49 protein-coding genes and 1 pseudogene (1 of these 50 cut by a window edge) are annotated in these 56,439 nt (G+C 74.7%); 23 read left to right on the top strand and 27 right to left on the bottom strand.

All coding sequences use genetic code 11. The annotated features are described in order from the left end of the window. Together AMK27_RS01225 and AMK27_RS01220 are read left to right on the top strand one after the other, a co-directional pair. Positions 1-414: the 3' end of an N-acetylglucosamine kinase gene (locus AMK27_RS01225; protein ID WP_241847263.1), read on the top strand. 651 nt of this gene lie to the left of the window's left edge; 414 of the gene's 1,065 nt are visible here — the last part of the coding sequence; its start codon lies beyond the left edge, outside the window; the stop codon is at positions 412-414. Between the two features lie 79 nt (positions 415-493). Next, positions 494-1,417 (top strand): sirohydrochlorin chelatase, encoded by a 924-nt coding sequence (locus AMK27_RS01220; protein ID WP_073902161.1) that lies wholly within the window; start codon positions 494-496, stop codon positions 1,415-1,417. A 133-nt stretch (positions 1,418-1,550) separates the two neighbouring features. Here the strand turns inward: AMK27_RS01220 and AMK27_RS01215 are convergent, their stop codons facing one another. From AMK27_RS01215 to AMK27_RS01200, 4 genes are all read right to left on the bottom strand, one after another. Then, entirely contained in the window at positions 1,551-2,606 is a 1,056-nt protein-coding gene (locus tag AMK27_RS01215) for a lactonase family protein (protein ID WP_073902160.1), read from the bottom strand. Between the two features lie 131 nt (positions 2,607-2,737). After that, positions 2,738-4,240, bottom strand: a complete 1,503-nt coding sequence (locus AMK27_RS01210) for an FUSC family protein (RefSeq protein ID WP_073902159.1) — start codon at positions 4,238-4,240, stop codon at positions 2,738-2,740. 452 nt (positions 4,241-4,692) lie between these two features. Further along, on the bottom strand, positions 4,693-5,742 hold the full coding sequence (locus AMK27_RS01205; RefSeq protein ID WP_143204801.1) for a hypothetical protein: 1,050 nt from the start codon (positions 5,740-5,742) through the stop codon (positions 4,693-4,695). Between the two features lie 154 nt (positions 5,743-5,896). Next, positions 5,897-7,309, bottom strand: a complete 1,413-nt coding sequence (locus AMK27_RS01200; protein WP_073902157.1) for an FAD-dependent oxidoreductase — start codon at positions 7,307-7,309, stop codon at positions 5,897-5,899. 273 nt (positions 7,310-7,582) lie between these two features. Between AMK27_RS01200 and AMK27_RS01195 the strand changes: the two genes are divergently transcribed. The 3 genes from AMK27_RS01195 (at position 7,583) to AMK27_RS01185 (ending at position 9,277) form a co-directional block, all read left to right on the top strand. Next, a complete protein-coding gene (locus AMK27_RS01195; protein WP_073902156.1) occupies positions 7,583-8,062 on the top strand; it encodes an Lrp/AsnC family transcriptional regulator in 480 nt (159 codons plus the stop codon). A 79-nt stretch (positions 8,063-8,141) separates the two neighbouring features. Beyond that, positions 8,142-8,537, top strand: a complete 396-nt coding sequence (locus AMK27_RS01190; protein WP_073902155.1) for a TOBE domain-containing protein — start codon at positions 8,142-8,144, stop codon at positions 8,535-8,537. A 107-nt stretch (positions 8,538-8,644) separates the two neighbouring features. Beyond that, positions 8,645-9,277 carry a DinB family protein gene (locus tag AMK27_RS01185; RefSeq protein ID WP_073902154.1) on the top strand — a complete coding sequence of 211 codons (633 nt, stop codon included), beginning with the start codon at positions 8,645-8,647 and terminating at the stop codon, positions 9,275-9,277. 59 nt (positions 9,278-9,336) lie between these two features. On the opposite strand, the gene AMK27_RS01180 is transcribed toward AMK27_RS01185, so the two are convergent. Beyond that, positions 9,337-11,397, bottom strand: a complete 2,061-nt coding sequence (locus AMK27_RS01180; RefSeq protein ID WP_073902153.1) for a SpoIIE family protein phosphatase — start codon at positions 11,395-11,397, stop codon at positions 9,337-9,339. Between the two features lie 327 nt (positions 11,398-11,724). Here AMK27_RS01180 and AMK27_RS43280 point away from each other — a divergent pair, with 327 nt between their 5' ends. Both AMK27_RS43280 and AMK27_RS01170 read left to right on the top strand, forming a co-directional pair. Continuing rightward, complete coding sequence (locus tag AMK27_RS43280; RefSeq protein WP_073902152.1) at positions 11,725-13,464, top strand: hypothetical protein; 1,740 nt, start codon at positions 11,725-11,727, stop codon at positions 13,462-13,464. Further along, positions 13,461-15,389, top strand: coding sequence for a serine/threonine-protein kinase (locus tag AMK27_RS01170; RefSeq protein ID WP_073902151.1), 1,929 nt, complete (start codon positions 13,461-13,463; stop codon positions 15,387-15,389). Before AMK27_RS43280 ends, AMK27_RS01170 begins: the two co-directional genes overlap by 4 nt. On the opposite strand, the gene AMK27_RS01165 is transcribed toward AMK27_RS01170, so the two are convergent. The 3 genes from AMK27_RS01165 to AMK27_RS01155 all read right to left on the bottom strand — a co-directional run bounded on the left by AMK27_RS01165 (position 15,371) and on the right by AMK27_RS01155 (position 20,850). Beyond that, positions 15,371-18,622 carry a helix-turn-helix transcriptional regulator gene (locus tag AMK27_RS01165; RefSeq protein WP_073902150.1) on the bottom strand — a complete coding sequence of 1,084 codons (3,252 nt, stop codon included), beginning with the start codon at positions 18,620-18,622 and terminating at the stop codon, positions 15,371-15,373. The genes AMK27_RS01170 and AMK27_RS01165 overlap by 19 nt on opposite strands. A gap of 83 nt (positions 18,623-18,705) precedes the next feature. After that, entirely contained in the window at positions 18,706-19,539 is an 834-nt protein-coding gene (locus AMK27_RS01160; RefSeq protein WP_241847262.1) for a phosphoenolpyruvate hydrolase family protein, read from the bottom strand. Between the two features lie 60 nt (positions 19,540-19,599). Beyond that, positions 19,600-20,850 (bottom strand): Tm-1-like ATP-binding domain-containing protein, encoded by a 1,251-nt coding sequence (locus AMK27_RS01155; protein WP_073902149.1) that lies wholly within the window; start codon positions 20,848-20,850, stop codon positions 19,600-19,602. Positions 20,851-21,019: 169 nt separating this feature from the next. Between AMK27_RS01155 and AMK27_RS01150 the strand changes: the two genes are divergently transcribed. Together AMK27_RS01150 and AMK27_RS01145 are read left to right on the top strand one after the other, a co-directional pair. Then, positions 21,020-21,922: an aminotransferase-like domain-containing protein gene (locus AMK27_RS01150; protein ID WP_158076886.1), complete on the top strand. Its 903-nt coding sequence runs from the start codon at positions 21,020-21,022 to the stop codon at positions 21,920-21,922. After that, positions 21,895-22,566, top strand: a complete 672-nt coding sequence (locus AMK27_RS01145) for an aminotransferase class I/II-fold pyridoxal phosphate-dependent enzyme (protein WP_158076885.1) — start codon at positions 21,895-21,897, stop codon at positions 22,564-22,566. The genes AMK27_RS01150 and AMK27_RS01145 overlap by 28 nt, the downstream gene beginning before the upstream one ends. A 92-nt stretch (positions 22,567-22,658) precedes the next feature. Here AMK27_RS01145 and AMK27_RS01140 read toward each other — a convergent pair whose 3' ends face one another. Then, complete coding sequence (locus AMK27_RS01140) at positions 22,659-23,093, bottom strand: DUF2000 domain-containing protein (RefSeq protein ID WP_107425450.1); 435 nt, start codon at positions 23,091-23,093, stop codon at positions 22,659-22,661. Positions 23,094-23,142: 49 nt separating this feature from the next. On the opposite strand from AMK27_RS01140, the gene AMK27_RS01135 reads away from it, so the two are divergent. Next, complete coding sequence (locus tag AMK27_RS01135; RefSeq protein WP_079188130.1) at positions 23,143-24,051, top strand: AraC family transcriptional regulator; 909 nt, start codon at positions 23,143-23,145, stop codon at positions 24,049-24,051. Then, positions 23,993-24,523, top strand: a complete 531-nt coding sequence (locus AMK27_RS01130) for a carboxymuconolactone decarboxylase family protein (RefSeq protein WP_073902145.1) — start codon at positions 23,993-23,995, stop codon at positions 24,521-24,523. Before AMK27_RS01135 ends, AMK27_RS01130 begins: the two co-directional genes overlap by 59 nt. 99 nt (positions 24,524-24,622) lie before the next feature. Here AMK27_RS01130 and AMK27_RS01125 read toward each other — a convergent pair whose 3' ends face one another. The 4 genes and pseudogenes from AMK27_RS01125 to AMK27_RS01110 form a co-directional block, all read right to left on the bottom strand. Next, entirely contained in the window at positions 24,623-25,006 is a 384-nt protein-coding gene (locus tag AMK27_RS01125) for a VOC family protein (RefSeq protein ID WP_073903785.1), read from the bottom strand. 37 nt (positions 25,007-25,043) lie between these two features. Continuing rightward, positions 25,044-25,391, bottom strand: coding sequence for an ArsR/SmtB family transcription factor (locus AMK27_RS01120; protein WP_073902144.1), 348 nt, complete (start codon positions 25,389-25,391; stop codon positions 25,044-25,046). A 236-nt stretch (positions 25,392-25,627) separates the two neighbouring features. Next, entirely contained in the window at positions 25,628-26,014 is a 387-nt protein-coding gene (locus AMK27_RS43275) for a hypothetical protein (RefSeq protein ID WP_073903783.1), read from the bottom strand. Between the two features lie 126 nt (positions 26,015-26,140). Further along, a pseudogene (locus AMK27_RS01110) lies at positions 26,141-26,431 on the bottom strand (ArsR/SmtB family transcription factor); the annotation flags it as partial. Between the two features lie 89 nt (positions 26,432-26,520). Here AMK27_RS01110 and AMK27_RS01105 point away from each other — a divergent pair. Both AMK27_RS01105 and AMK27_RS01100 read left to right on the top strand, forming a co-directional pair. Further along, the gene (locus tag AMK27_RS01105) at positions 26,521-27,339 is read left to right on the top strand and encodes an NADPH-dependent F420 reductase (RefSeq protein ID WP_274535728.1); all 819 of its coding nucleotides are present in this window, start codon (positions 26,521-26,523) and stop codon (positions 27,337-27,339) included. A gap of 126 nt (positions 27,340-27,465) precedes the next feature. Then, positions 27,466-28,062, top strand: a complete 597-nt coding sequence (locus AMK27_RS01100; RefSeq protein ID WP_073902142.1) for a TetR/AcrR family transcriptional regulator — start codon at positions 27,466-27,468, stop codon at positions 28,060-28,062. Positions 28,063-28,080: 18 nt separating this feature from the next. On the opposite strand, the gene AMK27_RS01095 is transcribed toward AMK27_RS01100, so the two are convergent. Beyond that, entirely contained in the window at positions 28,081-28,695 is a 615-nt protein-coding gene (locus AMK27_RS01095) for an isochorismatase family protein (RefSeq protein WP_073902141.1), read from the bottom strand. Positions 28,696-28,893: 198 nt separating this feature from the next. On the opposite strand from AMK27_RS01095, the gene AMK27_RS01090 reads away from it, so the two are divergent. The 3 genes from AMK27_RS01090 to AMK27_RS01080 all read left to right on the top strand — a co-directional run bounded on the left by AMK27_RS01090 (position 28,894) and on the right by AMK27_RS01080 (position 31,491). Beyond that, on the top strand, positions 28,894-29,598 hold the full coding sequence (locus AMK27_RS01090) for a VanZ family protein (protein ID WP_073902140.1): 705 nt from the start codon (positions 28,894-28,896) through the stop codon (positions 29,596-29,598). A gap of 68 nt (positions 29,599-29,666) precedes the next feature. Continuing rightward, the gene (locus AMK27_RS01085) at positions 29,667-30,377 is read left to right on the top strand and encodes a response regulator transcription factor (protein ID WP_073902139.1); all 711 of its coding nucleotides are present in this window, start codon (positions 29,667-29,669) and stop codon (positions 30,375-30,377) included. Further along, a complete protein-coding gene (locus AMK27_RS01080) occupies positions 30,370-31,491 on the top strand; it encodes a sensor histidine kinase (protein WP_073902138.1) in 1,122 nt (373 codons plus the stop codon). The genes AMK27_RS01085 and AMK27_RS01080 overlap by 8 nt, the downstream gene beginning before the upstream one ends. 974 nt (positions 31,492-32,465) lie before the next feature. Here AMK27_RS01080 and AMK27_RS01070 read toward each other — a convergent pair. The 4 genes from AMK27_RS01070 to AMK27_RS01055 form a co-directional block, all read right to left on the bottom strand. After that, positions 32,466-33,638, bottom strand: a complete 1,173-nt coding sequence (locus AMK27_RS01070) for a DUF2306 domain-containing protein (protein WP_241847261.1) — start codon at positions 33,636-33,638, stop codon at positions 32,466-32,468. 249 nt (positions 33,639-33,887) lie between these two features. Continuing rightward, positions 33,888-34,403 carry a PadR family transcriptional regulator gene (locus tag AMK27_RS01065; RefSeq protein ID WP_073902136.1) on the bottom strand — a complete coding sequence of 172 codons (516 nt, stop codon included), beginning with the start codon at positions 34,401-34,403 and terminating at the stop codon, positions 33,888-33,890. A gap of 58 nt (positions 34,404-34,461) precedes the next feature. Then, positions 34,462-34,953, bottom strand: a complete 492-nt coding sequence (locus AMK27_RS01060; RefSeq protein ID WP_073903779.1) for an STAS domain-containing protein — start codon at positions 34,951-34,953, stop codon at positions 34,462-34,464. Between the two features lie 190 nt (positions 34,954-35,143). Then, positions 35,144-35,569 (bottom strand): nuclear transport factor 2 family protein, encoded by a 426-nt coding sequence (locus AMK27_RS01055; RefSeq protein ID WP_073902135.1) that lies wholly within the window; start codon positions 35,567-35,569, stop codon positions 35,144-35,146. Positions 35,570-35,784: 215 nt separating this feature from the next. Here AMK27_RS01055 and AMK27_RS43270 point away from each other — a divergent pair, with 215 nt between their 5' ends. Then, on the top strand, positions 35,785-37,386 hold the full coding sequence (locus tag AMK27_RS43270; RefSeq protein WP_241847260.1) for a serine/threonine-protein kinase: 1,602 nt from the start codon (positions 35,785-35,787) through the stop codon (positions 37,384-37,386). Here AMK27_RS43270 and AMK27_RS01045 read toward each other — a convergent pair. The 3 genes from AMK27_RS01045 to AMK27_RS01035 form a co-directional block, all read right to left on the bottom strand. Next, positions 37,383-38,660, bottom strand: coding sequence for a sialidase family protein (locus AMK27_RS01045; RefSeq protein ID WP_445194822.1), 1,278 nt, complete (start codon positions 38,658-38,660; stop codon positions 37,383-37,385). The two genes, AMK27_RS43270 and AMK27_RS01045, sit on opposite strands and share 4 nt — an antisense overlap. 167 nt (positions 38,661-38,827) lie before the next feature. Further along, the gene (locus AMK27_RS01040) at positions 38,828-40,240 is read right to left on the bottom strand and encodes an aminopeptidase P family protein (RefSeq protein WP_073903777.1); all 1,413 of its coding nucleotides are present in this window, start codon (positions 40,238-40,240) and stop codon (positions 38,828-38,830) included. A gap of 264 nt (positions 40,241-40,504) precedes the next feature. Then, a complete protein-coding gene (locus AMK27_RS01035; protein ID WP_073903775.1) occupies positions 40,505-41,677 on the bottom strand; it encodes an ATP-binding protein in 1,173 nt (390 codons plus the stop codon). 239 nt (positions 41,678-41,916) lie between these two features. Between AMK27_RS01035 and AMK27_RS01030 the strand changes: the two genes are divergently transcribed. Beyond that, positions 41,917-42,900: a helix-turn-helix domain-containing protein gene (locus tag AMK27_RS01030; RefSeq protein WP_073902133.1), complete on the top strand. Its 984-nt coding sequence runs from the start codon at positions 41,917-41,919 to the stop codon at positions 42,898-42,900. Here the strand turns inward: AMK27_RS01030 and AMK27_RS01025 are convergent. From AMK27_RS01025 to AMK27_RS01005, 5 genes are all read right to left on the bottom strand, one after another. Then, a complete protein-coding gene (locus AMK27_RS01025) occupies positions 42,848-45,034 on the bottom strand; it encodes a prolyl oligopeptidase family serine peptidase (protein ID WP_073902132.1) in 2,187 nt (728 codons plus the stop codon). The genes AMK27_RS01030 and AMK27_RS01025 overlap by 53 nt on opposite strands. A gap of 4 nt (positions 45,035-45,038) precedes the next feature. After that, entirely contained in the window at positions 45,039-45,587 is a 549-nt protein-coding gene (locus tag AMK27_RS01020) for an FABP family protein (protein ID WP_073902131.1), read from the bottom strand. A 167-nt stretch (positions 45,588-45,754) separates the two neighbouring features. Continuing rightward, the gene (locus AMK27_RS01015) at positions 45,755-47,824 is read right to left on the bottom strand and encodes an iron ABC transporter permease (RefSeq protein ID WP_073902130.1); all 2,070 of its coding nucleotides are present in this window, start codon (positions 47,822-47,824) and stop codon (positions 45,755-45,757) included. A 4-nt stretch (positions 47,825-47,828) separates the two neighbouring features. Further along, on the bottom strand, positions 47,829-48,806 hold the full coding sequence (locus tag AMK27_RS01010) for an ABC transporter substrate-binding protein (RefSeq protein ID WP_073902129.1): 978 nt from the start codon (positions 48,804-48,806) through the stop codon (positions 47,829-47,831). After that, positions 48,803-49,663, bottom strand: a complete 861-nt coding sequence (locus AMK27_RS01005) for an ABC transporter ATP-binding protein (protein ID WP_073902128.1) — start codon at positions 49,661-49,663, stop codon at positions 48,803-48,805. Before AMK27_RS01005 ends, AMK27_RS01010 begins: the two co-directional genes overlap by 4 nt. Before the next feature lie 451 nt (positions 49,664-50,114). Between AMK27_RS01005 and AMK27_RS01000 the strand changes: the two genes are divergently transcribed. The 5 genes from AMK27_RS01000 to AMK27_RS00980 all read left to right on the top strand — a co-directional run bounded on the left by AMK27_RS01000 (position 50,115) and on the right by AMK27_RS00980 (position 55,384). Next, the gene (locus tag AMK27_RS01000) at positions 50,115-50,975 is read left to right on the top strand and encodes an ABC transporter permease (RefSeq protein WP_198955780.1); all 861 of its coding nucleotides are present in this window, start codon (positions 50,115-50,117) and stop codon (positions 50,973-50,975) included. After that, positions 50,948-51,679, top strand: a complete 732-nt coding sequence (locus tag AMK27_RS00995) for an ABC transporter ATP-binding protein (RefSeq protein ID WP_073902127.1) — start codon at positions 50,948-50,950, stop codon at positions 51,677-51,679. Before AMK27_RS01000 ends, AMK27_RS00995 begins: the two co-directional genes overlap by 28 nt. Before the next feature lie 126 nt (positions 51,680-51,805). Further along, complete coding sequence (locus AMK27_RS00990; RefSeq protein WP_073902126.1) at positions 51,806-52,840, top strand: ABC transporter substrate-binding protein; 1,035 nt, start codon at positions 51,806-51,808, stop codon at positions 52,838-52,840. Beyond that, entirely contained in the window at positions 52,837-54,048 is a 1,212-nt protein-coding gene (locus AMK27_RS00985) for an LLM class flavin-dependent oxidoreductase (RefSeq protein ID WP_073902125.1), read from the top strand. The genes AMK27_RS00990 and AMK27_RS00985 overlap by 4 nt, the downstream gene beginning before the upstream one ends. A gap of 157 nt (positions 54,049-54,205) precedes the next feature. Then, positions 54,206-55,384, top strand: a complete 1,179-nt coding sequence (locus tag AMK27_RS00980; RefSeq protein ID WP_073902124.1) for an NAD(P)-binding domain-containing protein — start codon at positions 54,206-54,208, stop codon at positions 55,382-55,384. A gap of 6 nt (positions 55,385-55,390) precedes the next feature. Here AMK27_RS00980 and mltG read toward each other — a convergent pair whose 3' ends face one another. Beyond that, the gene (gene mltG, locus AMK27_RS00975) at positions 55,391-56,290 is read right to left on the bottom strand and encodes an endolytic transglycosylase MltG (RefSeq protein ID WP_073902123.1); all 900 of its coding nucleotides are present in this window, start codon (positions 56,288-56,290) and stop codon (positions 55,391-55,393) included. Positions 56,291-56,439 lie beyond the last annotated feature (149 nt).

Below are 56,439 nucleotides of genomic sequence, written 5' to 3'. Positions count from 1 at the left end.
GCCCCCGAGGTGGGGCTGTGCGCCGCCGAGGACCCGGTGTCCGCGGACATCCTGGCGCGGGCCGCCCGGCACATCGCCGAGGCAGCGGAGGCGGCCTGCCCGGCCGGTCCGGGAGCGCGGGTGGCACTGACGGGCGGCCTGTTCAAGATGGGCGACCCCCTGCTCGTACCGCTGCGCGCGGCGCTCGGGGAGCTCGTACCGCAGGCCGGGACGGTCGACCCCGCGGGGGGTCCGCTGGCCGGGGCCGTCGCGCTCGCGGCGGCGCTCGCCACCGGCACGCTGCGGCTGCCGGAGGACCCCGCGCTGCTGCGCCTGTTCGGTGGGGGCGCTCCGGGGACCGCCCCATCCGCCCAGGTGGGAGGCGGTGCGTCGCTCCAGCGAGAGGGCGGGGACCGCATTCCGGACGCGCCCTAGGGGGACATAGGGGGGCAGAAGGCGCATGATCGTACCTCAGCCGACGCCGCCCCGGACGAAACCAGTAGCATGCGGCGCCATGAGCTCCCCCACTGGGCCTGCTTCCGGCCTGCCTGTACGAATGCCTCGACCCCGTCAGTCCGGGCGGCACCGTCGCCCCGAACCCGCGGCGGCGCCCGAGGGCGCTCCCGCACTGGTTCTCGCTGTGCCCGGCGTGCCGTCGGCCGCCATACGCTCGCTGGCCGAAGAGGTCGTGAGCATCGCCCGTTCCGAGCTGCCCGGCCTCGACGCGCTGATCGGCTTCGTCGAGGGCGACGACAGCGAGTACCCCTCGCTCGCGACCGTGCTGACGGTCGCCGCCACGCTGCGCACCGAGCGGTACGAGCTGGCTGTGGCCGCCGGCCGCGAGGTCAGCGCCCCCACGGGCCCCGCCTCGGTCGTCGTGCCGCTGCTCGCGGGTCCCGACAGCGCCCAGACGCGCCAGATCCGCCAGGCCGTCATGGACGCCGGCAACACCGCCGAGCTCACCGACGTCCTCGGCCCGCACCCGCTGCTCGCCGAGGCGCTGCACGTGCGGCTCTCCGAGGCCGGTCTGGCCCGCGCCGACCGCGCCCGGCTGTTCACGGTCGCGACGGCCGCCGACGGCATCATCCTCGCCACGGTCGGCGGCGAGGAGGCCGTGCAGGCCGCGGGGATCACCGGCATGCTGCTGGCCGCGCGCCTCGCCGTGCCCGTCATCGCCGCCGCGCTCGACCAGGAGGGTTCGATCGCCTCCGTCGCCGAGCAGCTGCGCGGTTCCGGTTCGGAGCAGCTGGCGCTCGCCCCGTACCTGATCGGCCCGGAGCTGGCCGACGGCCTGCTCGACGAGGCCTCGAAGGAGGCCGGCTGCGCCGCCGCCGAGCCGCTGGGCGCCTACCCGGCGATCGGCAAGCTCGTGCTCTCGCAGTACACGGCCGCGCTCGGCATCCCGCCGCAGCAGCCGCAGGGCGCGCCCTCGCTCTGAGGCGCGCCACCCCGCCCGTACGTCGAAGGGCCCGCACCGGATGTCCGGTGCGGGCCCTTCGACGTGTCGACGTGTCGACGTGTCGAGCGCGTTCTCGTCGGTCCCGGGGGCGCGGGGGCCCCGGGGGCCGGCCTCAGCCGAAGACGACGCAGGAGGCGGCCGGGGCCTCGACGGAGCCCGCGCGCGCGGGGATCCCGGTCTCGGGGTCGAGGGCGAACCAGGTGACGTCGCCGGAACGCTCGTTGGCGGCGTACAGGTGCCGGCCGGACGGGGCGAGGGTCAGGTCGCGGGGCCAGGTGCCGCCGCAGGGCACGGTGGCGACGAGGGCGGCCTTGGCCCCGTCGGGGTCGAGGGCCAGCACGGCGAGGGTGTCGTCCCCGCGCACGGCGGCCCAGAGGAAGCGCCCGTCGCGGGCGACGACGACCTCGGACGGGTAGCTGGGGCCCGGGGTGCCCTCGGCGACGACGGGGGTCTCGCCGAGGGGTTCGAGGACACCGGCGTCGGCGTCCCAGCGGCAGACGGTGAGGGTGGGTTCGAGCTCGTTCAGGACGTACGCGTGCGTGCCGGCCGGGTGGAAGGCGAGATGGCGGGGTCCGGTGCCGGGGCGCAGCGCGGTCTCGCCGTGGAGGGTGAGGGCCCCGGTGCCGGGGTCCAGGGAGCAGATCCGTACGGAGTCGGTGCCGAGGTCCACGCTGACGATCCACCGCCCGCTGGGGTCGGGAAGCACCTGGTGGGCGTGCGGGCCGGCCTGACGGGAGGTGACGGGGCCGCTGCCCTCGTGCCGGAGGACGGCCGGGGCACGACGGGCGGTGCCGTCCTCGGCCAGCGGGAGTGCCGTGACGCTGCCGGAGGTGTAGTTGGCGGTGAGGAGGTGCCCGGCGGCCAGCGCGAGGTGGGTGGGTGCGGCGCCGTCGACGGGGACGGGAGCGCCGAGGAGGCGGGGTTCCGGCCCGCTGACGTCGAAGGCGGCGACGGCCCCCGCCGCGGTCTCGGACACGGCGTGCAGCACGGGACCCGCGAGGGCGAGGAACGAGGGGTCGACGAGGGCGTCGCTGCCGCCGGTGACGGTCAGCGCCCCCGTCTCCGCGTCCACGTCGGCGGCGAGGACTCCCCGCCCGCCCGCCGAGGTGAAGGAGCCGATGTACGCCCGTACGGCGCTCCGGTCCCGAACCGTCTCTGTGCCGCCCACGGTGCCTCCCCTGTCCCCGCGGCCGGTCGCGGTCGACCGGCCTGCGTCCGGCCGACGGTAGCAGGCGGTCTAGACCAAAGAGAGGGGGCGTGGCGGCGGGCCTCGGACGAGCCGCAGACGTGCCGGAACGGTCAGGAGCGGACGAGCAGCGAGCCCGGCGGTGTCCGCAGCGGCTCGTCGAGCGCGGCGAGGAGCTTCTCCAGACCGCTGACGTGCCCGAGCGCCGCCTGACCCGCCGCCGGGGCGGCCGTGCCGTCCGCGGCCGCCCGCTCCCCGGCCTCGCGACCGCCCCCGGGTGAGGTCAGCCGCTCCACCGCGGCCTCGACGCGCCAGCAGGCCGCGGCGAGGCGGGCGTCGTGGCTCGCGGCCGGGTCGGCCGCCACGGCGGCGAGCCCCCGCACCTCTTCGGCGCACTCGTCGAGCAGCGCCAGGACCCTCCGCGCCCGGGCCTTCCGGCCACGGAACGGGCTCAGCGGGTGGACCAGCGGAGCGACGGAGAGCCGCACGCGTCCGAGGAGCAGCTCCAGCTCGGCGGCGTGCGGGGTCGGGTCGGCGTCCTCGTCACCGGACAGGCGGCGCAGGGAGGCGGAGGTCGCCGACCGCACGCCCCGCAGCGCCCGCTGGATCCAGGCGTCGTTGATGGCGTGCGTGGTGACCGGGAGGATGAGCAGCACGGCGAGCGCCGCGCTCACCGCGCCCACGGCCGTCTCCTCCAGGCGGAGCACCAGGAGCGCCGGGTCGAGCACACCGAGGAGCCCGTAGAGCAGACCCGCCATCACCGTCACGGCCAGCATCATCCAGCTGTACGAGACGGGCGCGGTATAGAAGATCCCGAAGACGCAGACGGCCACCAGGGCGGCGGTGGGGACCACGGCCCCGTCGAGCGGGATGGCGACGACCATGCCGACGGCGATGCCGATCACCGTCCCGAGGACCCGGCGGAAACCGCGTACCAGCGTCTCGCCCCGCGACACCGTGTTGACGAAGATCCACCACGTCGTGCCGACGGCCCAGTACCAGCGGTCCTCGGAGAGCACCTGGCCGATCGCGAGCGCCACGGCGCACGCGGCCGCGGCCTGGATCGCCTGCCGGGTGGTCACGCGCGAGAGCCCGGAGCCGGGCAGCGGGGCCGGCGCGGCGGGCGGCGGCGTACGGCGCTCCAGCGGCCACAGGAGGAAGCGCACCGCGCCCGCGGCGGCCAGGGCGATGCCGACGGCCGCGTACAGCTCGGGGAGCTGACCGGGGACGGCGTGCAGGAACTGGGTGGTGAAGAAGTTCATGAACGCGAAGATCCCCAGCGCGTGGCCGCGCGGGCCCCAGCGCCGGGCGTAGACCCCGCAGAAGACCACGGCGAGGAAGGCGGCGTCCCGCAGCAGGGTGATGTCGTGCAGCGCGGTGGCGAGGGCGAGGACGGGGAAGCCCGCAGCCGGGAGGAGGAGGGTGGTGACGGCCTGCGCGCGGACGGTGGAGTCCATCACGGTGAAGAGCGCGAGCAGCGCGGCCAGACCGCCGGTGATCGACGCGGTGAGCGAGAGGCCGGCGAGCTCGGCCAGCGCGACGGCGAGCGCGATGCCCATGACGGCGCGCAGCGAGTTCTTCAACCTGACGTGCCCCGGATCCGGTGCCACGAACATCCTCTTCACGGCTGTGAACCGCCCCCTCGTCTTGCCTTCCGCCCTGCCTCGCGGCGGTCCCGGGGTGGTGGGAGCTCGCGGACATGACGAAGGCGCCGCGGTCCGGACCGGCCTCGTCGCCGCCCCGGCGCTGCGCGGCGCCGAAAGTACCTGGATACGCCAAGGAAACCATCCAGGGCGCCCCTGGCTCAACTCATCGCCCGTCGGGTGGGCCATTGGCCCAGTGAAGGGCGCCCTCTGTCGGCCGCCCGGCGGCCAACGGACCACCCCGGGCCGGGCCGGTGCCGCGGTCCCCGGGCCGGTCCCGTGTCGCCGTCCCCGGGCCGGTCCTGCCTGATCGGCGAGCGAGCCGTGCCACTGGCGCTTCTGATCGGCGAGCCGTGCCACTGAGCGGTCGCTCCCGGCACTCCCGGTCGGCTCCGCCCGGCGTGCCCAGGTCCTCGCGGCGCGGTTCACTCCCGGCTCCGGCCCTCCAGGTCCTGAACGGTGCCGGCGGCCTGCGCGGCGGCGCGGCGGGCGTCCCGCAGGGCGTGCTCAGCGGTCGTCACCGCCTTCCCGGCCGTCGTGGACGCCGTCCTCGCCTCCTGCCGGGCCTTCCGGCCGTCGTGCAGCTCGTGCTCCAGGCGGCTGACCCGTTCGGCCGCCTCCTCGGCCGCCTCCGCCGCGGCCTGCCGCGCGTCGCGGGCCTCGGCGAGCTCCCGCTCGCGCAGGACGACCTCGCCGTCGGCCTCCTCCGCCGCCGTACGGGCCCGTTCCAGCTCGCGCACTCGGGCTCGTTCGAGTTCGCGCCGGCGCCGCGCGTCCGCACTGCGGGCCGGCTTCCTCTTCGGCTCCGGCTGCTCGGCGGCTCCGGCCGCCTCCTCGCTGTCGGTGGCCGTGGTCGTCCCGGCGGTCGCAGTCGTCCCCGTCGTCCCGGCGGTCCTGGTCGTCCCGGCGGTTCCGGGCGTCCCCGTCGACCCGGCGGTCCCGGTGGCTTCCGATGTCGCCGCGGCCGGGGCTCGGGCGGCCGGCACCGCCTCCGGGGCGACCGGGGGGAATCCGACCACCGCTTCGGGCGTCTTGACGAGGCGGCCCCTCGACCACTGCTCGGCCAGGTGCCGGTCGGCGAGGACGCCGTGCAGGGTCTGCTCGATCTCGTGCAGCACGGTGTCACTCACGGAGAGCCCCGCTTCGCCCGCGAGCGCTCCGGCCGTCCGGGCCAGGGCGGTGATCAGCTGCTGCCGCTGCCCGCTCGCCGCCCGCAGCTGCTCGGCGTCGAGCGTCCGGTGGGCCTCCCGCAGGGTCTCCCCCAGGGCCAGGAACTGCTGCGCCTCCGGCTGCCGCTGCCGGGCCAGCCGGTTCGCCGCCCAGGCGGCGAGCGACGGGCGCCGCAGGGCGGCGATGGCCTTCGCCGCCCGTGCGTCCTTCGCCGCGCGTGCCCGGGCGACGTACGTGTCCCGCGCGGCCACGAACTCCGCCGGCCTCAGGCCGTACAACTCCTCGGCGACTTCCTCGACGTCCACGCCGACCACTCTGCGCCGATCACGCGCGGGGGCCGGGATCCCGCTCGCCGCCTCCGCCGGATGCCCGGTCCGATCACCCACTCGGGCGGTTCCCGAAGGCCGCCCGACGGTGTCAGGGACGTCCTTTCGTGCACCGCGCGCGCCGGCGGGCGGCTCAGTCGTCCGTCAGCGGGCGGATGGCAGGACCTTGGACGACGCTGCCGTCCGCCGCGAAGCGGGAGCCGTGGCAGGGGCACTCCCAGGTCTGTTCCGACTCGTTGAAGCCGAGCTCGCAGCCCATGTGGGTGCAGCGCCGGGCCGTCCGTCGGGCCGCCGCGTAGTGGCGCGCCACCGTGGACTGCTGCCGTACGACCCCGGGCACCTCGCGGAGCGGCAGGTGGCGGCGCGGGTCGACGAGCTCCGTCCAGGCCGGGCGCGGCGCGCCGGTCACGTGCGCGGCCAGCAGGCGGCCGGCGGCGACGCCGTTGCTGAGGCCCCATCCGCCGAAGCCGGTGGCGAGGTAGACGTGCTGGGTGTCCGGGTGCTCGTGGCCCACGCAGGGCATCCCGTCGGGTGTGTGGACGTCCTGGGCGGCCCACCGGTGGACCTCCGGCGCCTCGGCGAAGCCCGGCAGGTGCCCGCGCGCCCAGGCCTCCAGGCCGTCGTACCGTGCGGACACGCCGCCGCTGCCCGGCTCGAAGCCCTCGCCCGCCACGATCAGCAGCCTCCGCCCCCCGCCGAGCGGAGCCGTGCGCACCGACCGGGCGCCGCCGTCGAAGGTCACGTACATGCCGTACGGGGCATGGTGTTCGTCCACGGACGCGGCGACGACGAGCTCCCGGCGCACGGAGAGGCGCACCAGGAGGCTGCTGTGGCAGCGCAGCGGGAAGTGGGTGGCGATGACGACGTCCCGGGCGTGGACCACGGCTCCGCCCTCCACGGTGAGGCGGCACTCGGCGCCGTCGTGGAGGTCGGTGACGCGCGTGCCCTCGTGGAGGCGGCCGCCCCGCGCGACGAAGTCGTCCGCCAGGCCGAGCAGGAACCGGCGCGGGTGGAACTGCAGCTGGTCCTCCACGCGGACGGCGGCCACGACCGGGTACGGAAGCCCCGTGTCCGTCACCGTCGTCGCCTTGAGGCCCGCCTCCCCCGCGGCATCCGCCTCCTCGCGGATCTCCGCCGCGCTCGCCTCGTCGACGGTGTACGAGAACGCCGGCCGGTGCTCGATCTCCGCGTCGATTCCCAGTTCCGCGCAGTCTCCCGTCACCCGGCGCAGGGCGTCCGCCTGGGCGTCGGCGTACAGGGCAGCCGCCTCCGGCCCCCGGCGGCGGCGCAGCCGTCCGTAGCAGAGGCCGTGCAGGGAGGTCAGTCCGCCGGCGGCGTGGCCGGTCACACCGCTCGCGATCCGGTCCGCCTCCAGGAGGACCACGTCGGCCCCCGCGCGGACCAGCTCCCGGGCGGCGCAGACGCCGGCGACACCGGCTCCGACGACGGCCACGTCGGCCCGGAGGTCGCCGTCCGGGGGCGGGTGCGCGGCGCCGCCCGGCGGTGCCGACTCCATCCAGTACGAGGTCCCGGATCCGCGTCGCATGACCGCTCCTCTCCGCGGGTGCCGGGTGGACGGCACGCGGTACCCCCTTCTCAGGAGATACCCGGAGCCCTCGGGAGGCACCCGGGGGACACAGGGAGGACCCCGCACGGAGGCCCCGGACGCACCTCGAAGGACATCCGGAGGCCCCCGGAGGCCCCCGGAGGAGCGGATTCCGTGCCGGAATGAAACGATTCCGACCCCCGGTACCGCTGTACTGAACCGGACCGGACCGGACCGAACCGAACCGCAGGAACCCGAGGAGGACCACCGCGTATGGCCGTGGACGAGCTCGACACCCGGATCCTGCGGCTGCTCATCGAGCAGCCGCGGACGAGCGTGCGCGAGTACGCGCGGATCCTGGGCGTGGCGCGGGGCACCGTACAGGCCAGGATCGAACGGCTGGAGCGCGACGGGGTGATCACCGCGACCGGTCCGGTGCTCTCCCCGGCCGCGCTGGGGCACCCGGTGCTCGCCTTCGTCCATGTCGAGGTCACCCAGGGGCATCTGGACGAGGTCGGCGACGCGCTCGCGGCCGTTCCGGAGATCGTGGAGGCCTTCTCCATCACCGGCGGCGGGGACCTGCTCACCCGGGTGGTCGCCCGGGACGCCGGACATCTGGAGGACGTCATCCAGCGGCTCATCCAGCTTCCCGGGGTGGTCCGTACCCGTACCGAGATCGCGTTGCGGGAGCGGGTGGCGCACCGGCTGCTGCCGCTGGTCGAGGCGGTCGGACGGCGGTCGGGTTCCGCGTGAAGCGCGGAGCTTGCCCCGTAGGGCGAGATATGCGAACTTTGCTTGCATATGCGAGCTTCATGAGCGTAATCTCTCGCATATGCAGTCCTACACCATCGGGCAGGCGGCGCGCCTGCTGGGCGTGAGCCCCGACACCGCACGCCGCTGGGCCGACAACGGCAGGTTCGTCACCCATCGCGACGAGAACGGCCGGCGCCTCATCGACGGCCGCGACCTGGCCGCCTTCTCCGTCGAGGTCGCTCAGAGCGGCCAGGGCGAGGACGACACGGCGTACACGTCGGTGCGCAACGCGTTCCCCGGCATCGTGACGGCCGTCAAGCTCGGTGACATCGCCGCGCAGGTGGAGATCCAGGCGGGTCCGCACCGGCTCGTCTCGCTCCTCACCCGTGAGGCCGTGGAGGAGCTGGGACTCGAGGTCGGCATGCAGGCCACCGCCCGCGTGAAGTCGACGAGCGTGCACATCGACCGGGCCTGATCCCGGCCGCCCCTCCACCCGCCGACCGCCCCGCCCTCCACACCGCCCCGACCCGCCCCGCCTACCCGCCTGCCTGCCTGCCTGCCTGCCGCGATCCGGAGCCCCCGATGGCGATACCCGCCCGACTCGTCCCCCTCCTCGACCAGTTCGACTTCGCCCGCCGGCGGCTGACCGACCGCATGGCGGGGCCGGTGATGGACAGCGGGAACGGTACGGACGTCGAGGTCGGCCCGATGACCGACGCGGAGTACCTCTGGGAGCCGGGTCCCGGCTGCTGGTCCGTCCGGCGCCGCACCGACGGCCCCGGTCCGCGCGCCACCGTGCTGACCGGCGCCGCCTCCGGCGCCTGGGGCCGGGACGCGACTCCGCCGCCGCACCCGGCACCGCCGCCGTTCACGACGATCGCCTGGCGGCTGAGTCACCTGAGCGAACTGCTCGCGCTCCGCGCCGACCACACGAACGGCAGCCACACCCTCAGCCGCGACGACTACACGGTCAGCGGCGACGTCACGACGGCCGTCGCCGCCTTCGACACCGCCGCCGGCGCCTGGCGGGACGCGCTGCTGTCCGCCGACGACGCGGCGCTCGACACCGTCGGGTACAGCACCTACCCGCACGGCAGCGATCCGGAGGATCCCTTCCTGGAGACCGTCTGGTGGGTGAACCAGGAACTCCTGCACCACGGGGCGGAGATCGCCCTCCTCCGCGACCTGTACCGGCTCCGGCCCACGGGAGCCTGAACCCGGCGGCCACGACCGGCGCCTCGCACGATCCCCTCTCCCTCCACGGAGTACGGACCTCAGCCGGTCGTACGCGCCAGCAGGATCGCCACGTCGTCCTGCGCGGGCGCCGCGAGCAGCCGGCTCAGGACGTCGTCGCACAACTCGTCCAGGGGGCGGCCGAGGTCCCGGAGCGCCCCGGCGAGCTGCCGCATCCCCTCGTCGAGGTCGCGGTCGCGGGCCTCGATGAGGCCGTCCGTGTAGAGGACGAGCAGCCCGCCCTCGGGCAGGGTGACCTCCTCGGCGCCGAAGTCGTGGGCACCGGTGCCCAGCGGGGTTCCCGGCGGCCCGTCGAGGAAGGTGATCGTCCCGTCCGGAGTGGCCACGGCCGGCGGCGGGTGACCGGCGCGCGCGATGACCCAGCCTCCGGTGGCCGGGTCGTGGACGGCGTAGACGCAGGTCGCCATGGTGTCCTCGCCGAGGTCGGCGACGACGGCGTCGAGCGCGCTGAGCATCTCGGCCGGCGGGACGTCGTGGCGGGCCAGAGTCCTCACCGCCGTGCGGAGTTGCCCCATGACCGCGGCCGCGTGGATGCCGTGCCCCATGACGTCACCGATCACGAGACCCGTCCTGCCGCCCGGCACGGCGATGACGTCGAACCAGTCGCCGCCGACGTCATGGGCGCTCGCGGGCAGGTAGCGGCCGGTGAGTTCGAGCCCGGTGACGTCGGGCAGCGCGCTGTTGGTGAGGCTGCGCTGAAGCGTGAGGGCGGCCTCCCGCTGGGTCGTGTAGAGGCGGGCGTTGTCGATGTTCAGGGCGGCCCTGGCCACGACCTCGTCGATGAGGACGCAGTCCTGCTCGTCGAACGGCTCGCGGGTCCGCAGCCGGGTCACCGTGACCGAGCCGAGCACCTGGCCGCGGGCCACCATCGGGATGAGCCGCGCCGAGCCGATACGGGTGGCGAAGTAGGTGCGGAGCGCCTCGGTGCGCGGGTCGGTGAAGAGATGCGGGATGTCGGACGTGAACAGGTTCGTGGGGCGGCCGCGGGCGACGACCCCCTCGTACACGGAGTCCAGCGGGATCTGGAAGGTCTGCCCCGGGACGAGCAGGGACGTGGGGGCCGTGGGGTCGGGGAAGCGGGCCGCGAGCCGGCGGAGCACCCCGCGCGTGGAGGCGACCGGGTCGTCCGGCTCCAGGACCGACTCCAGCATCTGGACGTCCGCCGAGTCGGCCAGCTGCGGCACCAGGAAGCGGACCGTCTCCTCCGCCGTCCGCTGCAGGTCGAGCGTCGTGCCGATCCGCGCCCCCGCCTCGGCCAGCAGGGCGAAGCGGTGACGGGCCCGCTCGACCTCGGTGTGCGCCTCCTGGCTCTCGGTGATGTCCACGAGGGACGCGATGAGCCCCAGGGACCGCCGCTCGGTGCGGTCGACGAGCGGGGCGTACGAACAGGACCAGATGTGGTCGCGATCGGGGTCGGCGGGAGTACGGCCCACCCGGCGGGCGTCGACGACGGCGCTGCCGCTCTCCAGGACCTGGCGCATCAGGGATTCGAGCGAGGCTGCGTTGACACCGGGCACCACCTCGGTGAGACGGCGGCCCACGTGCTCGGCGGCGGCCACCCCGTTCATCCGGGCCAGGGCGTCGTTCACCCGGAGGAACCGCAGGTCGGGGCCGAGCAGGGCGAGACCGATCGGCGACTGGGTGAAAAGGCTCTCCATCGCCGCGAGGTTCTCCCGCATCCGCAGGACCTCGGAGGTCTCCACCGCGATGAGCATCGCGCCCGGCCGGCCGTCCGGGTCGATGGCCGGCACGATCCACATCTCCATGGCGACGGTGTGCCCGTCGCGGTGCCGGACGGGGAGCGTCCCGACCATGGTCTCGCCGGCCTGCACGCGATGGGTCAGCCGCTCGGCGAGTTCGCGGTTGGCGTCGGGGACGAGGAGGGGCGCGGCGAGCCGTCCGAGCACATGCTCCGGACGGTGCCCGAGGAGGTCCTGCGCGGCGAGCGACCACTCGACGATGCGGCCCTCGGCGTCCTCGCGCCACAGGGCGATCGGGAGCAGCTCGCGGAGCACACCCGCGTCCCCGACGGCCGCCCGGGGCGGCTGTGGAACCCTGCTCGACGACTCGTGGTTCTCCAACGCATCGACCTACGCATCGGCCCGGCCCCGGGGGGCGCATTCCCTGTCGAATCACCCTAGCCGAGTACCTGGGGGTGGGCTCTGCCCAGTGCGGCCGATCGATGCGGTGACGGCGGGGCGGACGGGATGGACGGGGCGGACGGGAGCTCTGGGAAGTTCGTGGTTCTTTTGAATCGGCGGCTCTGCGGAAAGGCCGGCTCTGCGGATTCCGTAGTTCTACGGATGTGCGGGCGTCCCCGGACTGCGAAAGTCGTTCCGACCTCTGTGGTCACGGGTTCTGCCGGGTGTGCAGTTCCCTCCGTCCCCTCTCCCCGGAGCACCCCCCGCATGAGCAGCCGCTCGCCCGACGAGTTCCGCATCGGTGTGCGTCCGTACGACCGGGGGGCCGGTACCGGCGACGAGCCGGAGGATCCGCACGAGCTGCTCCACCGGGCCCGGCGGCTCACCGTCCACGGGCACCCCGGGGCCGGGAGCGCCTGGGAGCGGGCCGCGACGGCCCTTCGGCGCGCGGGCGGGGCCCTCACGCCCGGGGACCACGCCGACGCCCTGGACGCGACCGCGCTCGACTGCCGGGGCGCCGCGCGCCCGGCCGCGGGGCCGCTCTTCTTCCGGGCCGCCGACCTGCACGAGCGGGCCGGGCAGCGCGGCAAGGCCCTGGTCTCGCGGGCGCGCGCGCTGGTCGCGGGCCCCGGCCCCGGAGCGACGGCCTGCGCGCGGCTCGCGGAGCTGTGCGAGCGCGCCTCGGCACTCCACCGGGTCGGGCAGGCCGGGGCCGCCGAGACCGCGACGGTGCGTCTGCTGCACGGCCGGATCCGCGCCGATCTGCTCGGCACCGCGCCCGACCCGGCGGCCGAGGCCGCCGCCCTGCGCGAGGACCTCGCCCGGCTGATCGCCTTCGCCGCGCCCCACCGGGCGGATCCCGCCGTCGCCCGTGTGCTCGCCGACACGCGCGCGCTGCTCGGCCGGATCACCGCGCCCGACGACCCGGCGGCCGCAGAGGCCCAGTTGAGGGCGGCGCTCGACGACCACCGGGCCGGTGGCCGGACATGGCCTGCCACCGAGCACCACCTCCTGCTCTCCGCCGTGCTGCGTGCCACCGGCGCGCACGAGGAGGCGGCCGCGGTCCTCCGGGCCGCGCTCGTCCCCCAGGTGACGGACACACCGCTGCGGGCCGCCGACAGGGCCCGGCTCTGTCTGGCGCTTGCCCGGACGGTCGCCGGGTCCGGCGAGCAGGGGCGTACGGCCCGGAGCGCGGAAGAGGCGGCAGAGGCGGCAGGGGCAGCGGAGGCGGCTGCGGAGACCGCGGAGGCCGTGGAGGCGGCTGCGGAGACCGCGGAGGCCGTGGAGGCGGCTGCGGAGACCGCGGAGGCCGTGGAGGCGGCTGCGGAGACCGCGGAGGCGGTGGAGGAAGAGCCGGCTGAGGAACTGGAGGAACCGGAGGAGACGGCGCAGGAGGACGGCGAGCGGCTTGCGCTGCTCGCCGAAGCCGTCCGCCACACCGAAGGGCCCGCCCGCGACGTCCGCGTGGGCGCCCTCGCACGCCTCCTGCTCGGTGTCGCGCACGCGGAGCGCGGAGGATGGGACAGGGCCCTCGCCCTCCTCGAACAGGCGCTGCCGGGATTCCAGGACGACGGCGACACGGCGGGGCGCGTACGGACCAGGGCCTGGCTCGCCGAGTGTCTGCTCCACCTGGGCGAACCCGGCCGGGCGGCGCGGGAGTACGCGCTCGCCGCGGCAGCGGCCCGGCCCTGGGGCGACCCACGCCCCGGGGCGGCCCTGACCCGCCGGGCGGAGCACGTGCTCGGCCTGGCGGGGACCCGCGGCCCGGTGCCGGAGATCCCCGGCACGGGCGGTACGGTCTACGCCGACGCGAAGGCCGGGACCGGGCCCTCGGCGGAAGGCGGTGCCCCGGGCGGGGGCGCGCGGGGGGCGTGGCCGGGCCTGCGCGCACTCCCGGAGCCCTTCGGACCGCCGGAGCGCTACCAGGTCGACGTGTACGGCGAAGTGGGCGGGGCAGGGCCGCAGGCCGCGACCGCCCCGGGGACCCGAGTACAGGGGTGCGAGTGAACAGAGTGATCGACGGCCGCTTCGAGCTGGTGGAGCGGCTGGGCGGCGGTGGGATGGGGACGGTCTGGCGCGCCCGCGACCTGGTCCTCCACCGCGACGTGGCGGTCAAGGAGGTGCGTCCGCCGGACCCCGCGCTCGCCGAGCACGACGTCGAGGGCGCCCGGACCCTGCGCGAGCGGGTGCTGCGCGAGGCACGCGCCCTGGCCCGGATCGACCACCCCAACGTGGTGACCATCCATCACATCGTCGACGCCGGCGAGGGCACCTACCCCTGGCTCGTGATGGAGCTGGTCACCGGAGGCTCCCTCCAGGACCGGCTCGACCGGGGCTCGATGACCCCGGTCGAGGCCGCCGCGCTCGGCCGCGAGCTGCTCTCGGCCCTGCGGGCCGCCCACGAGCGGGACATCGAGCACCGCGACGTGAAGCCCGCCAACGTCCTGCTGCGCCCCGACGGCCGGCCGGTGCTCACCGACTTCGGCATCGCCGCGGTCCGCGAGTCGACCGTCCTGACGGCCTCGGGGTCGATCATCGGCTCGCCCGACTACATGGCGCCCGAGCGGATCCGCGGCGGTGGCGGCAGCGGTCCGGCCGCCGACCTGTGGTCCCTCGGCATGGTGCTGTACGTGGCGGTCGAGGGCCACCACCCGTTGCGCCGGGAGAACACGCTCGCGACGCTGGCGGCCGTCCTCTCCGACGACGTGCCGCCCCCGCGGCGGGCCGGCGAGCTCACCGGCCTCCTGAGCCGGCTGCTGGTCCGGGAGCCGTCCGCCCGCCCGGACGCTGCGGAACTCGACCGCGCGCTCGCCGCAGTCACGTCACCGGGGGCGGCCGACCGGCCGGCCGGCCCGCAGGACGCCGACGCGGTACGGGGCCCGGCGGGGGCACCCGCGCACGGGACGGGCCCGCAGGCCTTCGGGCCGCCGGGTTACCAGGGCTTCGGCGAGCCGCCGGCGGCCGTCGGGGGGACGACCTCGTTCCACCTGGCACCTCCGACCGGCCCTCCGGCATCTCCTCCGACGGCCTCGGGCACGGCTCCGGTGGGCGGGGCCCGGGTGGGCGGGGCTCCGATGGGCGGGGCTCCGGTGGGCGCCGCGACGACTGCGCGCGGCGGCTCGCCCGCCGACGCCTCCCCATGGGCCACTCCCCCTGCGGCCTCCGGCGTGTTCGCGCCGTCCGGGGGCTCCCCCGCGACCGCTCCGTCCTCCGCCTCCGCGACCGGTGGCGCCGGGCGGCGGCGGAGTCGTACCGCCCGGTTCCTGGGTTCCGCCGCCGTCGTGGTGCTCGCCGTGGGGATTCCCGTCGCCGCGCTGAACTGGGACTGGCGGCCCGGCGACCCGGGCAGCGGGCCGAGCAGCGCGCCCCCGTCGCAGCAGGGCCCGGTCGCCCAGGGACCCGGCGCGTCCGGCACCCCGACGTCGACGGTGAAGACGCCGACCTCGGCACCGTCGACGGCGAAGGGCGTCGCCCCCGTGAAGGGCAGCCTGCTGACCCCCGCCGGGATCCGGTCCGCCATCGCCGCGATCAAGGAGGCCTCGGGCGGGACGACGGTGACCAGCTTCGTCGTGTACCCGGACTACGCGATCGCCGAGTCGGTCGTGAAGGGCAGCACGAAGCGGTACGACCGGTACATGTACCGGGGCGAGGACGCCGCCGTCCGCCAGGGCTCCGGCACGGCCTTCCCCGGCTCTGTCCCGACCGACCTCGACGACTTCGACTGGGACGCCCTGCCGGCGCTGATGAAGCGCGCGGACAAGGAGCTGGGCGTGGACAAGCCGACCAGCCGCTATCTCGTCGTCAACCCGCCGTCGTCGATCTTCGGGACCAAGGCGGGCATGAGCGTCTACCTGTCCGACGATTACGGCTCGGCCTATCTGCAGGCGGACGCGAAGGGCCGGGTGACGGCGACCTATCCCCGCGAGAACTGACCGCCGCCCGCGCCGTCCCTGACCACGAGGGAGGCGAGCGCCGCCCGGCTCTCCACTCCCGTCTTGCGGTAGGCCCGGGCGACATGGCTCTCGACCGTGCGCGGACTGAGGCAGAGCCGGTCGGCCACGGCCTGGTTGGTGAGTCCTTCGGCGACCAGGACCGCGATCTCCCGCTCCCTCGGGGTGAGAACGGCGAGCCGGCCCCCGGCCGCCCCCTCCGGAGGCGCGGGACGGGTGCGGTCGGCCAGGTCGACCAGCATGCGGGCGCCGCCCTCGACGGCCAGCCGTCTGCCTCTGCGCCACTGGGCGGCGGCCCTCGTGCCGTCGCCCGCCGCATGGGTCTGCGGTGCGGCGAGGAGCAGGCTGTGGGCCTCCCGGAGAACGGCCCCCGAGCGTGCGCTCTCCCGGGCCGCGTCGGTGAACGCCCGTGCCGCGGAAGCCGATTCGCCGCGCCGGGCCAGGACCTGCCCCCAGGCACGCAGTGCGGCGCCCCGCTGCACGGGCAGCCCGAGCGGCTCCGCCTCCGCGAGGGCCAGGCGGGCGACCCGCTCGGCCTCCGCCGGGTCCCCGGTGACGAGGGCCGCGCCCGCGAGCAGTTCCAGGTATCCGGGGCGCAGGGAGGGCTGGAGCCGGGACAGGCTCCGGTCGCCGCCCGCGCGCACGAGCACCTCGCGCACCCGGTGCGGGTCCTTGTGGAGCGGCACGGCGTAGCCGAGCAGCGAGCGGGTCTGGGTGGCCCACCAGCCTTCGGCGGTCCCCACCGTGGCAGCGGCCTCCTCAGCGGCGGCCGACGGCTCGGGGTCGCCCAGCGGCCGGGCGTGGAGGAGGACGACGGCCCGGAGCGCCCCGCTGAAGCCGACGAGTTCGGCGCCTCCCAGGGCGCGGGCGACGGCGAGCGACTCCTCAGCCAGGTCGAGCGCGGCGGCCACCCTGCCGGTCAGGAAGTGGACGTACGCCGAGCAGAGCAGCAACTGCGAGAGCGCGAAGGGGCGTCCGGCACGCCGGGCCATCGCGATGCCGCGGGTGGCATGGCGCTCGGCACTGCCGTACTCCTCCAGGAAGACCTCGGTCCAGCCGAGCCGTACCAACGACTCGGGGTGGACGGCCAGTACGCCGTCGGTGAAGGTGTCGGTGAGGGCCGCGGCCTCCGCCGCGTGCACGCGGGCGGCGGCGGTCCGGCCCTCGTACACCTCGCCGAGCGCGGCGAGGGTCAGCACCTCCGCCGTGCCCGCTTCGTCGCGCCGCCGCCGGGCCTCCTCGAGGGTGCGGTCGACGACGGACCGGACCTCGGGGTACCGGGCCGCGAAGAGGGCCCGGCAGCCCCATTCGACGACGAGCCAGGTCCGCAGGTCGGCACGGGGTCCCGGGGTGCGCTCCAGCTCGCGGCGGAGCAGTCCGTCCGCCTCCGGGTAGCGGCCGAGGTGGCGCTCCATGAAGGCGCAGAGCAGGACGGCGGAGGTCCGGAGTTCGGCCGTGTCCGGCGCACGGCAGGTGTCGATGAGCCGGTGAAGGAGGTCCCGGCTCTCCGCCACCCGGCCGGCGGATCCGAGGGCCCGGGCCCGGCGGAGCGTCAGGTCGCGCCAGGTGGCGCGGTGCCCGGGGGTGTCGGGGAGCAGGGCGAGGACGGCTCCCAGCCAGTGGGCGGCGCGCGCGGGGTCCGCCGCGCCGATCCGCTCGGCGGCCTCGACCAGGTCGGCGGCGGCGTCGGGGTCCCAGACCGTCACGGCGCGGACCAGGTGCGGAGCACGCTCGGTCACGGGCGCCCCGGCGGCGGCGAGCGCGTCGGCCGCCCGCCGGTGCAGTTCACGGCGCCGCCAGGGGTCGAGCGTGCCCCGGAGGAGCTCGGGCAGGGCGGGGTGGCGCAGGACGAGGATCCGCCCGTCGTCGCAGGGGCGGACGAGATCGCGGTGGGCCAGCTCCCTGAGGACGGCGTCCGAGACCACGTCCACGGTCACTGGGTCCGGCAGGCCGGACCGCCTCGACCGATGCGACGGATGCGAGGCGAGTGAAGGGTGCGGCAGATCCGCCGGGTGCGGGGCTGACGCATGTTCGACGGCGTGCTGCGGGGCGATCGGGGGGCGGGCAGGGCGAGGCCCGGACACGGCGGCGAGCAGTTCGGGCGTGGCGCGCCCGTCGAGTACGGCGAGTGCCTCGACGACCGCCCGCTGCGCCCCGTCGAGCGGGGCGAGCTCGTCGAGGACCAACGCGACGGGCCCGTTCCCGGGCATCGCTCCCCCGTGGGTGCGCGCGTGGGCGAGGGCCCGGTGGTAGAGCGGATTGCCGAGGCTGACGGCGTGGATCTCCCGGTCGAGGCCGGCCGGCAGCCCGGGCACGAGCCCCTTTGCGCAGTCGCCCGCCGTCAGAGGCCCGAGGGTGAGCCGGGCGAGCTCCCCCGAGTCGGCGGCACGGGCGAGGAGGGAGGCGAGCGCGGGCGTGGTCTGGCGCTCGCGGCGGGCGAGAACGAGCAGGACGGGCGCGCGGAGCGGATGCCGGAGGAGATGGTCGACGAGCGCGACGGAGGCGGGGTCGGCGGCGTGGAAGTCGTCGAGTGCGAGGACGAGGACGGGCCCGTCCGCCGGAAGCCGCCCGAGCGCCGCCGCGATGCGCCGGACGCGGTCCGCCTCGCCGCCACCGGGCCGCCCGCCCTCCGCACCGCGCGCTCCGCCGGAGGCGCGGAGGCCGTCCGGGGCTCCGGGGCCCGAGACGGGACCGACAGCGGCCGCCGGTCCCGTCGCGGCCGGGGTGCCCGCCGCGTGGTCGCCACGGGGCGCCGCCGGGGGTGGCTCGACGAGTTCCGCGAGGGCCGACAGGGCCGGGGAGAGGGCGCGTTCGTGGTGGTCCAGGTCCGCGAAGGCGTCCGCGAAGGCCTGGAAGGGCGGGCCCGCGTCCCGGCCCGCAGGACCGGCCTGGACGGCTGAGCCGCCGAGAACCACTGAGTCGTCACGGACCGCTGGGCCCGCGACGCCCGCCGGGCCCGCGACGCCCGCCGGGCCCGCGGGGAGCGCGGGTCCCGCACGGCCGCGCAGGACCGTGGCCCCCTGTCGCCTCGCGCGTGCCGCGAACTCGGCGAGGAGCCGGGACTTGCCGATGCCCGGCTCGCCCACGACCTCCACGGCCACCGGCCCCGTGCCCCCGGCGCGCCGGCGCAGCGGCACGTCGAGCCGGTCGAGTTCGCGGGCCCTGCCGACGAGGGGCGCACGGCCGGCACTCCCCGGATCCGCGAAAGCGTCCATGTGCAGTCCCCCTCGTGCGGTCGTCCTGGTGCGGTCGTCCTCTTCCCCGCTCCCAGTTGTACGGCACGCGACCGACAACGGCGTCAGCCGGTGGTCAGGGCCTTGAAGGCGCGGGTCTGCTCCGTGATGGCCCGCTCCGTCGGGAGGCGCTCGATCGACGAGGCACCGAAGAAGCCGACGACGCCCGTGGTGCGCTCCAGAACGTGGCGCGCGTCCTCGGGCTCGGCGATGGGACCGCCGTGGCAGAGCACCAGGATGCCGGGGTTCACGCGCTTCGCCGCGTCGTGCATCTCCTGGACCGCCGCCGCGGCCTGGTCCAGCGTCATCGCCGTCCCCGCCCCGATGGACCCCTTGGTGGTGAGGCCGACGTGGGGCACCAGGACGTCGGCGCCGGCCCGTGCCATGTCGGCCGCCTGCTCGGGGTCGAAGACGTAGGGGGCGGTGAGCAGGTCCCGTTCGCGGGCGGCGCGGACCATGTCGACCTCCAGGCCGTAGCCCATGCCGGTCTCCTCCAGGTTGACGCGGAAGGTGCCGTCGTAGAGGCCGACCGTGGGGAAGTTCTGGACGCCCGTGAAGCCCATGGCCTTGAGCTGGTCCAGGAAGAGGTCCATGCGGCGGAACGGGTCCGTGCCGCAGACACCGGCGAGGACGGGGGTGTCGCGGACCACGGGCAGGACCTCGCGCGCCATGTCCTGGACGATGGCGTTGGCGTCGCCGTACGGCAGGAGTCCGGCGAGGGAGCCGCGCCCGGCCATCCGGTAGCGGCCCGAGTTGTAGATGATCAGCAGGTCGACCCCGCCGTCCTCGGCGCACTTGGCGGAGAGTCCCGTGCCGGCTCCGGCGCCGACGATGGGGCGGCCTGCGGCGACCTGGGCGCGCAGTCGGTCGAGGACGTCCTGTCGGCTGATGGTGTTCACGGTGGTGTTCGCTCCTCGGTGTCCGTGTCGGGTGCCTCGGTGAGGACCTCAGTGGGGGCCTCAGTGGGTGGCGCGGCGGGCGTGCTCGGTGATCAGCCGGTGGAGGCGGTCCGCCATGGCGACCGCGAACGACGGGTCGTTGATGTGGGCGTCGAGTTCGTGGACGCGGACCTCGCCGCCGCGCACGGCGGCGCGCAGCGCGTCGAGGCCCGACCTGTCCGCCTCCGGGTCCGCGAAGGGACCGTCGGCGACGTCCACGGCGGAGATGCCGCGCAGCGGCCAGAAGACCTCGGCCGGTCCGCGCGCGCCGCGGAGCTTGCGGCCCATGACGGCGCCGAGGTCGGCCATCTCGCGCGCGGTGGTCCTCATCAGGGTGACCGTGGCGTTGTGGACGAGCAGCCGCCGTTCGGCGAAGCGCTCGGGAACGGTGGCGGCGGGACCGAAGTTGACCATGTCGAGCGCGCCGGGGGCGACGACCTGCGGAATGCCCAGGGCTCCGGCGGCGGTGAGCCGGGACGGGCCCGCGCTGAGCACCCCGCCGACGAGTTCGTCGGCGAGTTCGGTGGTGGTGAGGTCGAGGACGCCGTCGAGCATGCCGTCCCTCGCGAGTTTCTCGACGGCCCGGCCGCCCGCGCCGGTGGCGTGGAAGACGAGGACCTCGTAGCCGAGTTCGGCGAGGCGGGCGCGGGCCGTGTCGACGGCCGGGGTGGTCACGCCGAACATCGTGGCCGCGACGACCGGCCGTCCCCGGCCCGCCTGCTCGTCGTGGTTGCGCTCGTGGCGGCGGGCCATGCCCGCGGCGGCGGCCGCGGCGTTGCCGAGGACCTCGCAGGAGACGGAGTTGAGCCCGGAGATGTCGACGACGCTGTACATCAGGGTGAGGTCGCTGCTGTCGACGTACGGGGAGACGTCACCGCCCGCCATGGTGCTGACGAGCACCTTCGGTACGCCGATGGGCAGGGCCCGCATGGCCTGGGCGGCGACGGCGGAGCCGCCGCTCCCCGCGGCGGCGAGCACGGCATGCAGCCTCCCCTTGCGGTAGAGGTCGACGACGACCCGGGTCAGCCCCTGGGCCATCGCGGCGACTGCCGCGCCGCGGTCCCCGTCGGCCCGCAGCCTCGCCAGGTCGTGGCCCGCGGCCCGCGCGACGACGTCGGCGGTGACGTCGGCCACGGGCGCGTGCGCGGGCGCGGGCGTGGTCCCGGTGTCGACGAGGAGGACGTCCGCGCCGTACTCCCTGAGCCGCTCGCGCAGCCAGGCGTACTCCTCCCCCTTGGTGTCCAGTGTGCCGACCAGCACGACGGTCGCCATGCGCTCACCCTTCTCCTGATCCGGCCCGATCCCGGCCGGTCCCCCGCCCGTTCCCGCCTCCGGGTCCCGTCGCCCGGGGCCCGCCGTCGTCGATCCTCCGTCGTGCGATCTGCGGCGACAACGACCACTCTGGCCGGATTGGCCTGCGTGGTGGCGCAAGATGGTTGCCATGGCCCGGATTGCTTCGACCCGTTTGTCCCGACTCCTCACCGGCTGGTCGTCGGAGGGGCCGGGGCCGCTTCCCCGGCGGCTCGCGGACGCGCTGCGGGAGCTGGCCGCGCGGGGCGACGTCGCGGGCGGCACGGTCCTGCCCTCGCAGCGCGAACTGGCCCTGGTGCTGGGCGTCAGCCGGTCCACGGTGACGGCCGCGTACGGCCTCCTGGAGAGCGGGGGCTGGCTGGAGAGCGTACGGGGCAGCGGCTCGCGGCTGCGGGGGTCGGGGACGGCCGACGGGTACGTCACCGAGGGGCGGCTCGTGAGCTTCGACGCCCGGTCGCGCACGGCCGTCTCCGCCGGCGGCGCGGACCTGTCGAGCGGGGCGCTGCCGGGGCTCGGCGCGGTGGGCGAGGCGGTGGCCGCGCTGACCGGCGGGGACGTCGGCGCGCTGCTCGGGGACGACGGGTACCACCCGTACGGGATTCCCGCGTTGCGGGAGGGCATCGCCGCGTACTACCGGGCGGCGGGGGTGCCGACGGAGGCGGACCAGATCCTGGTGACGTCGGGTTCCCAGCAGGCGGTGTGGCTGGTGGCGCAGGCCCTGGTCGAGCCGGGCGACACGGTGGTCGTGGAGAACCCCACCTACCGGGGTGCCCTGGAGGCGCTGCGCGCGCGTGGTGCCCGGCTGGTGCCGGTGGGCGGTGACGGTCCCGCCGACGGCGGACAGTCCGCGGACGCGGCCGCGCTGCGGCGGTTGTGCGCCCATGTGCGGCCCCGGCTCGTGTACCTCCAGCCGACGGCGCACAACCCGACGGGGCGCAGCATGGACGGCGCGGCGCGGCGCGCCAGGAGTGGCAGCGGGTGCTCGGGGAGCGGGAGTTGTTCGTCGTGGAGGACACGGCGTGCGCGGAACTGAGCCTGGGAGACGCCGCGGACGGCAGGGACGGGGCGGACGGGAGGGGCGGCAGAGGCGGGGCGGACGGCAGGGACGTCACGGACGCCAGGGACGGCACCGGCGGGGTCGACGAGGCCGCCCCGGTGCCGCTCGTCGCCGAGCTGCCCATGGGCGCGTCGGTGACGGTCGGCACGCTCTCGAAGCTGTTCTGGGGTGGTCTGCGCGTGGGGTGGGTCCGGTCCTCGCCGCAGGTGGTGGCCCGGCTCGCGAAGATCAAGACCTCGGTGGACCTGTCCTGCTCCGTCGTGGACCAGCTCGTCGCTGTCCGGCTCCTCGACCGGCTGCCGGAGGCACGCGCGCGTCGCAGGGCCGAGTTGCACGGCCGCCGGGACGCGGCGGAGGCGCTGCTGCGGGCGGGGGCGCCGCACTGGGAGTGGACCCGGCCCGCGGGCGGCCCCGCACTCTGGGTGCGGGTCCCGGGCGCGGACACGGAGGCCCTCGCCCAGCTGGCACGCCGTCACGGCGTGTCCGTCGTCCCGGGGTCGGCCTTCTCCCCGGTGGACGGCTTCCGGGACCGGCTCCGGCTGCCGTACGGGCACGGGACGGACGCCCTGGCGGCCGCGCTGCCGACGCTGCTGGAGTGTGCGGAGCGCGCGGTCGGCTGACCGTCCCCGGCGCGGAGCGCGCGGTCGGCTGCCGGTCCCCGCCCCGGCGAGGGCGGTCGGCTGACCATCCCCGCCCCGGCGCCCCGGGTCCCTCAGGGATGCATCCGTGCGCCCTTGAGCACCTTGTCGACCACGTTGCGCGGCCCGTACACGGCGAGGCCCGCCAGATCCAGCCCGTCAGTCCCCACCGCGCGGACGGCGGCGCGGTTGTCGCGGTCGTTGCCCGTGGTGAACAGCTCGGTCGTGAACACCGCCCGCGGGAGCGCGCGGGAGAGGGCACGGGCGTGCGCCGCCGTCAGCGTCTCCTTCGCCCCCTCGAAGACCAGCACGGGCTGGCGGAACATCGGCAGGTACCGGGTGCCGTCGGCGTCCGCGTACGGTTCGCCGATCACCTCGGGCAGCTCCGTGCCGAGGCCGCTGACCAGGAAGGCGGTGACGTTCAGCCGCTGCCAGGTCTCCAGGTCCTCCCGCAGGAGTACGGCGATCTTGGTGTCGAAGCGGACGGGTGCGGTGTCGGTGGTCGTCATGGTCCGAGACTGCCGACCCGCCCGCCGTACCGTCTTGTACATTCCTTGCATGGTGGCCGGTCAGCAGGTCTCGGCGTGGCGCCCGCACGTGCCGGGAGTCGTCGAGGTCTTCCACGCCCGCTTCACCGCGCACGCGTACCCGATGCACGTCCACGACGTGTGGACCCTGCTCATCGTCGACGACGGGGCCGTCCGCTACGACCTCGACCGGCGCGAGCACGGCACCCCCGGCGACACGGTGTCACTGCTTCCGCCGCAGGTTCCGCACAACGGCTCGCCGGCGACCCCGCACGGATTCCGCAAGCGGGTGCTCTACCTGGATCTGACCCAGCTGGACGAGAGCTTCATCGGCGCGGCGGTGGACGGGCCCGATCTCGTCGATCCGCTGCTGCGCCGGCGCGTCGGCCAGCTGCACGCGGCGCTCGCGGACCGGGGCGGCGAGCTGGAGGCGCAGAGCCGGCTCGCCCTCATCCGGGAACGGCTCCGCACCCGTCTGCGGCCCCGGGCGGTCGCCCGCGCGCGCCCGGCCGATCCCGGGGTGGCCCACCGGCTCCGCGAGCTCCTCGACGCCCGGCTGCTCGAAGGGGTGACCCTGGACGAGGCCGCGCGGATCCTGCACGCCCATCCGACGCATCTGGTACGGGCGTTCAGCGGCGCCTTCGGCATCGCCCCGCACCAGTACCTGACCGCCCGCCGGCTCGACCGGGCCCGCCGGCTGCTCCTGGACGGGCGGCCGCCGGGCGAGGTGGCGACGGCGACCGGGTTCTACGACCAGTCGCATCTGAACCGCTCGTTCAAGCGGCTCGTCGGCACGACGCCGGGGCGCTTCGCCCGGAGCGGCGGGAACCCCTCGACCCCACTCCCCGTTATACCCCCTACGGGTATGACGAGGAGGCTACATGACCACCAGAAGAATGACCGCGCTCTCCCCCGAGCAGGCGCCGGGCCGGGCGGGTGAGCTGCTGACCGACATCGCCCGACGGCACGGGTCCGTCGGCGAGATGGTGTCGACGATGGCGCACTCACCGGCCCTGCTCGACGGCTACCTGAACCTCTCCCGGGCGATGAAGCGGGTGAAGATCCCCCGCGCCCTCAGCGAGAAGCTGTCCCTCGCCGTGCAGGAGTGGATCGGCTGCGGCACCTGCGCCGAGGCGCACCGTGCGGCCGGCCGTGCGGCGGGCCTGAGCGAGACGGACCTCGAACTGGCCCGCCAGGGCACGTCCACCGACCCGCGCGAGGCCGCGCTGATCGGCCTCGCGCTGCGGGTCCTGGCCGAACCGGGGTCCCTGTCCGACGAGGACGTCGCGGAGGTGCGGTCACACGGCTGGAGCGACCGGGTCATCGCGGAGGTGGTCGGAGTGGTCACTCTCAACCTGCTGACGGGCGCGTTCAACCTTCTGGCGGGCATCCAGCCGGAGCGCGAAGCCTGAGGGTGCCGCCGAACGGCGCGACGCTGTCGCGGAGCCCGGCGAGTCCAACGATTTCGGCGCGCCTCCGCGCACCGCCGCGCGCCTTCGCTCGTCCCGCGCTCAGGAAGGCGGGTTCGCGCGGTCGGAGTCGCCGCGGAGGACGCAGAACTCGTTGCCCTCGGGGTCGGTGAGGACCGCCCACCCCGTGCCGTCGGGGTTCCGGTGGTCGCCGGCCAGGGACGCTCCGAGGGCCAGGAGGCGCTCGATCTCCGCCTCGCGCGAGGTCGTCGGGCGCAGGCACAGATGGAGGCGGTTCTTGAGGGTCTTGGGCTCGGGAACCTGGTTGAAGTAGAGCACCGGGCCGCCCTTGAGCATCACCTGGGTCTCCGGGTCGCCCGGTCCGCTCGAAGGGTCCAACGGGGAGCCGGTCACCTCGCTCCAGAACCGCGCCAGCCCATAGGCATCCGCACAGTCGACCGCCACGTTCTGCACCACCGAATACATGCGGTCCACCATGCCGTATGAGCGGCATCGGACTCCATCAGGGGGTCTTCTCCCGGGGCGCCGGGGCCCGGAGGCCGCCCGGCGGTTCCGCCCGGCCGGCGAGGACGCCCGAGAGGATCGCGCGGGCGGTCGTCAGCAGCTCGGCCACCTGAGGGCTCGTCAGCGCGTAGTACACGGCCGTGCCTTCGCGGCGGGCGACGACCATGTTCGCCCGCCGCAGGACCGCCAACTGCTGGGAGAGGTAGGCCGGTTCGACACCCGTGTCGCGGAGCATCTCGGCGACCCCGTGCTCGCGCTCGCTCAGCAGCTCCAGGACGCGGATGCGGACGGGGTGTCCCAGTGTCTTGAAGAACTCGGCCTTCAGTTGGTAGAGCGGCGTACTCATCGCACCCACCCCGCGCGTCTCATCGACCCGGCACTCTGCAGCATGCCCCCATCCTCGCTCCTGTCGGAGCGGAAACGCACCGAGGACGGCTCCGCGGCCGATCATGGCCGGAACCTGCCAGGACGGGCCGGTACTTGGGCGGTACACGGACCGTACGTGAGCGGTACGTGAGCAGTACGTGTGCCGTACGTGTGCCGTACGTGGGCCGTACGTGAGCGGTGGCGCCGCCGGGGCGGTCAGGCGGTCGGCCAGGCGTCGCTGCGCCAGGCCCGCTGCTCCACGCCCGCGTCGCGGTGCGCGGCCAGCGCCGCGGCCAGGTCGCGGTGGACCAGGACCGGGGGGCCCTCGCCCGCCGGGACGAGGGAGCCGTCGGCAGGAATCGCGGCCAGTTCGAGGGCACGGCCCTCGGCCCGCAGCCGGAGCGCGGCCTCCGCGACGGCGAGCTGCCCGCCGGCCGACCAGCCCCGCAGCCGGGTCAGGTCGAGGACGACCGGACCCGTGCCCCGCGCCACCGCCCACCCCACGGCCCCGGTGAACCGTCCCACGGCGTCGGCTCCGAGGAACCCGGCCAGGGACAGTACGCCCAGGTCCTGCTGGACGGTGTAACGCCATTCGATGGTCATCTGCGTCGTCATCCTTCTCGTACGGCGGTCACTGCGGGAGCACGGACTGGGGGCACTGACGGGGGGCACGGGCCGCGGAGGCGCGTGCTGCCGAAGCGGGGGCGGGGGCGGGAGACAGGGCCGCGGGCCGGAGGCGATCTCGGCGAGGATGCGCCGGGCGGCGCGCATCAGCTGGGCCACGTCCCCGCCGGCGAGCGTGTACACGACGGTGGACCCCTCGCGGGCCGCGGTCACGATCCCGGAGCGGCGGAGCACGGCGAGCTGCTGCGAGAGTGCCGCCGGTTCGATCTCGATCCGCGCGAGCAGTTCCCGTACCGGCATCGGCCCGTCCTGGAGCAGCTCCAGGACCCGGACGCGGACGGGATGGCCCAGCATGCGGAAGAACTCGGCCTTGGCCTGGTGCGGCGGGACCGGCACGGTCTGTCCTCCGGGGGCACGGGGGCGCGGGGCGGGTCGCCGCGACCCGGCGGCTCCCGACGGGCACGGCCTGACCAGGATGTATCGAATTGCAGAAATCTGCAATTTGCCTTTCACGTACTGAGACGGGTTCCGGAGACCGGTCTCCGGCGCGACCGGTCTCCGGAACCGGGAACAGACTCCGCGTTCCCGGGGCTGCACCAGACAGCTCGAAGCGACAGCCGGAACGGACAGAAGGAAGCACCATGAAGATCGGCATCATCGGCGCCGGCAACATCGGCGGCAACCTGACCCGCCGCCTCACCGCCCTCGGTCACGACGTGTCCGTGGCCAACTCCCGCGGCCCGGAGACCCTCGCCGCGCTCGTCGAGGAGACCGGCGCCACCGCCGTCACCGCCTCGGAGGCCGCCCGGGGCGCCGAGATCGTCGTCGTGACGGTCCCGCTGAAGAACGTCCCCGACCTGCCGGCCGGGTTCCTCGACGGCGCGGCGGAGGGGTTCGCCGTCATCGACACCGGCAACTACTACCCCCGTGAGCGCGACGGCCGGATCGCCGCGATCGAGGACGAGGGCCTGACGGAGAGCCGCTGGACCGAGCTCCGCATCGGCCACCCGGTGATCAAGGCCTTCAACGGGACCTACGCGCAGGACATCCTGGACCGGCCGCGCCCGGCGGGCGACCCGGAGCGCCTGGCCCTCCCGGTGGCGGGTGACGACGCGGCGGCGAAGGAGAAGGTCCGGCTCCTCATCGACGAGCTGGGCTTCGACTCCGTGGACGCGGGCGGGATCGACGACTCCTGGCGCCAGCAGCCGGACACCCCGGTCTACGGCCTCCGGGAGGGCGTGGACGCCGTGACGAAGGCGTTGGGCGCCGCCTCTCCCGAGCGCCCCGAGGGCTTCCGGGGCTGACCACGCCCCCTCCGGGGCCGGCCTCGCCGCGCGCTCCGACCGGTTCGCGCCGCCGCCGGCCCCGGGCACTTCCCCGCCACAAAACCCGAACAAAGCTCTAGTTACGGCTGCACTAGGGTGTGCGCCATGTCTCCTAAGCAGCAGCGTGGCGAGGCCACCGTCGAACGTCTGCTGACGACGGCACTGAAGGTGTACGCGGACTCCGGCCAGGAGGGATTCACCGTGAACGCGGTGACGGCGGCCGGTGGTGTCAGCCTCGGCAGCCTGTACCACCACTTCGGCAGTTTCGACGGCCTCGCCGCCGCTCTGTACATCCGGTGCACGGAACGGTTGTGCGGCGAGGTCGTCGCCGCCCTCGGCCGCACCAGGACGGCCCGGACGGGAGTGCGGGCGGTGGTCACGGCGTACCTCCGGTTCACGGAGGAGAACCCGGACGCCGCCCTGTTCATCCACGCCTCGGCGTACTCGGGCCGTCTCGTCGCCCACGCCGAGCGGATCCGGGCTGCCGAGGAGCCGCTGCTCTCCGCGATCGGGGCGTGGCTGCGGCCCTTCGCGGAGGCGGGTGAGATCGCGCCGACTCCCGAGCCGCTGATCGAGGCCCTGGTCATCGGGCCGACGGCCGAGACCGCGCGCCGCTGGCTCTCCGGCGCGCACGACGTGGACCTCGCGCAGGCGGGCAGGATCCTGCCGGACCGGATCTGGCGTTCCCTCCGGCCGGAGTGACGGCGCGACCCGGGAACCTCAGCCTGCGGCCGGGCCCGCGAAGGTGACCTCGGCGGCCCGTACGGTGACCTCCGCGTCGCTCCCCAGGGCGTAGGCGGCGACCCGGGAGACCGTGGCGGCCGGGACGACCTCGCTGATCCCGGGCGCGGCCGGCACGTCCTGGGTGGCGTGGGCGTCGTGCGGGACGACGACGCGGTAGCCGCGCGCCAGCGCCGTACGTGCCGTCGCCTGCACACACATCTCGGACATCACACCGCAGACGGCGATCGCGCGCACGCCCGCGTCGGAGAGCACGACGCCGAGCCGGGTCTCCTCGAAGCCGTCGTCGTACGGCTTGCGGATGACGAACTCGCGCGGCCCGGGCGCGACGGGGTGGTGGAGCTCCCAGCCCGGCGTGTGGGGTTCGTCCTCCGCTCCGGGCGGTCCGTCGTTCTGGAGGTGCACGACGAGCGCGCCGTCCCGTCGCGCCCGCGCGAGGAGGTCCGTCGTACGGTCGACGAGCCGCGCGGCCGCGGGCACGGCCCCGTCACCGGTGACGAAGGCGGTCTGCACGTCCACGACGATCAGCGCGTCGACGGGCGGGGTGGCGGGGGTGTGTGTGGCGGGCGGGGCCGTGTCGGCGTGCTGGCTCATCCGACCATGATCCCGCCCACCCGCCGCCGGTGCCAGGGGATTTCGGACCGTCCCGCCCGCGGTTCCGGCCGTCCCGTCCACGCCCACGCACGTGTCCGCGCCGACCGCTTCGTACCGGCACGGGCACGGGTTCGCGTATCGCGGGTGTATCGAAAACCGCATACGCCCCCGCAACCGCCCTTCCACTTCCATGAGGGCATGACATCCAGCGCCCCGCCGCCCGCCCCGCCCCGCCGCACGCGCCGGACCGTGCTCACCGGCCTGGCTCTTCTCGGCCTGGCGGGCGCGCTGTACGTGGTGCGGGGGCCGCTCATGATGTCCGCTCCGCGGTGCATGGCCGGGCGGTGGCACGGCTGCTTCGACACCTTCAACGGTGTGGTGCTCATGACGCTGGTCGCGGTGCCGCTGTCCCTGCTCGTGGCGGGGGCCCTGGCCCTCCGGCGGCGGGCGGCCGGCCGCGCACCGGCCTGGCGGCTGTCGCTGGCCGAGGTGGGCATGGTCCACGGGACGGTGCCGTTCCTGTGGCTGACGCTGATGCCGGGCGCCGCGCCCAGCATCGCCCCCGCCCGGGTGAGCCTGGTACCGCTGCGGGACCTGGTCACGATGGGGACGCTCGGCATCGTCGGCAACCTCCTGGTCTTCGCCTCGCTCGGCTTCTTCGCCCCGGTGCGGTTCGCGGCACTGGCCTCCGTTCCCCGGATCCTCGCGCTCGGCGCGGGCTGTTCGGTCCTGGTCGAGGGCGCCCAGTACGTCTTCCGACTCGACCGGGTGTCCTCCGTGGACGACGTGCTGGTCAACGCCACCGGCGCCGCGTTGGCCGCGCTGGCCTCGCGGCACTGGTGGCGCACCGCGGCGGAGGCGCCCACGGACGGGCCCCGCCCCGCCCTGGCATCGGCGGCCTGAGCCGTGAGTCCGCCGCGTCCCCGGCCTCGGGCACCTCGGTGCCGGGTCCCGGTGCTTAGGCTTCAGCCATGCGCGTACTGATCGTGGAGGACGAGCCGTACCTGGCCGAGGCCGTCCGTGACGGGCTGCGGCTCGAGGCGATCGCCGCCGACATCGCCGGAGACGGCGACTCCGCCCTGGAACTGCTCGGCGTCCACTCCTATGACATCGCCGTCCTCGACCGGGACATCCCCGGCCCCTCCGGCGACGAGGTCGCCCGGCGCATCGTCGCCTCCGGGAGCGGCATCCCGATCCTCATGCTCACGGCAGCCGACCGGATCGACGACAAGGCCTCGGGTTTCGAGCTGGGCGCCGACGACTACCTCACCAAGCCGTTCGACCTGCGGGAGCTGGTCCTGCGGCTGAGGGCGCTCGACCGCAGACGCGCGCACGCCCGGCCCCCGGTCCGCGAGCTCGCCGGCCTGCGGGTCGACCCCTTCCGCCGGGAGGTCTTCCGCGACGGGCGGTACGTGGCGCTCACCCGCAAGCAGTTCGCCGTCCTCGACGTCCTCGTGGCCGCCGAGGGCGGGGTCGTCAGCGCGGAGGAGCTGCTCGAACGGGCCTGGGACGAGAACGCCGACCCCCTCACCAACGCCGTACGCATCACCGTCTCCGCACTGCGCAAACGGCTCGGCGAACCGTGGCTCATCGCGACCGTGCCGGGGGTCGGCTACCGCATCGAGGCCGCCCCCGGCACCCCCGACACCCGCAGCCCCGGCACCGGCCCCGCGCATGACTAGACGGCGAGGGCTCAGCGCCCGGCTGAAACTCACCCTCAGCTACGCCGGGTTCCTCGCCGTCGCCGGCGCCCTGCTGCTGGCAGTGGTGTGGGGGTACCTGCTGCGCTACGTGCCCGACAACCCCCAGGGCCTGCTGGGGGTCTCGCCCAACCGCTGGCTCCTGGTGCGCACCTTCTTCCCCGCCGCCGCCGTGGCGATGGCCTGCCTCCTCGTGTTCGGCCTGGTCGGGGGATGGCTCCTCGCCGGCCGGATGCTCGCACCGCTCCACCGGATCAGGGACGCGGCACGCAGGGCCGGGGAGGGGTCGCTGTCCCACCGGATCCGGATGAAGGGCCGCCAGGACGAGTTCCGTGAACTCTCCGACGCCTTCGACTCGATGCTCGGGAGGCTGGAGTCGCACGTCGACGAGCAGCGCAGGTTCGCCGCGAACGCCTCCCACGAACTGCGGACCCCGCTGGCGGTCTCGCGGGCGCTCCTCGACGTCGCCCGCGAGGACCCCACCCACGACCGCGAGGAGCTCGTCGAACGCCTGCGGACCGTCAACACCCGGGCGATCGCGCTCACCGAGGCCCTGCTGGTGCTCAGCCGCGGGGACACCGGCACCTTCACCCGCGAGAACGTCGACCTCTCCCTGCTCGCCGAGGAGGCGGCCGAAACGCTGCTCCCCCTCGCCGAGCGGCGCCGCATCACGCTCGACGTCACCGGCACCGCGGCCCCGACCAGCGGCTCCGCGGAGCTCCTGCTGCGGATGGTCACGAACCTCGTCCAGAACGCCGTCGTCCACAACGTCCCCGCCGGAGGCACCGTCACGGTCCACACCGGGACGGAGGGCGCCGGGACCGGCAGGATCGGGACGGGCGGGGGCGGTACCGGCGCCACGAGTGTGCTGCGGGTCGAGAACACCGGTCCTCCGCTCGCACCGGAGGTCGTGCCGACGCTCACCGAGCCGTTCCAGCGGGGCGCGACACGCGTGCGCACCGACGAGCACGCCGGCGTCGGCCTCGGCCTGGCCATCGTGCGGAGCGTCGTCCGCGCCCACGACGGCTCCCTCGACCTCGTCGCCCGCCCCGCCGGCGGCCTGCTCGTCACCGTCCGGCTTCCCGGCGCGCCCTAGCCGTCGTCGTCCGCGGGCGGGGGCCCGGCAGGGGGCACGGCGGCGAGCGGGACCTCGGGCGCGGCCTCGGACTCGACAGGCGTGGGAGGCGCGGACCCGGCAGGCGCGCCGGGCACGGACCCGGTAGGCGTGGCCGCCGCGGCCTCGGCCGCGGCGGCGCTTCGGCGGTCCGCTCGGGAGAGCAGCCAGTGGCCCGAGGCTCCCGTCGTGAAGAGGCCGGTGACGAGCGCGGCAAGCGAGGCGCCGGGACCCGAGGTCCAGTCGACCGACCGGTGGTGGACCGCGAGGACGAGCACCATGGCGAGCGCGATCAGCGGGACGGCCCGCAGCGCGGGGCGGATGCGGGTCAGATCGTCCTCGGCCAGCGCGCCGAGGACGCCGACGCCCAGCGCGAGCGCCCAGACTCCGAGGCCCTGCGCGTCCGCGCGGTTCACCGTCCACGGCAGGAGCGCGCCCCAGAAGCCGGGGAACGCGAGCAGCCCGGCGCCGATGCCGAGCCATCCCGAGCCGACGACGGCGAGCGGCGGCTTCGACCAGCCGGGCAGCGGTGCGACCGGGTGCCGAGGGGCCGCGCCCGTGCCGCCGGCCGGTCTCCGGTACTGCGCGACCAGGCATCCCAGCGCGCCGAGGGCGAGCAGCCCGAGCACGGCGACCCAGCCGAGGCTGAAGAGGGCGAGGAACAGTGGGCCGCCCTCGGCCGCCTGGAGGGAGCCGCCGTTCAGCAGGCTCACCGCGAACAGTCCTGCCAGCACGATCACCAGCGGCAGCACCAGGCTCCGTACGTCCTCCCAGCGGCGCGCCCGCCCNCGCGGCTCCGACGAGCCCGGGGCTCAGCGCCTCCGGGGACACCCAGGGGCCCGCCGCGTACCCGAACAGGCTCGTCACGGTGAGCAGGGCGCCGGTGGCGAGGCTGATGCCGCCCACGACGGCGCTCAGGACGACGATGCCGGGTGACAGTTCCTTCCGGACGGCCATCAGTTGCTCCCGTCCGCTCCGACCGGCCGCGTGGCCGCACGAGCGGGTGGGGCAGGGGGATCCTCCGCCGACTCCCCCTGCCTCCTGAGGACTTCCCGTCCGTGCAGGACGCGCAGACTCACCACCGCGACCGCCGCGTACGCCAGCATGCCCGCGCCGATGCCGACTCCCGCGATCAGGGACGTGAGCCGGTCGAGGCCCATCGTCCGCTCCAGTACGGGCACCGTGACCGCCGAGAAGGCGGGGGCCAGGCACTGGGCCGCCAGGTGCAGCCGCCACTCCTCGCGCGCCCAGACCGCTCGCCGCACCCGGGCGCGCATCGCGCGGACCGCGACGACGGCGTACGTCAGCACGTACGGGACGAGGTACGCGACGAGCAGCCTCCGCCCCTGCGTCCCCTGGCCGAGGAGGGCGTACACGATCCAGCCCAGGCCCGCGGCGCCCAGGACGTGGGCGGCGACGAGGACCGGGCCCGGGGCCCAGGTGCCGGTCGCTCCGGGAACCCCGGTCCGCCGGTCGAGGGCCCGGGAGGCCAGGAGCGCGCCGAAGGCGACGAGCGCGCCGAGGTGCATGATCGCGACGCGGTTGATGTCCTGGAGGGAGAGGCCGGGGTACAGCGCGGGCAGGACGCCCCATTCGATCCGCAGCAGCGGAGCCGTCATCAGGAAGCCGTAGCAGAGCAGCAACCAGCGCTGGTGCAGGTCGGGGAAGCCCCGCACGGCGGCGAGGACTCCGAAGGTCACGCTGCCGACCGTGCCCACCAGGATCGTCGCGAGCACGATCCAGAACGCGGCGCCGCTGAAGGCCTCCGCGGGCGGGGTGCGCAGGAGGTAGAGCGCCGCGCCGGCCATCGACACGTACACCGTGGCGGCGAAGACGGTTCCGAGGGCGCGGTGCAGCCGGATGCGTCGGCGTACCGCCGAGAGCAGCTGCACGGGACCGAGCAGCATCAGGAGGCCGCCCAGGACCGAGTGGACGATCAGCGGGACGAGACTGCGGGTGTACGGTCCCATCCGGTCGCGGACGGCGTCGGCCACGAACTCCGCGGAGACGGACCGGCCGAGGAGCCACTCGCCGAGGGCGGGAGCTCCGGGGGTGGCGTACGGCCAGAGTTCGGTCATGGCGATCGGCGCGTACACGAGGCAGACCACCGTCACGGCGACGGCGGACACCCGCCCCCACCTGATGCCCGCACCGGAGCCGGCACGCGCGCCCGGACCCCTATCGGTACGCGCGCTCGTCCTCGCATCCGTGCCTGTATCCGTGCCCGTGCTCGTCGAACGTCCCACGGCGCGTCCCCCTCCACCGTCCGCGGCACCGATCCCACCGCGATAGTCCTTTCTGGACTATGGAGGAAGGTAGGGCGGAGCACCGCCGGGGTCAACCGGTCAGTAACAACAATCGGGTCCCGGGGAGGGGAATCAGGGTTCGCGGCTCTCGACCCAGTGCCAGAAATCGACCATCATCCGCTCGTACCGGATGCCGAACTCCAAGGCCTCGCGCTGCCCGCGCGTCAGCAACTCACCTACCCCTCCGGCGAGTTCCTCGTACTCGTCCAGGGTCCGCCGGTGCTCCTCGATCTGCACCGGGGCGTGGACCCGCGGGCTCGCCCCGAACCACAGCTTGAGGATGCCGCGCTCGCGAGCCTCGACCGGGACGAAGGCGGGGTCGGCCAGCCAGCCGCGCAGCGCCTCCGCGCCCTCCTCGGTGAGCCTCATCAGGCGCCGGTTCCGGCCGCCGGGCTGCCTGACCTCCGAGAGCAGCCCCGCCTCCAGGAGCCGGTCGCACTGGGCGTAGACCTGCGCGTGCGGCATGGACCAGAAGGGCGCCACGGTCCGCGCGGCCTCGACCTTCACGTCGTAGGGGCTGGCCTCACCCAGCTTGTCGATGATGCCCAGCACGAGGAAGGAGGGCGTGGTCAACCGGACGTCAGACATGCGTCCGACGGTATCGCGAGGGCGCGGCCGCACCCCTCCCTCCGACGCTGGGAGCCGCCTACGGGGCGGGCCTCATCACGCCGGGGCCGTACAGCAGGGGGTCCGCCGGGTCCCAGTGAGGGGCGACAAGGTCCGGCAGCCCGGCGGACGGCGCCGGGTTCCACCCTTCCGGCAACTCCCCCGGCCACCCGTCGACCGGCCCCTCCACCGGCTCCCCCTCCGGCGCCGCTTCCGGGTTCAGGACGTCGTCGAGTTCCGTCAGGCGGATGAGGCGGAGGATCCACGGCTGGTCGCAGACGAGCCGCCAGTGCGACCCCCGCTGCCGGGTGCGCACGGCGCAGTGGGCGAGGAGGCCGAGCCCGGTGGCATCGCAGAAGGTGAGGCGCCGGATGTCGACGGTCAGGGCGTCGGACTCCCGCACGAGGGCGTCGAGCTCGGGCCGCAGGTGCCGTACGAGGACGAGGTCGAGCTCGCCCCGGAGGGCGGCGACGGTGACGTCGCCGGTCGACCGGACGGCCAGGTGGGGGTCATGGCGGGGAATCAGCTGCATCGGGCGCTCCACAGGGTGGCTCCATGTGTCGCTTCGAGCGTGGACGCCTCCCTTCCGGGAGGGACGTTTCGCCTCGGCCGCTGTCACCTGAATCGGTGAATGTTCGAGCCACTTCCCCTCGTACGGACGAGCGATGTGCGTACGCACGGCCACATGCTCGGGTCTGCACCCCCGCCTGCGTCCGCGCCGTTCAGCGCTCACCCTCGGAGCCCGGGCCCGCGGCGGACGCGGCGAAGGCCTCCTCCTTGATCCGGTCGAACTGGGCAGCCATGGCGGCGGAGAGCGCCTGCGCGGCGGACAGCGGCCGGACCATGACCATAAAGTCGTCGATCCTGCCCTCCTCGTCGAAGTGGAGGAAGTCGCAGCCGTTGATCTCCATGTCGCCGACCTTCGCGGTGAAGACGAGGGCGTGGTCCCGGCCGTCGTCGCTCCCGATCTCGCGGACATACGTGAAGTCGGTGAAGACGCGCATCACCCCGCGCAGGATCGCGGCGGTGATGGCCTTGCCGGGGTACGGGCGGAAGGCCACCGGGCTGGTGAAGACCACGTCCTCGGCGAGCAGCGCCTCGATGGCGGCGTGGTCCCGGTTCTCGACGGCGGCACGGAAGGGGTGCATGATGACTCCTATGCAACTTTTTGATTAGGTGTAGATGCAGCTAACCTCATCGCCCGGGAGACGTCCAGGGGCCCGGCACCGGACGCGGGCCGGCCGATCCCCCGCCCTCACGGCCTACGCCTGAACCGTGATCGCCCGCGCATGACGACGGGCGGCGGGTCGGCCATACTGGCCCGCGGCATTCCAACGGGGGCGTGCCGCACAGGGGGTGGCGAGTGGACGGCGTTGACCTGCCGGAGCGCATCGGCGACTACGCCGTGGAGCGCGAGCTGGGTTCGGGCGGCATGGGGACGGTGTACCTGGCGCGGTCGCGGGGCGGACGCACCGTGGCGGTCAAGGTGGCACGCCCCGAGCTGGCCGCCGATCCGCACTTCCGTGCCCGGTTCCGCGCGGAGGTCGACGCCGCCCGCAGGGTCGGCGGGTTCCACACCGCCCAGGTGGTCGACGCCGACCCGGACGCGGCCGCTCCCTGGCTCGCGACCGCCTACATCGCGGGGCCGACGCTCTCCGGGCTGCTCGCCGAGCGGGGTCCGATGGACGAGGCCCGACTGCGCCTGCTCGGCGCGGCGTTGGCGGAGGCGCTGCAGGCCATCCACGGCTGCGGCCTGATCCACCGCGACCTGAAGCCCGGCAACATCATCATGGCCGACGACGGTCCGCGGGTGCTCGACTTCGGCATCGCCCGGGCTCTGGAGGCGACCCGGCTGACCTCCACCGGCGCGGCCTTCGGCACCCCCGGCTTCCTGGCCCCCGAGCAGGCCCAGGGGCTCGAAGTGGGCGGCTCCGCCGATGTGTTCGCGCTGGGCGCGGTGCTCGTGGCGGCGGCCGGAGGGCAGCCGTTCGGGGAGGGCACCCCGATGATGCTGATGTACCGGGCCGTGCACGAGCCGGCGGACCTGTCCGCGCTGCCGGAGGGCATCCGCCCGGTGGTCACCGCCTGCCTGGCCAAGGACCCGGCGCACAGGCCCACTACCCGGGCGCTGTTGGACCTCCTGGCGCCGATGAGCACCGCGAAGCCTGCGCCGGACGCGGCTGCCCACCCGGCGACCGAGGTCTCCCCGGTGACACCCCCGCCGACACTCTCGCCGACACCTCCGTCGACGCCGACCCCGACCGCCGTGTCGGCCGCGGCGCCGGCCGCCGCCGGGGGTATCGCCGACGCGGCGACCGTCTCGGCCCACCCGGAAGCAGCGGCGGGGGGTGCCGGTTCGCCGCCGGGAAAGCGGTCCGCCGGTCGGGTCGTCGCCGCTGCCGCCGGAGCCCTGCTGGTGCTCGGCGGCGCGGGCTACGCCGTCTACTCGTACGACGACACCTCCTTCCCCCCGGCCACGCACGAGCTCGTGCTGCCCGAATCGATGGTGGACGGCGCGTACGGGCGCGACGTCGAGCACCGGCTTCCCCCGGACCCGCTGCCGGACGACGCGGGCCGGAAGGGGGCGACGCACTACTCCGCCGACTACACCGTCACGAGTGCCGGCACCGAGAAGGGGGTCGCGTTCCGCACGGTGGAGGTGTACGGCTCGTCCGGACGGTACAAGGACCCGGAGGAGCACAGGGACGGCCTGATGGACGCGATGACCCTGACGGGCAGCGAGACCGTCAGCGATCCGCCCAGGACGATCAGGCCGCCCGGCTCGGACGTCGACATCCGCTGCGAGACGGTGGACGCGAAGACCGTGTGCGGCTGGGGCGACGCCAACTCGACCGTCGCGATCGGGTTCACCCCGAGCGCCCCCCTCGACGTGGCGGCGGAGGAGACCCGGAGGATACGCGCCGAGATCCGCAGGCCGATCGCGACCTCGACGGACACCCCCTAGGGCCGGCGGCCCGCCGGGCCCGTCACCGCCGACAGCGGGATCCGGCGGAACTCCACCCTCTCGTACGCGCTCCCGGTCCCGGTCTCGTGGAGGAGTCCGATCGTCGCCTCGTCCAGCCGGACGAGGTCGGAGTAGGCGGCCTTGTCGCGGGACACGGTCAGCCTCCGGGTGAAGGTCAGGCCGCCGTCCTCGCTGCTCCACAGGGCCGGTTCGGCGCGGGCCGTCGGCACCGACGGGGCCGAGAACAGCAGGCTGCCGCCCGGCCCGCCCACGTACAGCAGACTGCCCTGGACCACGGGGACGCCGTCCAGGCCCGGCGGGGGCGCGAAGGGGCGCAGCAGACGGGTCCCGCCCATGGACGCAGGGGCGCCGACGCGGTTGCCCGGTCCGGTGCCGAACTGGTCGCGCGCACTGAAGTACAGCCTTCCGTCGGGCAGTTCAGCCGCGGTCGACTCGTTGGTGTTGACCGTGCCGTCGTACGTGTCGTCCACGAAGCCCAGCTGCCAGGAGCGGCCGCCGTCGTCGCTGTACAGCGCGTGGGCCCCGTAGTAGCGGGGCTCGCGGCCGGTGTCGTCCGAGCCGTCCGGGGGCGCCGCCGAGTGGTTGGCGGGCACGACGAGGCGCCCGGTGTACGGGGGACGGGTCAGCGCGACGGCGTGGCCGGGGCCCGTGGCGTACCAGCGCCAGTCGGGGCGCTTGACGGAGGCGGTGATCTCCCGGGGCTCCGAGAACGTCCGCCCGTCGTCGGTGCTCCGCTGGACGAACACCCGCCGGCTGCGGGCGGCGGGGACCTCGCCGGCCAGGATCTGCGCCTCGGTCGCCCCGCCGCCGTTGTACGAGCTCAGCAGGACCACGTCGCCGGAGCGCGGGTCGACGACGGGCGCCGGGTTGCCGCGGGTGTCGCCGCCTCCGGCGGCGGCGACGCGCGCCGGCCCCCAGGTGCATCCGCCGTCCTCGGACCGCCGCACCACGAGGTCGATGTCCCCGCTGTCCCCGGCGCCGCCGACCCGCCCCTCGGCGAAGGCGAGCAGGGTGCCGGCCGGGGTCCGTACGACGGCCGGGATGCGGTAGGACACGTACCCGCCGACGCCCGCGGTGTACGGGACGGAGGCCCCGCACAGGCCCTCGTCCCCCGGAACTCCCGCCGCCCGGACGGCGGGTTGCGCGGCCCGCTCCCGCGGGGCGGCCGACGCGCCGGGCGCCCACCCGGCGGCGGCCGGCCCTCCGAGGGCCACCAGGAGCCCCGCCACGGTCCCAGCGGTCACACGCCTCACGGGGGATACCTCCGGTGCCGCTCACCAGCTGACGCCACCGCCCACCGGGACATCGCCGGGGGCGGCTCCGGTCGCCGACTGTAGCCCGGCGGACGCCCCGTACCCCGGAGCGCACCGCCGAGGCCGTGGCCCCGGCCGGCCCGGCGGCCGCCGCTCCCCGGGCCGGGTCAGCCCGCGAAGCGCGCCATCCAGGACTCGACCTCGGCCGAGGAGCGCGGCAGGCCCGCCGACAGGTTCTCGTGGCCGGCCTCGGTGACGACCAGGTCGTCCTCGATCCGGACGCCGATGCCCCGCCACTCCTCCGGCACGGTCAGGTCGTCGGGCTGGAAGTACAGCCCGGGTTCGACCGTGAGCACCATGCCCGGTGCGAGGAGGCTGTCGACGTACTCCTCCGTGCGGGCCTGCGCGCAGTCGTGGACGTCGAGGCCGAGCATGTGCCCGGTGCCCGCCATCGTGAAGCGACGCTGGAGCCCCAGGGCGTACGCGCGGTCGACAGGGCCCTCGATGAAGCCCCACTCGACGAGCCGCGCCGCCAGGTGCCGCTGGGACGCCTCGTGGAAGTCGCGGTACGGGGCACCCGGCTTGACCGCGGCCATGCCGGCCTCCTGCGCCTCGTACACCGCGTCGTACACCTGGCGCTGGACCGGGGTGAACGTGCCGCTGATCGGCAGCGTGCGGGTGACGTCGGCCGTGTAGAGGGAGCGGGTCTCCACGCCGGCGTCGAGCAGCAGCAGTTCGCCGGGCCGGACCGGGCCGTCGTTCTCCGTCCAGTGCATGATCGTGGCGTGCTCGCCGGCGGCACAGATCGAGCCGTATCCCACGGCGTTGCCCTCGAGCCGCGCACGCCGGAAGAAGGTGCCCTCGATCCACCGCTCGGAGGAGGCGACGGCCTTCGACAGCTCGGCGACGCAGTCGGTGAACCCGCGGACGGTCGAGTCGACCGCCTTGCGCATCTCGCCGATCTCCCACGCGTCCTTGACGAGCCGGAGTCCGGAGAGCGCCTCCTCCAGCTCGTCGTCGCGCTCCTCGTCCGTGCCGACCGCGGCTTCGAGCACCGGGTCGACCCCGCGGACGATCCGGGTCGGCACACCGGAACCGGCGGCGAGGTCCTCGGCGATGGTCCGGACGTCGCGGCAGGGCAGACCGAGGACGACCTCGGCCTCGGCGAGCGAGCGGCGCCGGCCCATCCAGAGCTCGGCCGTGTAGCCGATCCAGAACTCGTCGTCGTCGCGGCTGTCGCGCGGCAGCTGGTAGCAGAAGGCGTCGTGGCCGCCGTCCGCGCGGGGTTCGAGCACGAGGGCGCCGTCGCGCGCCTGGTCGCCGGTCATGTGCACGTATCCCGTGTACGGGCGGAAGGGGTACGTGTCGTCGTTGGAGCGGGTCTTGAGGTTGCCGGAGGGGATCACGAGGCGCTCGCCGGGGAAGCGCGCGGAGAGCGCGGCGCGGCGGCGGGCCGCGTACGGGGCCTGCTCGTCGGGCTCGAGCCCGTGCCGCTCGGTGTCCGCCCACCCCGACCTCATCAGGGTGGAGAGCTCCTCGGAGACGCCTTCGTAGAGGCCGTTCTTGCGACCCTTCGCCACGTCCTGCACCTTCTTCCGGATCGGTTCCTCGGCCGCCGTGGGCCGGCGACGTCCGGAAGGTACTCCGCGACGCGGGCGCCGGTTGCCGAAGACGGCCAGTGGCACTGATCGGCCAGGCTCCCGCCGTCCGGCGGGGCGCCGCCGCCGTCCGGCGGGGCCCCCGACTGTCCGGTGGACGTCCGCGCGCCCCGCGTGGGCGCTGCCCCTCCCCCGCGCGCGCCGCCCCTCACCCGTCGGCGAGGAGCAGCGCCGCGGCTCGGCGGCTCAGGCCCGGCCCGCTGCCCCGACGATCCGGCGGACCACGGACGAGGCCTGCTCCGGGTGCCGCTCCAGCCATGTGCCGACGTGCGCGCGGACCGCCTCCTCGACGCAGGAGCGCACCTCGGCGCCGCCCAGGAGCGTGCGGGTGGCTCCGCTGTACTCCGCCCGGTCCAGCTTCACCGACACGACCGCGGTGAGGCCCGCGCAGACCCGGTCGGCGTCCGGATCGGGGTCCGCCGCCGTCAGGAGGCGCCGCTCCCTCGCGTACGCCGTGAGCGCGGCCGCCAGTCCGGCGCGGAAGCCCTCCACGTGCGCGCCGCCCTCGTGGGTGGGACCGCTGTCGGCGAAGCTCCGGACGACCGTGCCTCCCGAGTCCCCCGCGTCGCGCCAGCGGAGGGCCACTTCCACCGTCCCCGCCATCCGCGGGTCCTCCACCTCGAAGGCGAGGATGTCCGGGTGGACGGGCGCGCCCTCGGCCGTGGTCTCCAGGAAGGCGACGAAGTCCCGTACCCCGCCCTCGAACCGCTCGGTCACGGCCCCGCTCGGAGGACGCTCGTCGGTGAGGGACAGGCGCAGGCCCCGGTTCAGGAGGGCGAGTGCCCTGAGGCTCTCCGCGAGTGCCTCGTACGAGCAGTCCGTCGTCTCGAACAGGTCCGCGTCCGGCCAGAAGGTGAGCGTGGTCCCGCTCCCCGTCGCGGGCCCGGCGGGCGAGGGCGGGGCGAGCGCGACGCCGCGCGCGTACTCCTGGACCTCGCGCACTCCGTCGCGCCGCACCTCGGCGACCAGTCGGCTCGACAGCGCGTTGACGGTGCTCAGCCCGACGCCGAAGAGGGCGAGCCGCAGCACCCGGCCGCTGCCCGGCTCCCACCCGGCGTACACGCGTGTCAGCTGGGCCTCCAGGCCGGGAGGGGAGGCGTCCCCAGCGCTTTCGAAGGGGACGCCGGGCCCGTCGTCGGCGACCCGGACGCCGCCGTCGGAGGTGAGCGTGACGTCCACGGAACCGGCACCGCGCGCCAGTGCCGCGTGCACGCCCGGACTCAGGGCTTCGCACACCATCTGGTGCAGACCGCGTGGCCCGGTCGATCCGACGTACATCCCCGGCCTCTTCCGGATGGCCTCGAGCCCTTCGATCACCTGGATCCGGGCGGTCTCGTCCGTGCGTGCGGCGTCGCTCATGAAGTCCCCTCCGACGGTGCTCTGCATGCCTCCGCCAGCCTAGGCGGATTCGCACGAAACACCAGGTCAGAGGGGTTGTGGCGAACGTCTGGGAGGGGAGGTGGGCGCCTGTCGGGAGGCGGTCGGCCCAGCGGTGGCCGACCCCCGTCGGAGGCCGTCCCCGGTGCCTCCCGAGCCCGTCACGGCACACGGACGGCGGGTACCGACGGCCCCTGATCGAAGACGTCGATAATCGGGGCATGGCGAACGAGAAACTCGGCGAGGCACTCCGGCTTCTGGGCATCGGCCAGGAGGGCGCCCGGGTCTATCTGACCCTCCTGGAGCACGGGCCCGCGCCGCTGAGTTCGATCGGTGCCGCGGCCGGGCTCGGGGGCGAGGCGCTGGCGGAGGCGTACCGCGAGCTGGTCGACTGCGGTCTGGCGAGCGCCGCCGAGGAGGGTTCCAACGTCGTGGCGCCGGTTCCACCGACCGCGGGTCTGGAGATCCTCGGGCGGCGCAGGGCGGCCGAGCTCGACGCGTCCCGGATCACCGTGGGGGGCGCGTTCGAGTCGTTCCGGCGGCACCGGCTCGCGGGCTACCACGATCCGCTGGTGGAGGTCGTGACGGGGGACGCGATCGGGCTCCGGATGCGTCAGGCGTGGACGAGCGCCCGGGAGCAGATCCGGCAGTTCGACTCGCCGCCGTACTTCCCCCTCGTCGGCGCGACGGACGACGCGCTGGCCACGCTGGCGCGCGGGGTGACGCAGCGGGTCGTGTACTCGCGGGAGTCCCTGGAGTTCCCGGGGCAGTTGGAGAACTCGATCGAGCCGTGCATCGAGGCCGGGGAGCAGGCGCGGGTCCTACCGTCGGTGCCGGTCAAGCTCGTGATCATCGACGACGCGTACGCCCTGGTCGCCCTGTCGATCAAGGAGACGGACGTGTACAACACGATGCTGGTCGTGCAGCCGTGCGGCCTGCTCTCCGCGCTCGTGGCGCTGTTCGAGCAGGCCTGGCAGAACGCGCTGCCGTTCCACGGCCGTTCGGCCCGGCCGGCGGGGCTGCTGCCCGCCGACCGGCGTCTGCTCCGGCTGCTCGCGGCCGGCGCGAGCGACGAGGTCATCGCCCGGGAGATCGGCGTCAGCCGTCGTACGCTCTTCCGCCGCGTGCAGGTCCTGATGGCCAGGCTCGGGGCTACGAGCCGGTTCCAGATGGCGCTGCAGGCGCAGCGGTCGGGGTGGCTGTGAGCGGTCCGGGGATCGCCGTCGCCTCCGCCTCCGCGGCGCGCTCGGCTCCGGTTCCCGCCTCGGCTCCGGCTGCCGCGCGCGGTGCCGGTCCCGCTTCCGCTCCCGCTCCCGCTCCCGCGAGCTGCTGCCACAGATAGGTGTGCACGAGCGCGCTGTTGTGGGCGGCCTGTTCGTTGTCTCCCGCGCCCGCGTGCCCGCCGCCGGTGTTCTCGTGGAAGAGCACCCGGTGGCCGAGCTCCCGCAGCCGGGCCGCCGTCTTCCGGGCGTGCCCGGGGTGGACGCGGTCGTCGCGGGTCGAGGTCATCAGCAGGACCGGCGGGTAGTCGCGGTCTGCCGCGAGCCGGTGGTACGGGGAGAGCGCGAGCAGGTGGGGGCGGTCGGCCTCGTCGTCGGGGTCGCCGTACTCGGCGATCCAGGAGGCGCCCGCGAGGAGCTTGTGGAAGCGGGTCATGTCGAGGAGCGGCACCTGGGCGACGATCGCGCCGAAGAGCTCGGGGCGGCGGGTGAGCATGGCGCCCATGAGGAGCCCGCCGTTGCTGCCGCCCTTGGCGCCCAGCATGGCCGGGGTGGTGACGCCCCGTGCGACGAGGTCCTCGGCGACGGCGGCGAAGTCCTCGAAGGCCCGGGGGCGTTCGGCGCCGAGCGCGGCCTGGTGCCAGTCGGGGCCGTACTCGCCGCCGCCGCGGATGTTCGCGATGACGTACGTGCCGCCGCGTTCCAGCCAGGCGCGGCCCGTCACACCGCCGTAGAAGGGGGTGAGGGAGACCTCGAAGCCGCCGTAGCCGTACAGCAGGGTGGGGCCGGGGCCGGGCGAGGTGGCCCGGTCGGGGCCGACGACGAAGTACGGGACGCGCGTGCCGTCCCGGGAGGTCGCGAAGTGCTGCTCGACGGTGAGGCCGGTGGGGTCGAAGTGGTGCGGGGCCTGCTTGAGGACCTCCGAGCCGCCGCCGATCCGCCCGTGGTGGAGGCTGGAGGGCTGGAGGAACCCGGACACGTCGAGGAAGTACTCGTCGGACACGTCGGGGTCGGTGTCGACGACGCCGACGGCGGACAGGGCCGGGACGCCGACGAGCGGCTCGCGCGTCCAGCCGCCGCCGGCGGCGGGGGTGAGGACCTCGATGTGGGTGCTGACGTCCCGCATCGTCTCCAGGAGGAGGTGGTTGCGGGTCCAGGTGTGCCCCGCGAGGGCGGTCCGGGCGTCGGGGGTGAAGAGCACGTCGGGCGTGCGGTCGCCCGCCAGGAAGGCGTCGAAGTCGAAGGCGAGCAGCGAGCCCGTCGGCTGTCCGAGCCACGCGGACTTGAGGGTGACGACCAGGTGGTGCCGATGGGCGTAGACGCTCGCGTCGTCGGGCACCTCGATCCGTACGCGGGTGCCGTCGGGGCGCAGGAGGTACGTCTCGCTGCGGAAGAAGTCCAGGGAGCGGCCGACGAACTCCCGCTCGAACCCGGGTGTGGTGTCCCGGTAGCCCCAGGCGGCCACGTCCGCCCGGTCGGCCTCGTAGACGAGGGCGGCGTCCTCGACGGGGGTGCCGCGCCGCCACCGGCGGACGGTCCGCGGGTAGCCGGAGTCGGTGAGCGAGTCCGGGCCGAGGTCCGTGCCGACGAAGACGGTGTCGTCGTCGACCCATCCGATCCGCGTCTTGGCCTCGGGCAGCCGGAACCCGTCGTCGACGAACTCCCTCGTGCCGAGGTCGAACTCGCGGACGACGACGGCGTCCCCGCCGTCGCGCGAGAGCCGCACCAGGGCCCGGTCGTGGTCGGGCCGGCGGACCCGCGCCCCGTCCCAGACCCACTTCTCGCCCTCGGCGTCGGCCAGCGCGTCGACGTCGAGGAGCACCTCCCACTCGGGGTCGTCCCTGCGGTACTGCTCCAGGGTCGTGCGGCGCCAGACTCCGCGCAGGTGGTCCGCGTCCCGCCAGAAGTTGTACAGGTGCTCACCGCGCCGCACGGTGTAGGGGATCCGGTCGGAGGAGTCGAGCACCTCCCGCAGCCGCGTCTTCAGGGCGCCGAACGCCTCTCCGCCGGTCACCGCTCCCGCGGTCTCCGCGTTACGTTCGGCCACCCAGGCCAGCGCGGCCTCTCCGGAGACGTCCTCCAGCCACAGGTACGGGTCGTCGTCGTGCAGGTTCGCCATGGGTCTACTTCCCGTCCTCGCGTCGCAGCCGCGCCGACAGATGGTGTTGCAGCGGCCGGCCCACCGCCGCCAGGTCGTGGAGGAACTCCAGGGTGTCCGCGTCCGCGAGGGTGTAGCGGCGGCGGGTGGCCTCGACGTGCTTGGCCGTGGGGGCGAGGGCGACCGTGTGCGTGGTGAGGTCGATCGCGCCGTTCTCGGCGCGGCCGACCAGGATCTCCGCGATGCCGGTGGGCTGGGTGATCAGCGCCTCGACGGTGCCCTCGGGCTTGAGGCGCCACCAGCCGCTCTCCCGCGCCGCGGGTCGCAGCGGGGTGCCGTCCGGGTCGATCAGCCAGGCGCGCGCCTCGTAGTGGAGGAAGGGGCGGCCGTCGTGGCTGAAGGTGACCTCCTGCGCGTACGTGAAGTCCTCGGCGAGCGTCGGGTACTCGCCCTGGCCGGTGCCGGTCCAGGTGCCGAGGAGCCCGGCCACCGGTGCGAGGAACTCGTGCGGGGCCGGTGCCGCGTCCGGCCGGAGGGCGTCGGGGTACGGAGGCTGCCGGTCGCGGTCGTTCATGGTGCGTACTCCTGGGTCGAGGCCTGTGCCGGAGGGCAGCTTAGGCCGACCGCCCTCCGGCGGGCCTCGTGGCACTCGTGACGGGCACCAGGGGTGTCGTGCCGATCAGGCCGGATCAGGGAGCGGTGCCAGACCCCGCGAGCCCGGCATGATCGACACGACACCCTCTAGCCGCGCCGGCTCCGTACCAGCAGGTAGAGGAAGTACGGCGTGCCGATGACCGCCGTCATCAGGCCCGCGCCGAGCTGGGCCGGGGCGATGACCGTACGGCCGACGAGGTCGGCGGTGCAGACGAGCGCGGCGCCGAGGAGGATCGCGACCGGCACCACGCGCGCGTGCCGGCGGCCGACCAGGGCGCGGGCCGCGTGGGGCGCGACCAGGCCCACGAAGCCGATCGTGCCGGCGGCGGCCACGGCGGTGGCGGTGAGCAGGACGGCCAGGGCGAGGAAGCCGAGGCGTGCGCGTCCCAGGCCGAGACCGAGGAGGCGCGGGGTGTCCTCGTCGAGCGAGACGAGGTCGAGCTCGGTGCGCCGGGCGAAGGCGAAGGCCGTGCCCGCGGCGAGGACGGCGACGAGGGGCACCGAGTCGGGCAGGGACCGCCCGTAGGTGGAGCCCGACAGCCAGGTGAGGGCCTTCGTCGCGTTGAACGGGTCGGTGAGGATGATCAGGAGGCTGATCAGGGCGGAGGCGGCGATGGCGACGCCGAAGCCGACGAGGACGAGCCGGTTCTGCTGGAATCCGCCCCGGGCGGCCAGTCCGAAGACGAGGACGGAGCTGGCGGCGGCGCCCGCGAACGCGGCGCCGGCCATGCCCCACGAGCCGGCGATGGGCACGGTCGTCACGAGGAGGACGGCGCCGAGCGCGGCGCCGCCGGAGACGCCCAGGATGCCGGGTTCGGCGAGCGGATTGCGGGTGACGGCCTGGACGAGGGTGCCGGCCAGGGCGAGCGCGGCGCCCGCGAAGAGGGCGGCGACGACGCGGGGCACCCGGGTGTCGAGGACGAAGGTGACGGTCCGGCCCGCCTGTCCCTGGGCCCAGTTCAGGACGTCGCCGAGGAGCAGCTTGCTGTCGCCGAGGAGGACGCCGGCGACGGCGACGGCGATCACCACGACGACCAGGACGGCGGTGACGGTGAGGAAGCGGGCCCTGCTCCTGATGCGGAGCCGCTCGGTGGCGGTGGCTCCGGCCGTGTCCCGGACGCGGATGGCCATGACGATCAGGAAGACGGCGCCGACCAGGCTGGTGACGACGCCGGTCGGCACGGAGACCGCCACGTCCGCCGGGACGACGGCGCGCAGCAGGACGTCGGAGCCGAGCACGAGGGCGGCGCCGGTGAGTCCGGCGGCGGGCAGGAAGCCGCGCTGCTTGGTGAAGCCCCGGAACCTGCGGGCGAGGGGCCGGACGATCGCGGGGGCGCAGAGGCCGACGTAGCCGACGGGTCCGGCGAGGGTGACGGCGGCCGTGGAGAGCAGGGCGGCGAGGACGACGGCGGTGACCCGGGTGGCGCGGACGGGCACGCCGAGGCCGCGGGCGGCGTCGTCGCCGAGGGCGAGGGCGTCGACCCGGCGGGCGAGGAGCAGCAGTCCGACGAGTCCGGTGACGGCGATCGGGGCCATCTGCAGGACGCCGTCGAAGCCGTTCTGGGAGATGCTGCCCTGGTTCCACTGGAAGAGGCCCTCGGTCTCCGCGGGGAACAGCAGGAGCAGGCCTTCGGTGACGGCGGTGAGGCCGAGGGTGAGGGCGCTGCCCGCGAGGACGAGGCGGACGGTTCCGGCGCCCAGGCCCGAGAGGGCGAGGACGACCGCGGCCGCGGCAAGGCCGCCGACGAAGGCGAGGGCGGAGGAGGCGAGCAGCGGGAGCGAGAGGCCGAACGCGGCGCCGAGGCCGAGCGCGAAGTAGGAGCCCGCGTTCACGGCGAGCGTGTCGGGCGAGGCGAGGACGTTGCGGCTGACGGCCTGGAGGGCGGCGCCCGCCAGGCCGAGGACGGCGCCGACCAGGAGGCCGGCGGTCATCCTCGGCAGGCGGGAGGCGATGACGACGGACGCGTCGGCCGGGTCGGCCTGGCCCGTGAAGGCCTTCCAGACCTCGGCCGCGCCGACCGCGGCGGTGCCTTGTGTGATGTCCACGAGCGCGAGGACCGCGACGAGGAGGACCAGGGCGGCCGTCACCGGGGCCGCGCCCGTCCGGGACGTGGCCGTCGGCGGACGGGTGGCGGGGGTGGTTGCGGTGACGGCCATGGGGTTACTTCGTCAGCGCGGCGACGACGGAGTCGACGTACTTGCTCATCGACTGGGGACCGCCGAACATCCAGATGCCGTCGGGAAGGCGGTGCACGTTGCCCTTCTTGACGAACGGCAGGGACGTCCAGACCTTGTCCTTGGCGAGGACGCCGGTGAACGGCGTGCTGCCGGCGTCGTCCTTGTTGCCGACGTAGGCGAACTGCACGTCACCGAGCTTGGTGAGGCCCTCGACGTCGGTGGTGCCGAGGCCGTAGGCCGGGTCGCCCTTGACGGTCCAGGCGTTCTTCAGACCGATCTTCTCGCTGACCGCGCCGATCAGCGAACCGCTGGTGTAGGGGCGGATGGAGACCTGGTTGGACATCACGTAGCCGTCGGCGAAGGCGTACTTCGTCCCGGCGAGACCGGCGTCGGCGAGGGCCTTCTTGCCCTCGTCGAGCTTGGCCTGGAAGTTCTTCTTGAGCTCCTCGGACTTCTGGGTGGTGCCGGTGGCCTTGGCGATGGCGTCGAGGTCCGCGTTCATCCGGCCGATCGGGTCGGCGGCGTCGGCGGCCTTCAGCGTCAGGACCGGGGCGACCTTGCGGAGCTGCTTCACGGCGGCCGGCGGCAGGTCGGTGGTGGCGACGATGAGGTCGGGCTTCAGGGCCGCGACGGTCTCCACGCTCGGCTCGCCGCGGGTGCCGATGTCCTTGGGCTCGTTCTTGAGCGGGACGGCGGTGTCCCAGGTCTTGTAGCCCTTGACGTCGGCGACGCCGACCGGGTCGACGCCCAGCGTGATCAGGTGCTCGACGACGTTCCACTCGGTGCCGACGACCTTCTTGGCGGGGCCGTCGAGCTCGACCTTCTCGCCCGTGTCGTCGGTGAGGGTGATGCGCTCGGTGCTCTTCTTCGCGTCGTCGGCGGCGGGCTCGGTGGTACCGCAGGCGGACAGGGCGAGGGCCGCGGTGGTGGCGGCCGCCGCGGTGAGGAGGAGTCGTCTCATGATGTGGTGCTGAGCCTTTCGCTTCGCGAGTGGTGGCGGCCTATCGCACGGGTGCGCAGCCGGCCGGTGAGTGGATCGGTGTCTACTTCGATGCGGATGCCGTACGTTCCGGTCAGCCGCTCGGGAGTCAGTACGTCCTCGGGGTCGCCGTCCGCGACGACCCGTCCCGCTTCGAGCAGGACGATCCGGTCGGCGACGGCCGCGGCCTGGTCGAGGTCGTGGAGGACGGCGCCGACGGCGATGCCGTGGTCGTCCGCCAGGTCGCGCATGAGGTCGAGGAGTTCGACCTGGTAGCGCAGGTCGAGGTAGGTCGTGGGTTCGTCGAGCAGCAGCACGCCCGTCTGCTGGGCGAGGCAGCCGGCGAGCCAGACGCGCTGGAGCTGTCCGCCGGAGAGGTGCTCGGCGCCGCGTTCCGCGAGTTCGGTGACGCCGGTCATGGCGAGCGCGCGGTCCACCGCCTCCGTGCCGTCCGGGTCGGCCTTGCCCCAGCGTCCCCGGTACGGGTAGCGGCCGAACTCGACCACGTCGCGCACCGTGAGCCCGCTGGGCGTGGGGCGGCCCTGGGTGAGCAGCGCGACATGGCGCGAGAACTCACGGGGGCTCAGCGCGAGGCCGTCGACGGACTCGTCGAGCACGAGCGTGGCGGTCCGGGGCTGCTGGAGCCGCGCGAGGGTGCGGAGCAGCGTCGACTTGCCGCTGCCGTTGGGGCCGACCAGGACGGTCACTTCGCCGGGGCGCAGCGTCATGGAGGCGTCGTGGACGACATCGACGCCGTCGTACGCCACGGTGACACCCGTGGCCGAGAGTTCATGACCGCGGGGACGAAGCGTCGCGTCGGTCTGTTCACCTGCTTGCACGTCGAGGAGGTTAGCCTAACCTTACCGATTGGCAAAAGGGGATCCTGAGTCGCGGACACAAGACGCATTCAGGCCAAGCTGATCTCCTCGTCCCGGTCCACCTCCTCCGGCACCGGACCCTGTCCACGCGCCACCGCGGCGCGTCCACGCTCCGAGACACCGTTGACCCCGGACCCGCGCCTCGCTACCTTCGCGCCATGTTGCGTACAGCCCTGCTCACCACGCGCGGTCACATCGACCTGCTGCGGGTGGCCTCCGCCGCGTGTCGCCGCGGCCGCTGACGCCCTTTCACACCCCTCCCGACGCGCCGCCGCACCGCCGGCACCGCGCGCCGCACCCGTGCCCCCGCTGACGCCCTGATCGCCGTCCGGCCGCGCTCACCCCGCGCCGCCCGCGGTCACTGACGCGTACCCGCACGCCCTCTCCCCGTCCCCTCCCCCGGAGTTCCGCCATGACGGTCGGCCATGCCCCACCCCATTCCCCGCCCGACATATCGCCTTTGCCGGATGTCGAACCCCTCACCCCCGATCGCGGCCCCGGCCGCACCCCCACTGTCCCCCGCTGGCTGCGGCGCACCGTGGGGCCCGTCCTGCTCCTCGCCCTGTGGCAGACGCTCAGCTCGACCGGGGTGCTGCCGGCCGACGCGCTCGCCTCGCCGGGGACCATCGCCCGGGCCGGCGGCGAGCTGATCGGCGACGGGACCCTCCCCACCGCGATGGGCGTCTCCCTGCGCCGGGTCGCCGCCGGACTGCTGATCGGCGGGATCGTCGGCATCGCGCTCGCCCTGGTCTCCGGGCTCTCCCGGCTCGGCGAGGACCTCGTCGACGCACCCGTCCAGATGCTGCGGACCGTGCCCTGGGTCGGCCTGATCCCGCTCCTCATCATCTGGCTGGGCATCGGCGAGGCGCCCAAGGTGGCGCTGATCGCGCTCGGCGTCGCCTTCCACCTCTATCTGAACGTGTACGCCGGAATCCGCGGCGTCGACGCCCAACTCGTCGAAGCGGGGCAGTCCCTGGGCCTCGGACGCTGGGGCCTCGTCCGGCACGTCGTACTGCCGGGCGCCCTGCCCGGGGCCATGACCGGGCTGCGGTACTCCCTCGCCACCGCCTGGCTGGCCCTGGTCTTCGGCGAGTCCATCAACGCCGACGCCGGCATCGGCTTCCTCATGAACCAGGCGCGGGAGTTCTTCCGCACGGACGTGATCGTCGTCTGCCTCGTCGTCTACGCCTTCCTCGGCCTTCTCGCCGACGCCCTCGTCCGTACTCTCGAAAGGCTGCTGCTGCAATGGCGACCGACCTTCACCGGGCAGTGACCGTCCAGGGCCTCACCCGTTCGTTCGACGGGCGACCGGTCGTCGACGGGCTCGACCTCACCCTGCACGCCGGGCAGTTCACCACGCTCCTCGGCCACAGCGGCTGCGGCAAGTCCACCCTCCTCCGGATCCTCGCCGGGCTCGACCGGGAGATATCCGGCACCGTCCTCGTCCCCCGCCGGCGCGCCGTCGCCTTCCAGGCGCCGCGCCTGATGCCGTGGAAGCGGGTCTGGCGCAATGTGCTCCTCGGACTGCCGGGGAAACCGGGCCGGGCGGTGGCGGAGAAGGCCCTGGCGGAGGTCGGGCTCGGCGACCGCTCGGGCGCCTGGCCGAAGACGCTGTCCGGCGGCGAGGCCCAACGGGCTTCCCTCGCACGGGCCTTGGTACGGGACCCGGACCTGCTGCTGCTCGACGAGCCGTTCGGGGCGCTCGACGCGCTGACCCGCATCAAGGCGCAGCGGCTGGTGGCCGAGCTGTGGCAGCGACGCGGCTGCACGGTCCTGCTCGTCACCCACGACGTGGACGAGGCACTGCAGCTCGCGGACCGCGCCCTGGTGATGCGGGACGGCGTCATCGCGTACGACACCGCCGTGGACCTGGACCGGCCCCGCTCCGCCGGCGATCCCGCCCTGGCCGCGCTCCGGACCCGCCTGCTGGCCGAACTGGGCGTCGGGGAGTCCGAGTTGGCCGGACACGCGGCCTGACCCCACCCCGACGCCTACGCCCGTACCCACCCCGACGCCCACGCTCATACCCACGCCGACGCCCATGCCCATGACCGGCCCCGGGCTCGTGCCCCTCACTCGTCCCGACCCCAAGGAGCGATCCCTGTGAAGTCCTTCCGCCTGTCCACCGCGGCGCTGCTCGTGCCCCTGGCGCTCCTCGCCTCCGCCTGCTCCGGGGCCTCCGCCGCCGGATCGTCCTCGAACTCCGACGGCAAGGGCTCCCTCGTCCTGAACGTCGGCGACCAGAAGGGCGGCGCCGAGGCGCTGCTGCGGGCCGCCGGTGAGCTGGACGACCTCCCGTACCGGGTCACATGGTCGACGTTCACGTCAGGACCACCCCTGCTGGAGGCGGTCAACGCCAAGGCCGTCGACATCGGCTCGGTCGGCAACACCCCGCCCGTCTTCGCCGCGGGCGCGAACTCGAAGATCACCGTGGTCGCCGCCACGCACGGCGACTCGGCGGGCGAGGCGATCCTCGTCGCCAAGGACTCGCCCCTGCGTAGCACCCGGGACCTCAAGGGCAGGAAGGTCGCCGTCGCCCAGGGCAGCTCCGCCCACTTCCAGCTCGTCGCCTCGCTCGCGAAGGCGGGGCTGAAGCCCGCCGACGTCCAGGTCACCCTGCTGCAACCGGCGGACGCGCTCGCCGCGTTCACCAGCGGCAAGGTGGACGCGTGGGCGGTCTGGGACCCGTACACCTCGCAGGTCCTGCTGAGCGGCAAGGGCCGGGTCCTCGCCGACGGGCGGGGACTCGTCAACGGCCTCGGCTTCCAGGTCGCCGCCCCTTCGGCGCTCGCCGACCCCGAGAAGGCCAAGGCCATCGGTGACTTCGTCGAGCGACTCCGGCGCGCCCAGGACTGGGTGTTCGACCACCCCGAGCCCTGGGCGAAGGTCTGGTCGAAGGAGACCGGACTGCCGTACGAGGTGGCGCTCGCCGCGGTGAAGCGCAGCAACGGCACCCGTATCCCGGTCGCCCTCGACGACGCCGCCATCGCCTCCGAGCAGAAGATCGCCGACACGTTCGCCGCCCTCGGGCTGATCCCGCGCACGTTCCGCTTCGCCGACTACGTCGACACCCGCTTCAACAAGGACCTGCCGCCGTCCACCACTCCGGCGCGCAGCTACGGAAAGGCCTCCTCATGACAGTCCATCTGCACTGGTTCCTGCCCACCGGCGGCGACGGCCGGACCCTGGTCGACCGGCACGCCTACACGGACGGCGGGATCACCCGGGACCGCGCCGTGTCCGGGGTGCGCGCCCCCGACATCGACTATCTGATCCAGATCGCCAAGGCGGCCGAGCAGCTGGGCTTCGAGGCCGTGCTGACGCCGACCGGCACGTGGTGCGAGGACGCCTGGCTCACCACGGTCGCGCTCGCCCAGCACACCGAACGGCTCAAGTTCCTGGTGGCGTTCCGGCCGGGGGTGATCTCTCCGGTGCTCGCGGCCCAGATGGCGTCCACGTACCAGCGGATCACCCGCGGCCGGCTCCTCCTCAACGTGGTGACCGGCGGGGACTCCGCCGAGCAGCGCCGCTTCGGCGACCACCTCGACCACGACCGGCGGTACGCGCGCACGGCCGAGTTCCTGTCGGTCGTGCGGGGTGCGTGGAGCGGGCGGCCCTTCGACTACGAGGGCGAGCACTTCCGGATCGAGGGCGGGCTGACCGCGCTGCCGCCGGACCCGCTGCCCGAGATCTTCTTCGGCGGATCCTCCGCCGCGGCCGGCCCGGTGGCGGCCGAGCACGCGGACGTCTATCTGACCTGGGGCGAGCCGCCGTGGCAGGTCAAGGAGAAGATCGACTGGATCCGCGGCCTCGCCGAGGAGCGCGGCCGTACGGTCCGCTTCGGCATCCGGCTGCACACGATCTCCCGCGACTCGGCGCGCGAGGCCTGGGCGACGGCCGACCGGCTGCTCTCCGATCTCGACGCCGAGACGATCGCCGCCGCGCAGCAGGTGCTGGGGCGGAGCGAGTCGGTCGGCCAGCAGCGGATGCTGGCGCTGCACGAGGGCGGCTCCCTCGGCCGCGACCGGCTGGAGATCTCCCCGAACCTGTGGGCCGGGGTGGGTCTCGTCCGGGGCGGCGCCGGCACCGCGCTCGTCGGCAGCCACGCCGAGGTCGCGGACCGGATCGAGGAGTACCACGACCTGGGTGTGGAGCACTTCGTCCTGTCCGGCTACCCGCATCTGGAGGAGGCGTACTGGTTCGGCGAGGGCGTGCGGCCGGAGCTGGCGGCGCGCGGTCTGCTGCCGACGGCCCTGCCGTCCCCGCTGCTCGGCGTCCCCGCCGCGAACGGCCGGCCGGCCTCGGCACCGGGGGGTGCTCCGCTGCTCGTGGCCGGCGGCCGGTAGGAAGCGGCCGCCGGGACAGCCCCGGCCGCGGGGCGCGGGACGGCTTCCGCCGCGGGGGCGCGGGAAGATCCGCGCCCCCGCCTCGGTTGGTAGAACCGTGAACGATTACGGGGTCGAAGAGTCAGGGACCGGGGCGGCGGCCGGGCAGCCGACGCCGATGGACGTCGTCGTCATCGGCGCGGGACAGGCCGGGCTCTCGGCCGCCTTCCATCTGCGTCGCGCCGGTCTGGAGCCGGACAGGGACTTCGTCGTCCTGGACCACGCCCCCCGGCCGGGCGGCGCCTGGCAGTTCCGCTGGCCCTCGCTCACGTACGGCAAGGTGCACGGCATGCACGCGCTGCCCGGCATGGAACTGACCGGCGCCGACCCCGCGCGGCCCTCCTCTGAGGTGATCGGCGGGTACTTCGACACGTACGAGCAGACCTTCGGCCTGCGCATCCACCGCCCCGTCGACGTCACGGCGGTCCGGGAGGGCGACGGCGGACGGACGGACGAGGCCGGGCGGCTCCTCGTCGAGTCCTCCGAGGGGACGTACGCCACCCGGGCCCTGATCAACGCCACCGGCACCTGGGACCGCCCTTTCTGGCCGCGCTACCCGGGACAGGAGACCTTCCGGGGGCGCCAGCTGCACACCGCCGGATACCCGGGCCCGGCGGAGTTCACCGGGAAGCGGGTCCTCGTCGTCGGCGGCGGGGCATCCGGCACCCAGCACCTGATGGAGATCGCGGACGTCGCCGCCGACACCTTCTGGGTGACCCGGCGCGAGCCGGTCTGGCGCGAGGGGCCGTTCGGGGAGATGGAGGGGCGGGCCGCCGTCGCGCTCGTGGAGGAGCGGGTCCGGCGGGGGCTGCCCCCGAAGAGCGTCGTCTCGGTCACCGGGCTCCCCCTCAACGACGCGATCCGGGCCGCACGCGCGCGCGGGATCCTGGACCGCCTCCCCATGTTCGACCGGATCACGCCGACCGGGGTGGTCTGGGACGACGGCCGGACCGTCGACGTGGACGTGATCCTCTGGGCGACCGGCTTCCGGGCGGCGATCGACCACCTCACCCCGTTGCGGCTGCGCGAGCCGGGCGGCGGGATCCGTGTCGAGGGCACCCGCGCGGCCCGGGACGAGCGCGTCCACCTCGTGGGGTACGGACCGTCGGCGTCGACGATCGGCGCCAACCGGGCCGGCAGGGCGGCGGTCGCGGACATCCGGCGCCTGCTGCGGCGCGAGGCCGCCACGACGGGGACCGCCCCCGCACGCGCGGAGGCCACCCCGGTCGCCGACTCGGAGGCCACCCCGGCGACCGTGGCCCCTCAGGTCGCCACCCCGGTGGCCGTCTCCGTGTGATCCCGGTCAGCCCTTCTCGGCACCCCGGTTGGCGTTGAACTCGGCCACATTGGCCTGGTGGGTCGCGTAGTCGGCGGTGAAGCGGGTGTCCCCGGGGGCCACCGTCACGAAGTAGAGCCAGTCGCCGTCCGCCGGACGGATGACCGCGTCGACGGCCTGGTCCCCCGGGTTGCCGATGGGCGACGGCGGCAGGCCCTTGCGCGCGTAGGTGTTGTACGGGCTCCGGAGCCGGGTGTCCTCGACCGTGGTGTCCACGGTGCTGCGTCCGAGCGCGTAGTTGAGCGTCGAGTCCATCTGGAGGGCCATGCCCCGGGCGAGACGGTTGTGGACGACCCGGGCGACCTTGGCCATGTCCTCCGGGTTGTCGGCCTCGGCCTGGACGACGCTGGCCGCGATCACCGTCTCGTACACGCTCATGCCGTGCGCCCGCGCGCCCTCGGCGATCCGGGCGGCCCCGAAGCGCTTCCCGGCCGTGTCGACCATGAAGCGGAGCAGCTCCTCGGGGGTCGTGGCGTCGAGGACGGGATACGTCGCGGGGAAGAGGTAGCCCTCGGGGTTTCCGCCGGCGGCCGCCGGCAGCGGGAGGGCGGTGGCGGACGCGGTCGCCGCCTTGCGGGTGGTGCCCTCGGGAAGTCCGAGCGACCGGTCGACGGCCCGGTAGACCTGGCCGGCCCGCCAGCCCTCGGGGACGAGGAGTGCCCGGGGCTGTTCGACGGCCGGTTCGTCCCGCGTCAGGAGCAGGGGGAGGGCGACGGCGACGGCCGCGGCGACGGCGACGAGGGCTCCGAGGAGGAGCGCCAGGCGACCGCGCCGGGTGAGCCGGGGCCGGCGTCGGGAGGGGCGGAGGCCCGGGGGAAGGGAGGGGCGGCGTGGGGGTGCGTACGGTGTCGGCGGCCGGTACGTCATGGCCGCACGCTAACCCGCCGGGTACGGGTTTTCGGGGAGCCCGCGCACGCGGCGGCGCCGCCGGTTCCCTGGGACGGGGAGCCGACGGCGCCGGGGCACTGCGATCGTCAGACGAGCCAGCCCAGGAAGTGGAGGACGCCGGCGAGCAG

Source organism: Streptomyces sp. CB02009, assembly GCF_001905825.1.
Lineage (GTDB): Bacteria > Actinomycetota > Actinomycetes > Streptomycetales > Streptomycetaceae > Streptomyces.
Note: the sequence above shows the minus strand (reverse complement) of the source record. Positions and strands in the feature narration are given on the sequence as shown.

Bases quoted from the DNA above. Each gene is read 5' to 3' on its own strand.
- AMK27_RS01060 (WP_073903779.1), bottom strand. From the start codon at position 34,953: ATGCAGCTGATTCCCCGCCATGACCCCCACCTGGCCGTCCGGTCGACC.
- AMK27_RS01055 (WP_073902135.1), bottom strand. From the start codon at position 35,569: ATGCACCCCTTCCGTGCCGCCGTCGAGAACCGGGACCACGCCGCCATC.
- AMK27_RS01120 (WP_073902144.1), bottom strand. From the start codon at position 25,391: ATGAGTACGCCGCTCTACCAACTGAAGGCCGAGTTCTTCAAGACACTG.
- AMK27_RS00985 (WP_073902125.1), top strand. From the start codon at position 52,837: ATGACAGTCCATCTGCACTGGTTCCTGCCCACCGGCGGCGACGGCCGG.
- AMK27_RS01220 (WP_073902161.1), top strand. From the start codon at position 494: ATGAGCTCCCCCACTGGGCCTGCTTCCGGCCTGCCTGTACGAATGCCT.
- AMK27_RS01190 (WP_073902155.1), top strand. From the start codon at position 8,142: ATGCAGTCCTACACCATCGGGCAGGCGGCGCGCCTGCTGGGCGTGAGC.
- AMK27_RS01095 (WP_073902141.1), bottom strand. From the start codon at position 28,695: ATGAGCCAGCACGCCGACACGGCCCCGCCCGCCACACACACCCCCGCC.
- AMK27_RS01020 (WP_073902131.1), bottom strand. From the start codon at position 45,587: ATGAACGACCGCGACCGGCAGCCTCCGTACCCCGACGCCCTCCGGCCG.
- AMK27_RS00995 (WP_073902127.1), top strand. From the start codon at position 50,948: ATGGCGACCGACCTTCACCGGGCAGTGACCGTCCAGGGCCTCACCCGT.
- AMK27_RS01150 (WP_158076886.1), top strand. From the start codon at position 21,020: ATGGCCCGGATTGCTTCGACCCGTTTGTCCCGACTCCTCACCGGCTGG.
- AMK27_RS01025 (WP_073902132.1), bottom strand. From the start codon at position 45,034: ATGGCGAACCTGCACGACGACGACCCGTACCTGTGGCTGGAGGACGTC.
- AMK27_RS01155 (WP_073902149.1), bottom strand. From the start codon at position 20,850: ATGGCGACCGTCGTGCTGGTCGGCACACTGGACACCAAGGGGGAGGAG.
- AMK27_RS01140 (WP_107425450.1), bottom strand. From the start codon at position 23,093: ATGACGACCACCGACACCGCACCCGTCCGCTTCGACACCAAGATCGCC.
- AMK27_RS01125 (WP_073903785.1), bottom strand. From the start codon at position 25,006: ATGTATTCGGTGGTGCAGAACGTGGCGGTCGACTGTGCGGATGCCTAT.
- mltG (WP_073902123.1), bottom strand. From the start codon at position 56,290: ATGACGTACCGGCCGCCGACACCGTACGCACCCCCACGCCGCCCCTCC.
- AMK27_RS01010 (WP_073902129.1), bottom strand. From the start codon at position 48,806: ATGAGACGACTCCTCCTCACCGCGGCGGCCGCCACCACCGCGGCCCTC.
- AMK27_RS01195 (WP_073902156.1), top strand. From the start codon at position 7,583: ATGGCCGTGGACGAGCTCGACACCCGGATCCTGCGGCTGCTCATCGAG.
- AMK27_RS01130 (WP_073902145.1), top strand. From the start codon at position 23,993: ATGACCACCAGAAGAATGACCGCGCTCTCCCCCGAGCAGGCGCCGGGC.
- AMK27_RS01015 (WP_073902130.1), bottom strand. From the start codon at position 47,824: ATGGCCGTCACCGCAACCACCCCCGCCACCCGTCCGCCGACGGCCACG.
- AMK27_RS01065 (WP_073902136.1), bottom strand. From the start codon at position 34,403: ATGTCTGACGTCCGGTTGACCACGCCCTCCTTCCTCGTGCTGGGCATC.
- AMK27_RS01030 (WP_073902133.1), top strand. From the start codon at position 41,917: ATGGCGAACGAGAAACTCGGCGAGGCACTCCGGCTTCTGGGCATCGGC.
- AMK27_RS01200 (WP_073902157.1), bottom strand. From the start codon at position 7,309: ATGCGACGCGGATCCGGGACCTCGTACTGGATGGAGTCGGCACCGCCG.
- AMK27_RS01080 (WP_073902138.1), top strand. From the start codon at position 30,370: ATGACTAGACGGCGAGGGCTCAGCGCCCGGCTGAAACTCACCCTCAGC.
- AMK27_RS43275 (WP_073903783.1), bottom strand. From the start codon at position 26,014: ATGACCATCGAATGGCGTTACACCGTCCAGCAGGACCTGGGCGTACTG.
- AMK27_RS01100 (WP_073902142.1), top strand. From the start codon at position 27,466: ATGTCTCCTAAGCAGCAGCGTGGCGAGGCCACCGTCGAACGTCTGCTG.
- AMK27_RS01165 (WP_073902150.1), bottom strand. From the start codon at position 18,622: ATGGACGCTTTCGCGGATCCGGGGAGTGCCGGCCGTGCGCCCCTCGTC.
- AMK27_RS00980 (WP_073902124.1), top strand. From the start codon at position 54,206: ATGGACGTCGTCGTCATCGGCGCGGGACAGGCCGGGCTCTCGGCCGCC.
- AMK27_RS01090 (WP_073902140.1), top strand. From the start codon at position 28,894: ATGACATCCAGCGCCCCGCCGCCCGCCCCGCCCCGCCGCACGCGCCGG.
- AMK27_RS01035 (WP_073903775.1), bottom strand. From the start codon at position 41,677: ATGAGCGACGCCGCACGCACGGACGAGACCGCCCGGATCCAGGTGATC.
- AMK27_RS01085 (WP_073902139.1), top strand. From the start codon at position 29,667: ATGCGCGTACTGATCGTGGAGGACGAGCCGTACCTGGCCGAGGCCGTC.
- AMK27_RS01000 (WP_198955780.1), top strand. From the start codon at position 50,115: ATGACGGTCGGCCATGCCCCACCCCATTCCCCGCCCGACATATCGCCT.
- AMK27_RS01135 (WP_079188130.1), top strand. From the start codon at position 23,143: ATGGTGGCCGGTCAGCAGGTCTCGGCGTGGCGCCCGCACGTGCCGGGA.
- AMK27_RS01185 (WP_073902154.1), top strand. From the start codon at position 8,645: ATGGCGATACCCGCCCGACTCGTCCCCCTCCTCGACCAGTTCGACTTC.
- AMK27_RS43280 (WP_073902152.1), top strand. From the start codon at position 11,725: ATGAGCAGCCGCTCGCCCGACGAGTTCCGCATCGGTGTGCGTCCGTAC.
- AMK27_RS01210 (WP_073902159.1), bottom strand. From the start codon at position 4,240: ATGTTCGTGGCACCGGATCCGGGGCACGTCAGGTTGAAGAACTCGCTG.